The sequence below is a fragment of the Martelella sp. FOR1707 genome (assembly GCF_053484265.1).
Genome location: NZ_JBAKFP010000010.1, coordinates 53,981 through 111,651, shown reverse-complemented (window position 1 = coordinate 111,651; position 57,671 = coordinate 53,981). Strand labels below are relative to the sequence as shown.

The following is a 57,671-nucleotide window of genomic DNA, read 5'->3' as shown; positions in this document are numbered from 1 at the left end:
GTGGCGCGACAACAGCGTTGGCCTGTTCTTCAACCGCGAGATCGCCCGGCTTTCGCGCGCGGAAATCCCGGTCTATTTCCTGCGCGGCAATCATGATGCCGAAAGCATCGTCACCCGCACGATCGCGATGCCCGACGGTGTCCACGAATTCTCGACGCGCCATCCCGAGACCTTCACCATCGAACCGCTGAAAGTGGCGCTGCACGGCCAGGGGTTTGCCGATCGCGTTGCCGGCGACAATCTGGCGCTGGCCTATCCGCCGGCGGTGCCCGGTCATTTCAACATCGGCGTGTTGCACACCTCGCTTTCGGGGCGGCCGCCGCATGCGGTCTATGCGCCGTGCACGCCGGCGGACCTTGCCTCGCGCGGCTATGATTACTGGGCGCTCGGCCATGTCCACGCCTTCGAGGAGGTCTCCGCCGATCCGCTGACGCTCTATCCCGGCAATCTGCAGGGCCGTAATATCCGCGAGACCGGCGACAAGGGTGCGGTGCTGGTGACCGTCGAGGACGGCCGGCCGCGCTATGAACGCATCATTCTCGACCGCGCCCGCTTCGAGGCCGTCTCCATGGCGATCGCGCCGGATATGAAAGAAAGCGATGTCCTTCAGGCGGTGGAGGCAACACTGTCGGCGTTTTCGGAAGCTGCGAATGCCCGGCCCGTGGCGCTGCGCCTGATGCTGGAAGGCAGCCATGGCGATGCGCACAGGATGCGCGCGGCGCATGGCGAATGGCACGACGACCTCCAGGCCGCCTGCCAGCGGGTTCATGCCGATCTGTGGCTGGAGAAACTGGTGATCGCGGTTGACGCGCCGGCGTCCTCCCGCCGGCTTCCAGCGGATAGTGACCTCGATATCGAGGCGATGATCGATGCGCTGGCCGGTGACGAGGCGATTGACGCCGAAATCGAGGCGCTGATCAACGAGATCGCCGTGAAGCTGCCCGGCGGCGTCGGCGCCAGGGACGAAGCCTTTTCGGGGTCGCATGCCGACCTTCTGGCGGAAGCGCGCGCGATTCTCAGCGCCCGGCTGGAGGGGTGATTTATGCGTTTCCTTTCGCTCGATCTCATCCGCTACGGCCATTTCACCGACAGGACCGTCACGTTCCGGCCCGATGCCGCGCTTCATATCGTCTACGGTCCCAACGAAGCTGGGAAATCCTCAGCGCTCGCCGCATTCTCCGACCTTCTGTTCGGCTTTCCCGACCGCAATGTCGGCTATGATTTCCTCCATCCCGCACGCGACCTGCGCCTTGGCGCAAGGCTGCGCGCGCATGGCGGGGCCGAACTCGCCTTTCGCCGGCGCAAGGGCCGGGCCAATACGCTGCTTGATGCCGAAACCGAAGCCGCGCTGAACGATGACGCGCTCGCCGGTTTTGTCGGCAGTCTCGACCGCACGGTGTTCGAGCGGGCCTTCGGGCTCGATTCCGTCAGGCTCAGGGCAGGGGCGGACGAGATGCTGGCCGATGGCGGGGAGATCGGCCAGATGCTGTTTTCCGCGGCCTCCGGCCTCACCGGGTTGCGGGCGGCAAGCGAGGCGCTGGCGGCGGAAGCCGATGGCATCTACGCGCCCCGCAAATCGCAGACCCGCAGCTTTTATCAGGCGCTGGAGCGCTATGACGAAGCCCGCAGGGCCGAGCGTGACAGCCAGCTCAACGCCAGCGACTGGACCGCGCTCCTGAAGGAAGAGCGCGAGATCGGCCAGGAATTCGCCGTGGTCGAGGAGCGGCAGGCGCAGCGGGCACGGCGGATCGGCGAGCTTGAACGGCTGCAGCGGCTGCGCGGACTGTTGGGCGAGATCGATGGGCATAGCGCGGCGCTGGCGGCGTTTTCCGATATCGAGGCGGTTGATGACAGCGTCGGCGAGGAACTCGCCGCGCTCGAAGCCCGCCACATGCGACTTGCCGAGCAGATAGAGGAAAAGGAAGCCCGGCAGGCGGCCGGTCAGCGGGAGCTGGACGCGCTTGTCGTGGACGACGCGCTGCTGGAGCGCCGTGCCGAAATCGCCCGGCTGCAGCGCGAAAGCGGGCTTTACGAACAGGCGCTTGAGAGCCTGCCGCGCCGGCGGCACGAGCTGCGCGATGTAGAGGCGCGGTTACGGAGCGCTGCCGTTCAGCTTGGGTTCGATTCTTTAGAAGAACTCGAAACGAGTTTTCCAAACAGTCTCTTGCGATCCGAGTTTCAAGTGATTGTCGAGAAGTTGAAAGAGCAGGGTCGCGCCCGCCGCGCGGCCGAAAACGCCCTCTCTGAGAACCGCGAGACGCTGGCGCGGCTGGAACAGCAGCATGGCGAGGGCCACCTGCGCGATCCCGCGCCGCTGCGCAAGAGCTATGAGGCTTTGCGCGAGGACCTTGCCGGCATCAAGGAGGCGGAAACGCTTGAAACGGAGATCGCCGGCAAGGAGCGCGCGCTGTTCGAGCAGGCCGCCGGCCTGCGTCCTGCGGTGAGCGACATTCTCGCTCTGCATGCGGGCGATCTTCCTGCCGAGGCGGCGCTGAAGGCCGCTTGCGATGACATTACATCGGCCAAATCCGCGCTTGCCGAGTGCGACGGCGCGCTGGCGAAGATCGACGCGGAATGCGCGCGCCTGGAAGGATTGCTAGCCGAGGATCGCGAGGCCGGGCCGGTTCCGACCCGTGCGGCGATCGACGCGGCGCGGGCGGAGCGCGACCGGATGTTCGAGACGCTGGATGGGGAGGAGACCGCCTATCGCGATGCCGTGCGCGCTGCGGACCGTTTGGCCGATGACGCCCTTGATGATGCCGAGCGGGTGGCCCGGCACGCCGACAATCAGCGCCGACTGGAACGCGAGGCCGCTCAACGGGAGCAGGGCGCGGAAAAACGCGAGGCGGCGCTTCTGGGGCTGCAGAAAGCGCAGGCAGAGTTCGAGGCATTGTTCGCGCCACTCGACCTCGTGCTCGGCGCCCCCGAGGCGGTGATAGAATGGCGGCGTCGGGTGGAGGCCCTGCTTGAGGCGCGGGCCGCGCTCTATGCGCTGAAAGACAGGAAAGCGGTGCTCGACCGCAACAATGAGGCTTTGCGCGTGGCGCTGGAAAAGCTCGCGAAGGATCTCGGCACGGACGCGTCGCTGCCGCTCGGCGCGCTTGCGCGCGATGTCGGTTCCGCCCTCGACCGTCTCGGCGAACGCTGGACGGAGGCGCGGGAGCATGCGGGCGCGCTCAAGGCGGCGCGTCAGGCCGTTGAAAAGGGCGCAGAGCAGCTTGATCGGTTGCGGGCCGGGGAGAAAGCCCTGAACGAGCGTTTCGCCGCAAGCCTCGCCAGTGTCGGCCTGCCGGGCGAAACCGGCCTCGCCGGGGCCGAGGCGGCGCTTGCGCTGTGGGCCGATCTGCCTTCACTTTTCGCGGACCGGACGCGGTTGATGCAGGAAACGGAAACCGGCGGCAAGCGCGTTGCCGCGTTCGAAGACGAGGCCTCGAAACTGGCGGAAGCCGTGGCGGCGGATATCGCGGGCGAACCGGCCTCGCGGATCGTCCACGCACTTGCCGAACGCGCGGCCGATCACGCGACGCGCGCGGCGCAGCGGTCAACGCTCAGGGAAAGCGCCGAGCGGCTTCGCACCGAACTTGCGACCGACATAGGCGAGCGAGAAGATATCGACGGACGCATGGCATCCATCGCCGCTACCTTGCCGGAAGGGGTGGCAATCGGCGGCCTTTCGGCTCGATTGCGGCAGCGGGCGGCATCACGTCAGGCGCTGGATGAGGCGCGGCAGCGGTTTTCCGGCATCAGCGACGGGGCCTCGGTGGAGGAGGTCCGGGCGCTGGCCGAAACGCTGGACGAGGTCGATTGCCGTCAGGAACTCGCGCATCTCAAAGCCGATGCCGGAGAGGATGCGGCCGAGATCGAGGCGCTGCGCGAGCGCCGCATGGCGCTGCGTCACCGCAAGCAGGCGCTGGAGACCGGGCCGGGAGCCGAGGCCGCCGCCTTCGATCGCGCCGCCGCCGAGGCGGAGGCGCAGGCGCTTGCCCGTGAGTGGGTGGTGCTGAAGCTGGCCGGGCGGCTGCTGGATGGCGCGCTGGAGCGCTACCGGGAAAGCCGCTCCGATCCGATTCTGGCGGCCGCGGGGCGGCATTTCAGGACGCTCACCAGTGAAAGCTACGAAGGCCTTTCCCAGGCTTATGGCGAGCATGATGCGCTGGTGCTTTCAGCCCTGCGCAAGGATGGCAGTGAAATCCGGGTCGAGGGGTTGAGCGACGGCACCCGCGACCAGCTCTATCTCGCGCTCCGGCTCGCCTTCCTGGAGGATTATGCCAGCCGCAACGAGCCCGCGCCGCTGATCGTCGACGATATCTTCCAGACTTTCGACGACGCCCGCAGCGCGGCCGGCCTGAATGCGCTTGCCGGGCTGGAGGGTCTGCAGAGCATCCTCTTTACCCACGAAGCGAGCATGGTGGACATCGCCAGACGCGAGTTGGGCGATGCGGCGGACATCATAACGCTGGAACGGAGCTGATCCTATTCCTCAGATTCGTCGGCCAAGCCCTTGCGTTTGCTGAGATTTGTTTTGATTTCAAGGCGCCTCAACAGGAACAGAACCGCAAGTCCCAGCATTGAGGCGAATATGCCGAGGCTCCAGAGCCCGAGCCCGATGGTCAGCCCGATCGCGCCGGAAAACCAGAGGCCCGCCCCGGTCGTCAACCCCTTCACCGTGCCCTTCTGCATGAAGACGATGCCGGCGGCGAGGAAGGCCACGCCCTCGGTGATCGACTGCACCACGCGGGTGGGATCGACGCGCAGCACGTCGCGGTCGCTGCGCATGATCTCCGGCACTTCCACAGCAACAAGAACGAACAGGGCCGCCGCCATGCTGACCAGAATATGGGTTCTGAGCCCCGCTGGATGGCGATGGATCTCACGTTCGAAGCCGATCAGCCCGCCGAAGATCGCAGCCCCAATCAGCCGGACGAACATGATGATATGATCGGCGGAAAAGGCGTTTCGGAACTCTTCGGCCAGAAATTGCGTCATGGCGACGCCTTCAGCGCCGTCAGGATTTTTTCGGCGTTGGCCTTCAACACCTCCACGTCCTCCATGCCGTCGCTGTGGCGCTTCACCTCCACGCCTTCATGGCGCGGAACGACATGGAAATGCAGGTGATAGACGGTCTGGCCGGCGGCCGCCTCGTTGAACTGGCCGACGAAGACGCCATCGGCATCGAAGGCCGTCTTGACGGCGCGCGCGAGCTTCTGGACCACGGGGATGGTCTTTGCCAGCACGTCCGGGTCGGCGTCGAGCAGGTTGCGCGACGGCGCGCGCGGTATCACCAGAACATGGCCCGGCGCCTGCGGCATCACATCCATGATCGCAATGGCGTGTTCATCCTCGTAAAGCCGGATGGAGGGGATTTCGCCGCGCAGCAGCTTGGCGAAGATGTTGTCGTTGTCGTACTTGGCCATGGTTCAGTCCTCCTCGATGCGTTCGCCGCCGGCTTTCTTGTAGGGTCCGTGGTCGACGAGAATATCATTGAAACGGGCGACGTCCTCGCGCTCATGCTCGAGGAAATCGGCAACCGCGCGCCTCAGCCCCTCATGGGCGATATAGTGCGCGGAATGGGTCGTGACAGGGAGGTAGCCGCGCGCCAGCTTGTGCTCGCCCTGCGCGCCGGCCTCCACGCGCTTCAGGCCATGGGCAATCGCGTAGTCGATCGCCTGGTGGTAGCAGACCTCGAAATGCAGGAATCGATGATCCTCGATGCAGCCCCAGTGGCGGCCGTAGAGAGCGTCGGAGCCGATGAAGTTGATCGCGCCGGCGATGTAGCGCCCCTCGCGCTTCGCCATCACCAGCAGGATGTCCTTGGCCATGCGCTCGCCGATCAGCGAATAGAATTCGCGCGTCAGGTAGGGCCGGCCCCATTTGCGGCTGCCGGTATCCATGTAGAAGGTGTAGAACTGGTCCCAGATCTCCTCCGTCAGGTCCGAACCGGTCAGCCAGTCGATCTCGATGCCGGCTTCGAGCGCGGTCCGCCGCTCCTTCTTCAGCGCCTTGCGCTTGCGCGAGGCGAGCGTGTCGAGGAAGGCGTCGTAGCTGTCATAGCCCGGATTGAGGAAGTGGAACTGCTGGTCGGTGCGGTGCAGGTAGCCGGCCTGCTCGAATATGCCGATCTCGTCTTCGGGCACGAAGGTGACGTGGGTGGAGGAGACGCCCAACCGGTCGTTTACGGCCTGCAGCCCCTCGGCCAGCACCTTGGCGACGGTCGCATGATCATAGCCGTCATGCACCAGAAGATGCGGCGCCGTTGCCGGCGTGAAGGGAAGCGACGCCTGCAGCTTCGGATAATAGTGCCCGCCGGCGCGCTCGAAGGCATCGGCCCAGCCGTGATCGAAGACATATTCGCCCTGGCTGTGGTTCTTCAGGTAGCAGGGCACCGCGCCGATCAGGCGGCCATCCTCGGTTTCGAGCAGAAGGTGATGGCCGAGCCAGCCGGTTTCAGCGGTGGCAGAGCCCGATTGCTCCAGCGCGGAGAGGAAGGCGTGCGACAGGAACGGGCTGTAGAACCCGTCGCCGTCAAGCGAGGGCGTGGTCGCGGCAAGGCCGTCCCAGGCTGCGCGCTCGATATTCGCGAAGCTGTTTTCGATGCGGATCTGCAGGTTTTCGCTCAAGAAATCTCTCGGAATGCGGTCTTGAAACTGTCTGGCCTGCCCGGTTTAACGTCCCGTCTGTTTAGAGCGGTTCACTCTGGCGCGGGTCGAAACCTTCGAAGGTCATCTGGTCGGCGTTCAGAAACGTGCGTCTGCGGGCGTCCTCGTCGCGCACGGTCCAGGTAATCACCGGCACGCTCTTTGCCCGAAGCGCAGCAACAAATGCATTGGGCAGATGATCGTAATAATAGGAGACGAAATCAAGGCCGATTGCAAAGGCTTTCCGGTGATCCGCCAGCGCCTCCTCGCTCATTCCTTCCGCGGTCAGGCCGAGCGGCTGCGAGGCGCCGGCCTGCTTGAGAGCGGCGAGGAGGGCGGCATCGAAGCTCATCAGCGCGACCGGGCCGCTATAATCGGCCAGCACGGCAAGCGTCGCTGCGGCGAAGGCGGCGGGTTCGGCGCGGCTTGCCTTCAGTTCGATGACCAGCGGCACCTTGCCGCCGCAAATGGTGAGGAGGTCCGAAAGGGTCGGGATCACCGCGGTCGTACCGCCGACGGCAACGGTTCTCGCCTCGGCGGCCGTGAGGTCTTCGATCGCGCCGTCGCGGCCGCAAAGCCGTTGCAGGTCGTCGTCGTGAAATACCAGCGGCACGCCGTCGGCGGAAAGGTGGATATCGCATTCGATTGCGAAACCGGCGTCGATCGCGCGCTCGAAGGCGGGCAGGGTGTTTTCCCAGATCGCGCGATTCATGTCGTGATAGCCGCGATGGGCGATGGGTTTGGCAGTCAGCCAGGCGGGCATCACGCGATTTCCAGAATGGCGTCGATCTCGACCGCCGCGCCCATCGGCAGCGCAGCCATGCCGACGGCCGCGCGGCTATGTTTTCCGGCCGCGCCGAAGACCTCGGCCAGCAGACCGGACGCGCCGTTGATGACCAAGTGCTGGTCGGTGAAATCCGGCGTCGAGGCGACGAAGCCGTTGATGCGCAGGATGCGGGTGACCCGGCCGAGATCGCCGCCAAGCGCCGCTTTGGCCTGGGCAATGATGTTGATGGCGCAGGCGCGCGCCGCCTTCTGGCCGTCCTCCAAGGATACATTCGCGCCGAGATGGCCGGCGGCGATCATCTTCCCGCCCTCGGTCGGCAATTGTCCGGAGATGTAGAGCAGGTTTCCGGAAATGACGTAGGGCACGTAATTGGCGGCGGGGGCTGCAGCTTCGGGCAGGCTGATCGACAGCGCCTTGAGCCTGTCTTCGATGGCGTGGGACATTTTCTGCTCCATAGGGGGACGGATGATGATTGGCAGAGCGAGGACTTTTCTATACCATCAGTGTTCAAAGCCAAGGGGAATGTCGATGCGGACACTGGCCGTTACAGGAATTTTCTGCTCCACCTTCGCAATGACGGCTTCGGCCGGCATGCCGTCGCAACCCGGGGTAACGCTCGAACCCCACCGCGCGGTCTATGACCTGTCGCTTGCCTGGGCGTCCGGCCAATCCGGCATCGAGGGGCTGCATGGCCGTTTCGTCTATTCCTTCACCGGCGCGCCCTGCGAGGGTTATGTCACCGAAATGCGGATGGTGACCGATATCGCGCGCGAGCACGGCGCCATGGTCACCGACCAGACATCCTCATCCTTCGAGGATCTGGAAAAGGGCGCGTTCAGCTTTTCCAGCAAGATGTTTGCCGATTACAACCTGCAATCGGAGACTGCCGGCGAAGCCAACCGCGCCGATGATCACAAGATCGCGGTAAAGCTTGGCGACCAGAACCCCTTCGATATCGGCAAGGCCCAGTTTCCGACGGAATATCTCGCCCATGTTCTGGATGCCGCTGAGAGCGGGAAGCATGTCTACGAGGCGACGTCCTTTGACGGCTCGGGCGAGGACGTGATGCGCGCGGTCACGCTGATCGGCGATCGCGAAAAGGGCGTCGGCAGCGGGCCCGACCAGTGGCCGGTCACCACCGCCTATTTTCCGATCGCGACGCATGATGGCGACCAGACGCCGGATTATACCGTCTCCATGATGCTGGCGGAAAACGGCGTCAGCCGCGACCTGCTGATGGATTTCGGCAACTTCAAGATGGCCGGCCACCTCGACAGGCTCGAAATGCTTGACCCCGCCGATTGTGAGGGCCTGCCGACGACCGCGGCCTCGCAGCGCTGAGCGCCGCCCGGCAGGGGCTCCCAAGCGCGCTTGTCGTCAGGGCGTAAATCGTCGCGGCACTTGCATTCCATCTCAAAACAGGCTATCGCGCCCCCATTCCACACGCAGGCCATGGGGTGTTCCGGGAGAAATCCGGTGCGCTCCGCCGGTGCCGGACGGGGTTCCGTCCGTTCTCAGGTCTGCGGAGGTTCAACCGGAAAAGGAGACAAGGCAATGGCATTGCCCGACTTTACCATGCGCCAGCTGCTTGAGGCAGGCGTCCATTTTGGTCACCAGACTCACCGCTGGAACCCGAAGATGAAGCCCTACATCTTTGGCGACCGCAACAACATCCACATCATCGACCTTGCACAGACCGTGCCGATGCTGCAGCGCGCCCTTCAGGTCGTGTCCGACACCGTCGCCCGCAACGGCCGCGTTCTGATGGTTGGCACCAAGCGTCAGGCTTCGGAAATCGTTGCCGACAGCGCCCAGCGCTCCGCTCAGTACTATGTCAACTCGCGTTGGCTCGGCGGCATGCTCACCAACTGGCGCACGATTTCGAACTCGATCCAGCGCCTGCGCAAGCTCGACGAAATCCTCGCCAACGAAGCGCAGGGCTTCACCAAGAAAGAGCGCCTGAACCTCGACCGCGAGCGTGAAAAGCTCGACCGCGCCCTTGGCGGTATTCGCGACATGGGCGGCGTGCCGGACCTGATCGTGATCATCGACACCAACAAGGAAAAGATCGCGATCGAGGAAGCCAAGCGTCTCGGCATCCCGGTTGTCGCCATCGTCGATTCGAACTGCGATCCGGACGAAGTCGACTACCCGATCCCCGGCAATGACGATGCTTCGCGCGCCATCGCGCTTTACTGCGACCTGATTTCGCGCGCCGCCATCGACGGCATCGCCCGTCAGCAGGGCGCTTCGGGCGTTGATCTCGGCGCTGCCGCTGAAGCACCGGCCGAGCCGGCGCTTGAAGAGGCGCCCGCCGAGGAAGCCGCTGCCGAGGAAGCGACCGGCGAAAAGCCCGCCGAGTAAGGCGATCGGCATCAGGCAATGCGCCTGATACGCGACAGGACCTGAAGATGGCGGCGTTATCGGCGCCGCCATTGGGTTTCAGGAATGAGGGCGGCCTTCAAAACCGGCCGTCCGATACATACTTTCATCGCGCCAGCCGCGTATGCGGCATGGCCGCCAGGGATGATCTTCATCACCCTGTCACAGACACGGGTACACTCCCGACCGGCGCGCCCGACAGCGCCGCCCAGCGAATGGACGAGAGGCAAGTTATGAGCACGATTACGGCAGCAATGGTGAAGGAACTGCGCGAAAAGAGCGGCGCAGGCATGATGGATTGCAAGAAGGCGCTCGCCGAAACCGACGGCGACATGGAAGCCGCCATCGACTGGCTGCGCGCCAAGGGTATCTCCAAGGCTGACAAGAAGTCCGGCCGCACGGCCGCCGAAGGCCTGATCGGCATTGCCGCCGGCGATGCGGAAGCCGTCGTCGTGGAAGTCAATTCCGAGACCGACTTCGTTGCCCGCAACGAAGCCTTCCAGCAGCTCGTCTCCGGCATCGCCGACGTGGCGCTTGGCACCGACGGCTCCGTTGACGCCATTGCCGCCGCGACCTATCCGAAGTCCGGCAAGTCGGTTGCAGACACCATCAAGGACGCGATCGGCACGATCGGCGAGAACATGACGCTGCGTCGCGCGATCAAGCTTTCGGTCGGCAAGGGCGTTGTCGCGACCTATATGCACAATGCCGTCGGCGATGGCCTCGGCAAGCTGGGCGTTCTGGTCGCGCTCGAATCGGACGGCGACAAGGATGCGCTGAACGCGATCGGCCGTCAGGTCGCCATGCATGTCGCCGCGACCAACCCGCTCGCCGTACGCCCTGAAGAAGTCGACGCCGAGATCGCCGATCGCGAGCGTTCGGTATTCCTGGAGCAGGCCAAGGAATCCGGCAAGCCCGCCGCCATCGCCGAAAAGATGGTGGAAGGCCGCATGCGCAAGTTCTTCCAGGAAGTGGCGCTGCTTTCCCAGCAGTTCGTCATCAACCCCGACCTGACCGTCGAACAGGCCGTCAAGGAAGCGGAAAACGACGTCGGCGCGCCGATCAAGGTTGCCGCCATCGCCCGTCTGGCGCTTGGCGAAGGCGTCGAGAAGGAAGAATCCGACTTTGCGGCGGAAGTTGCCGCCACGGCCAAGGGCTAAGCCCTTCCGTCCGTCTGGTTCATTTCAGGATCAGCCGTTGAAATTCCGGGGCGCCGCGTGACAATGCGGCGCCCTTCGTGTATCGGGATGGCATTGCTTTGTAAGGGAGTTTGCGGCGTTGACGAAACCGATTTTCAACCGTGTTTTGCTGAAGGTTTCCGGTGAGGCGCTGATGGGCGACCAGGGCTTCGGCATCGATGTCAACGTCGCAGACCGCATCGCTTCGGATATTGCCCAGGTACGCTCCATGGGCGTTGAGATCGGCATCGTCGTCGGCGGCGGCAATATTTTTCGGGGCGTTGCCGTTGCTTCCAAGGGCGGCGAACGCGTTACCGGCGATCACATGGGCATGCTGGGCACGGTCATCAACGCGCTGGCGCTCGCCACCTCGCTGCGCAAGATGCAGGTCGATACCGTGGTTCTTTCGGCGATCGCGATGCCGGAAATCTGTCAGTCGTTTTCCCAGCGCGCCACCCGCAGCCATATGGAAGCGGGCAGGGTGGTGATCTTTGCCGGAGGCACCGGCAATCCGTTCTTCACCACTGATTCCGCTGCTGCGCTGCGCGCGGCGGAAATCGGCGCGGAGGCGATCTTCAAGGGCACGCAGGTCGACGGCATCTATTCCGCCGACCCGAAGAAGGATCCGAACGCCACCCGTTTCGACGCCCTGACCCATCAGCAGGTGCTTGAACGCGGGCTGCAGGTGATGGATGTTGCCGCGGTGGCGGTGGCCCGTGAAAACTACATACCGATTATCGTTTTTTCGATTCACGAGCGCGGCGGCTTCGGCCAGATCATGGCCGGCGGCGGCCGCAAGACAATCGTAACAGAAGAATGATCACGCCTTGCCCGCTTGGGGCACATGTGTGACGGGAGACAGATGATGAGCGATCCAACCGACCTGAACGACCTGAAGCGCCGCATGGAAGGCGCGATCAACGCCTATATCGGCGACATCACCTCGCTTCGCACCGGGCGGGCCTCGGCCAATATTCTCGATCCGGTGCAGGTTGAAGCCTATGGCTCGAAAGTGCCGCTCAACCAGGTTGCCAACATCACCGTGCCGGAGCCGCGCATGCTGTCGGTCAACGTCTGGGACAAGTCGATGGCAGCCGCTGTTGACCGCGCGATCCGTGAATCCCATCTTGGCCTGAACCCGATCATGGACGGCCAGACGCTCAGAATTCCGCTTCCGGAACTCAACGAGGAGCGTCGCCGTTCTCTGGTCAAGGTTGCACATGAATATGCCGAAAAGGCGCGGGTGGCGATCCGCCATGTGCGTCGGGACGGCATGGACGGATTGAAGAAGGCGGAAAAGGATGGGGACATCAGCCAGGATGACAGCCGTTCGCTTTCCGAAGACGTTCAAAAATTGACCGATGAGTCAATTTCCAGAATTGATGACTTGCTGGCAGACAAAGAAAAAGAAATCATGCAGGTTTAGTTACCACTTTATTCTTTTAAAGAAGACTCGGTCGCCCTTATGAACAAAATTATAGACCCAGCCATTCCGCGCCATGTCGCAATCATCATGGATGGCAATGGACGCTGGGCACTCGGGCGCGGGCTCGGGCGGTTGTTCGGCCATCGCAAGGGCGTCGAGGCCGTTCGCCGCACGGTGGATGCGGCGCGCGAAAGCGGGATCGGCTATCTGACGCTGTTCGCCTTCTCTTCCGAAAACTGGAAGCGGCCCTCCGATGAAGTCGATGGCATCATGGAGCTCATTTCGACCTTCATCCATCGCGAGCTCGACAATTACCATCGCCAGAACATGCGTTTCCAGATGATCGGCGAGCGCAGCGGCCTGTCGGTGAAGATATTGAAGGCCCTTGAGGTCGCCGAGGAGCGGACCCGCAACAATACCGGGCTGCATGTGGTTGTCGCCGTCAATTATGGGTCGCGCGCCGAGATTGCCGGCGCCGCCCGCGCGCTCGCCCGCCAGGTGGCGGAGGGCAAGATCGACCCGGATGATATCGATGAGGCCGCCATCGGCGAGCGCCTCGATACCGCCGGCCTGCCGGATCCCGACCTTGTTATCCGGACCAGCGGCGAGCAGCGGCTTTCCAACTTCCTGCTCTGGCAGACGGCCTATTCGGAACTGGTGTTCCTGCCATGCAACTGGCCGGATTTCAGCCGCGAGATGTTTTTTGAAGCGCTTTCGGAATATGCACGGCGGAACAGGCGATTCGGCGCGCTTTCCGCGCCGCAGGCGGCATTGACGGACACCTGATGACCCAGGAACTGAGGCTGCGCATCGTTTCGGGAGCCGTTCTGGCGGCGGTGGTTCTGCTGATCACCTGGGCGGGCGGCGCTCTTTTCAACCTGCTTGCGGTCGCGATCGGCTTTCTGGTTTTTTATGAATGGCTGGAGATGAGCCGGGCGCGCGACGGCCAGGTTGATCGTTCGATCGGCCGGTGGAGTACGCCGGTGCTTGGCGGCATCGCGGTGATGATCGCCGTTGCCATTCTGGTGTTTCTCGAACTTTTCGGACTGGCGCTGGCGCTTGCCTGTTTCGGCGCGGCGGCATTCTGGTTCCTCGGGCGCCGCGCGGCCATGCCGTTCTGGTTTGCGGGTTCGGTGATCTATGCCGCGGGCAGCATGATCGCGCTTGCGGCGCTCAGGAACGGCGGGGAGGCGGGGCTGTTTGCGATTCTGTTCCTGTTCGCCGTTGTCTGGAGCACCGATATCATGGCCTATTTTGTGGGCCGCGCCCTCGGCGGCCCCAAGCTTGCGCCGTCAATATCGCCGGGCAAGACGTGGTCGGGCGCTGTCGGCGGGGCGGTCTTCGCCGTCGCGGCGGTCTTTGCACTGTGCTGGAGCTATGGCGGTTCCCCCTCGATCGCGATCGGCCTTCTCGCGCTTTTCCTGTCTGTCTGCAGCCAGGTCGGCGACCTGTTCGAATCGGCCCTGAAGCGGCGCTGCGGGGCCAAGGATTCCAGCCATCTCATTCCCGGTCATGGCGGGGTGATGGATCGCGTGGACGGACTCGTCGCCGCGGCATTCGCGATGTATGTTGTCGTCGTTCTGGTGGCGCTTGCCGGCCATGAGGGTTTTGCGGGCGACATGCTGATGAACTGGAGCGGTCTTGCCGCTCCGACGAATGGAGCCTGACTGTGCAGTTCGCCTTTACCAATGCCCCGGGGATGATCGTCGCCTTTATCGTGGCGATCTCCTTTCTCGTGTTTTTCCACGAGCTCGGGCACTACCTGGTCGGGCGTTGGTGCGGTATCCGTATCCTCGCCTTCTCGCTCGGCTTCGGACCGGAGGTCGCAGGGCGCACCGACCGCCACGGCACGCGCTGGAAGCTGTGCGCGATCCCGCTTGGCGGCTATGTGCGGTTTTACGGCGATGAGGATGTCGCAAGCCGCCCGGACTTCAAGGGCCTGGTAACGCTGCCGGAAGAGGAGCGCGCCCGCACGCTGAATGGCGCGGCTCTGTGGAAGCGGGCCGCCACGGTGGCGGCCGGGCCGATCGCCAATTTCCTGCTGGCGATCGCAATCTTCGCCGTGATCTTCATGGTGTATGGCCGCGCGGTTTCCGATCCGGTGGTCGGCGAGGTCAACCCCGACAGTCCTGCCGCCGCGGCGGGCGTTCAGCCCGGCGATGTCATGGCGGCGCTCGATGGCCAGCCCATCGATACCTTTGATGCGGTGGTGCGCTATATCAGTGTGCGCCCGGGCGTCCCGGTCGTGCTGACCGTCGAGCGCAACGGCCAAGCGGTCGATCTGACGGTTGTGCCGGAGCGGGTGGAGACCGAGGACCGATTCGGCAATGAAATGGAACTCGGTCGTATCGGCGTTGTCGGTACACGTGATTCGGGTAATTTCCGCGTAGAGCGCTACGGCCCGGTTGCCGCGATCGGCCAGGGCGCGCTGCAGAGCTGGCACATCGTCGTCAGCACTTATGATTATATCGCCAATGTCTTTGCCGGCAGGATGAAGGCCGATCAGATCGGCGGCCCGGTGCGGGTGGCGACGATGGCGGGCCAGATGGCTTCGCTTGGTATTGTCGCATTTGCTAATTTTGCAGCAATTCTTTCGGTTTCGGTCGGTCTGTTTAATCTGCTGCCGGTTCCCATGCTCGATGGCGGGCACCTGATGTTCTACGCGATCGAGGCTGTGCGGGGGCGGCCGCTTTCGGCGCGCGTCCAGGAATTCGCCTTTCGGATCGGTCTTTTTTTGGTGCTGGCGCTGATGGTGTTCGCGACGTGGAACGATACGATCGGGCGGATGGGGTAGGGCGATTTTAACCCCTTGACACTATTTGGTTAACCGTGCGCGCGCTCTCATCTTGCCGCAAACGGTTTCTTGTGCAAATGTGGCCTTGCCTTTGGCGTCGGAGATGATAGGAAACCCCTGAGGGAGCATCTCCGTCGTGCTGTTGACGTATTCCGTAGCGTTCGGTTTACCATAAACACAAAAGAACGTGGCGATTTGGTCACGCTTGGGGCGGAAGTTGCATCTGAGGGGCGGCTTTCTATTGCGTGGGGATGCGAAGTCTTTAGAACTTAAATCCACATTGCCGAAAACCGCTTATACCGAGCGATTATAAAGGGTAGATAGTAGCATGGCCGGTTCAAGATTTTTGAACACAGTTTCAGGTGCGGCGCTTTCGTTTGCGGTCGCCGTTTCCGGGGGGGTCGTTGCCGCCGTTGCTGTGCCTGCAGACGCATATGCCGCCGTCGTCAGGAACGTCACCGTCAATGGGACCGGTCAGGCTGGCTCCGACGCGATCAAATCCAAACTGACGATCAAGCCCGGCCAGAGCTTCACCGACGCCGACATCAATCAGTCGATCCGCAATCTCTACAGCTCGGGTTATTTTTCCGACGTCAGGATTTCGGTTTCCGGTTCGACGCTGGTCGTGAACGTCACAGAAAACCAGCTCATCAACCAGGTCGTGTTCAACGGCAACCGCAAGGTTTCCGACAAGAAGCTCGAAGGCGTTGTGCAGCTTCATTCGCTCGGTCCGTATAACGAAGCCCAGGCGCAGCTCGATATCCAGCACATCAAGGACGCCTACGCCTCGATCGGCCGTTCCGATGTCGAGGTCACGATCCAGACGGCGACCGTTCAGGATAACCGCATCAACGTTGCCTTCGTCATCGATGAAGGCGGCCGCACCAAGACTCGGAAGATCAATTTCGAAGGCAACAACACCTTCGGCGACGCGCGCCTCGCCTCGGTCATCCTGACCAAGCGCTCGACGCCGCTGTCGTTCCTGACGCGCAAGGATATCTACAATCCCGACAAGCTGCGCCAGGACGAAAAGCTGCTGCGCGAATTCTACAACAATCACGGTTTCCCGGACTATCGTCTTCTGTCGACCGACGTCGACTATGATGAGACCGACAATTCCTATTCGATCACCTTCAATATCTCTGAGGGCGACCGCTACAAGTTCGGGGATATCGGCGTTGAGACCACGGTCGAGGGCGTCGACATCTCGAACCTGAAGGGCGACATCAAGACCCGGACCGGCAAGATTTACGACGCCGACGACATTCAGAAGACGTCGGAATCGATTGCCGCTTCGGTGTCCTCGCAGGGCTATCCCTTCGCGCAGGTCAATCCGCGCGGCGACCGCAGCTTCACCAATGATACCTATTCGGTGAACTACGAGATCGATCAGGGCATGAAGGCCTATATCGAGCGGATCGATATCGTCGGCAACACCCGCACCCGCGACTATGTCATCCGCCGCGAGTTCGATCTGGCCGAGGGCGATGCCTATAACCGCGAGATGATCGCGCGCACCAAGCGCCGGCTTGAGGCGCTGGGCTATTTCAGCTCGGTCGAGATCAAGACGCTGCCGGGCAGCGCGCCCGACCGTGTGGTTCTCGAAGTTGATGTCGTGGATGAGCCCACCGGCTCGTTCTCGATCGGCGCCGGCTACGACGCGGAAGGCGATTCGCTGGTTCTGGAGCTTTCGGTCGAGGAGCGCAACTTCCTTGGTCGCGGCCAGTATATCCGCGCCTCCGCCGGTCTCGGCGATGACGATTCGCAGATCTACAACTTCAGCTTTACCGAGCCCTTCTTCCTCGGCTATCGTCTGGCTGCCGGTTTCGATCTCTATCGCGCCTCGTCTTCGACCCAGGAATACTACAACTATGCCGAAACGGCGGGCGCTATCCGCCTGACCGCGCCGCTCACCGACAACCTCTATTCGACGGTGAAATATTCCTACCAGCAGTTCGAATATGATGGTCGCGGCGACTGGCAGAACCTGAACAATGTGTCGCAGGTTTATCAGGACCTGATCAACGGCAGCCCGTGGGTGGTGTCGTCGCTGCAGCAATCCTTCAACTTCTCGTCCGTCGATAACCGGCAGCTGCCGCGCGAGGGCGTTCTGGCGGCGCTGAACAACACCTTTGCCGGTCTTGGCGGCGACTCGCATTACTACAAGCTGGACGGCAAAGCGCGCTGGTATCAGATGATCTCCGATCAGGCCGATATCATCGGCTCGATCACGGCGCGCGGCGGTTTCGTCACGCCGTTCGATGATAATCTGAACGTCTTCGACCAGTTCACGATCGGCGGTCAGCAGATCCGCGGCTTCAAGCAGAACGGTATCGGCCCGCGCACCGTGGGTACCAACGACGCACTCGGTTCACAGTACTACGCCACGCTTTCGGCAGAGACCAACTTCCCGCTGCCGGGCATTCCGGAGGATATCAATCTTCGCGGTGCGGCCTATGTTGACGCCGGGTCGGCCTGGGGTAATGCTGTGGAAGTCACCGGGACTCAGATCGAGGGCACCGATTTCTCGATCCGCGCTTCGGCCGGCGTTGCTCTGATCTGGAACTCGCCCTTCGGCGATCTCCGGTTCGACTATGCCGTTCCGTTCGCCAAGGAAGATTTCGACGAAACCCAGCGTTTCCGTTTCGGTATCGCCAACACGTTCTGATATCTGTTTCCAGAACTCAAAGCTTAACTGTTCTGGAGAACGGACATGGATCAGAACCAGTTTTTCGGCGCACGGCAGGCGATCCCTCTGGGTGAACTTGCCGGCCGAATCGGCGCTTCTCTGTCAGAGGCCACGGCGAGCGATCGTCTCGTAGAGTCGGTCGCACCGATCTCCCGCGCCGGACCGAATGACATCTGCTATATACAATCGAGAAGTTCGGCGGATCATCTGAAAACCTGCCGGGCGGCCGCGATCATCTGCCCGCAAGCATTGACCGCGTTGCTGCCGGATGGGCTGACGGCGCTTGTATCCGACAATGCGCAGCTTGCCTTTGCCCGCGCTTCGGCGCTGCTGTATCCGGCGGCGATGCGGCCGCAGTCGCTTGTGGGTGAGGGTGAGATTTCTCCGCAGGCTGCGGTGGACGCCACGGCCGCGCTCGAAGCGGGCGTCGAGGTGTCGCCATTCGCCGTGATTGGCGCGCGCGCCCAGATCGGCGCAGGAAGCCGGATTCTGAGCAGCGCCGTTATCGGCGCGGACGTGAAGATCGGGCGCAACGTGACGATCGGCGCCCAAGTGAGCGTCACTAACGCCCTGATCGGCAACAATGTCATCATCCATACCGGCGCCCGGATCGGCCAGGATGGCTTTGGCTATGCCGGCAGCCCGACCGGCATGGTCAAGCTGCCGCAGGTCGGGCGGGTGATCATCCAGGACGACGTTGAGATCGGCGCCAATACCACGATCGACCGCGGCGCGATGGACGATACCGTGATCGGCGAGGGGACCAAGATCGATAATCTGGTTCAGATCGGCCATAATGTGCAGATCGGCCGTCATTGCGGTATTGTCAGCCAGGTGGGTATCGCCGGCAGCGTCAAGATCGGCGACGGAGTCATGATTGGCGGGCAAGCCGGCGTCAATGGCCATCTCGAGATTGGCAGCGGCGTACAGATTGCCGCCAGAAGCGGCGTTCTTTCGTCGATTGAGCCCGGATCGCGCGTCGGCGGCATTCCGGCGCGTCCTATGAAACTCTATCTGCGCGAACTTGCGGAACTGAGCAGACGGGCTCAGACAGGGGGAGATGAGCAAGGTGAATGAGGCTGTGACTGAGACTTTGGAACATATGGAACTTCTGGAGATCATGAAGTTTCTGCCGCATCGCTATCCGTTTCTGCTGGTTGACAGGATTGTCGAGATCGAGGGCGATGACAGCGCGGTCGGCGTCAAGAACGTGACGGCGAATGAGCCTCATTTCACGGGACATTTCCCGTCCATGCCGATCATGCCGGGCGTGCTTATTGTCGAGGGTATGGCCCAGACGGCGGGCGCGATCTGCGCGCGCAAGGCCGATGAGGTCGACAATCTGGTCTACTTCATGACCATTGACAATGCGCGCTTCCGCAAGCCGGTGGTGCCGGGCGATCAGGTGCGCTACAAGGTCGTCAAGCAGAAGCAACGCCGTCGGGTGTGGAAATTTCACTGCGAGGCGACGGTCGACGGACAACTCGTCGCGGAAGCTGACATCGGCGCCATGATGGTGCGCAAGGATGAAGAATGACCAGAATAGCCAGCTCCGCCCGGATCGACCCGAAAGCGGTCGTGGAGGACGGAGCCGTTATCGGTGAGAATGTCGTCATAGGACCGTTGTCCTATGTCGGCCCGGATGTTGTCCTTGGCGATGGCGTCGTGGTTATGCATCACGCCAGCGTCGAAGGCGCGACCCGGCTTGGCCCCGGCTGCCAGGTGTTTCCGATGGCCGTGATTGGCGGCGCGCCGCAGAGCGTGCGCCACGATGCCAGCCAGACTCGGCTTGAGATCGGTCGGAATTGCATCTTCCGCGAGGGCGTCACGATCAATACCGGTTCGTCGCATGGCGGCGGCATCACGACCATCGGCAACAACAACCTGTTCCTCGCCAATTCCCACATTGGCCATGATTGCCGGATCGGCAACGACGTCATTCTGTCGAACAATGTGATGGTCGGCGGCCACGTCGTGGTGCACGACAAGGTGATCCTCAGCGGCGGCGCCGCGATCCACCAGTTCGTCCAGATCGGGCGGCAGGCCTTCGTCGGCGGGCTCGCCGGCGTGGTCAATGATGTCATTCCCTATGCGATGATCGTTGACAACCCGGCAATGATGGGCGGCCTCAATGTCGTCGGCATGCAGCGCGCGGGCATCGAGCGCGATGAGATCCATCTGGTCCGCAAGGCCTACAAGGCGATCTTCTCGCCCGGCCTCATCCTGGAAAACGCTGAGGCGGCGCGCGCGGAACTGGGCGGCAGGAGCGACGCAGTCGACGAAATGCTGCGCTTCATCCTTGAACGCGATGCCGAGCGCTCGCTGACAACGCCGGGATCCAGGCGGCGCAAGGGCGCGGCGTGAATTCCGCGGCGGTCTCCGCAAAGGAGCCGATTGCGATCATCGCCGGCAACGGTCTGTTGCCCTTTTATGTGGCCGAGGCGGCGCGCGAAGCCGGCCATAGCCCGTTCGTCGTGCAGCTGCGCGGCGAGGGCGACCATGACTGGTCGGGCTTTGACCATATGGACGCCGATCTCGGCGGCTTCCGGCCGGTGGTGATGGCGCTGCGCAAACGCGGGATCGACAAGATCGTGCTGTCCGGCGGGGTCAACAGCCGGCCCGAGTTCCTGAGCCTGCGCCCCACGCTTTCCGTGCTCGCTTCCATTCCCGCGATCCTTGCCAAACTGCGCAGCGGCGGGGATGACAAGGTCCTGCGCATGGTTATCGCGCTGTTTGAAAAGCATGGTTTCGAGGTGGTGGCCGCGCAATCGATCGCCGGCGATCTGCTGGCCGAGGCCGGCGCGCTTGGCAGGCTTGCGCCGGATCGCGAGGCCGAGGGCGATATCGAGGCCGCCGCCCACGCCGCGCGCACGATCGGCATGATGGATATCGGGCAGGGCGCCGTCAGCGTCGGTGGCAGGGTGGTGGCGCTTGAGGGCGCGGAAGGCACGGACCAGATGCTGCAGCGGGTGGCGGCGCTGCGCCAGTCCGGCCGCATCAGCGCCCGGCGGCGGGGCGTGCTTGTCAAGCTGTGCAAGCCGCAACAGGATCTGCGCGCCGACCTGCCATCGATCGGCGCCAACACGGTGCGGCTGGCGGCGGCAGCGGGCTTGGCCGGCATTGCAGTTGAGGCCGGGCGGTCGCTGATACTCGAGCGCGAAGAGACGCTGCGGGCCGCCGATGCAGCCGGTCTGTTTGTCTATGGGCTGGAGCCTGACCTTCGATCATAAGGGAGCGGCATGTGGCTTTGAAAATCGGGATTGTAGCCGGCGAGGTTTCTGGCGACCTACTGGGCGCGAACCTGATCGCGGCGCTGAAGGCGCTTCATGGCGGTCCGGTGGAACTGGTCGGCGTCGGCGGCGACGGCCTTGCCGGGGAGGGGCTGGACTCGCTTTTCGACTACAGCGAGCTGTCGATCATGGGCTTCACCCAGGTGATCGCCCGCCTGCCGCAATTGCTGCGGCGCATCCGCCAGACCGCAGACGCGCTGATCGCGGCGAAACCGGATATCATCGTCATCATCGACAGCCCGGATTTTACCCATCGCGTGGCGAAGCGCGTGCGCGCCGCAGCACCCGATATCCCGATCGTCGACTATGTTTGCCCCAGCGTCTGGGCTTGGAAGGAATATCGCGCGCGGGACATGCTCTCCTATGTCGACCACGTGCTGGCGGTGCTGCCCTTCGAGCCGGCTGCGATGGAGCGTCTCGGCGGCCCGCCGACCACCTTTGTCGGCCATCGGCTTACCGGGGAGCCGGGCGTGCTCGAAGCGCGCCGCCAGAACCGTCTGGAGCGCGCGCGGTCGAAGCCGGCCATCATGCTGCTGCCGGGCTCACGTAAGTCCGAGATCAATGCGCTCGCTCCGGTGTTCCGCGATGTCGCGGCGACGTTCGCGGCGCGCAATGACGGGTGTCGCATTATCTTGCCGACCGTGACGCGCCGCGAGCAACAGGTGCGCGCTGCAATCGCCGACTGGCCTGTACAGCCGGAACTCTTCGTCGGCGAGGAGGCCAAGTGGGAGGCGTTCGCCATGGCCGACGCCGCGGTCGCTGCCTCGGGTACGGTGGTTCTGGAACTTGCGCTTTCCGGCATTCCGGCGGTCTCCGCCTACAAGGCGGATTTCATCGGCCGTTTCATGCTGAACAAGATCACCGTCTGGTCGGCATCGCTGCCGAACCTGATCGCAGATGCGCCGCTGGTGCCGGAATATTTCAACGACACGATCCGCGCCGGCGCGCTGGCGCGCTGGATGGAGCTGCTGACGAAGGACAGCTACCAGCGGCGCGGCATGATGGAAGGTTTCGAGCGGGTCATCGCGCTGATGCAGACCGAGGTCCCGCCCGGCGAGCGTGCGGCGGCTATCGTTCTGGATGTTCTGGCGGAGAAGGGCTCTGCGAAGTAGACCGTCCGGCAGCGCCTGCTTCCCACTGGATACAGAAAAGGCCGGTCGCTGGACCGGCCTTTTGTCTTTTCGCCAAGCCTTGATCAGCGCTTGGAGATGTCCACGAAATCGCGTTCCGGGGCGCCGGTGTAGAGCTGGCGCGGGCGGCCGATGCGCTGTTCCGGATCCTCGATCATTTCCGCCCACTGCGCGATCCAGCCGACGGTGCGCGCGAGCGCGAACAGCACGGTGAACATGGTGGTGGGAAAGCCCAGCGCCTTCAGGGTGATGCCGGAATAGAAGTCGATATTCGGATAGAGCTTCTTCTCGATGAAATACTCATCCGTCAGCGCGATCTTTTCCAGCTCCATGGCGACGTCCAGCAGCGGATCGTCCTTGATGCCGAGTTCCTTGAGAACCTCATGGCAGGTCTTCTGCATGATCTTGGCGCGCGGATCGTAGTTCTTGTAGACGCGGTGGCCGAAGCCCATCAGGCGGAAGGGATCATCGCGGTCCTTGGCGCGGTTGATATATTCCGGGATGCGATCGACCGAGCCGATTTCCTGCAGCATGTTGAGCGCCGCCTCGTTGGCGCCGCCATGGGCGGGGCCCCACAGGCAGGCGATGCCGGCCGCGATGCAGGCGAACGGATTGGCGCCAGACGAACCGGCCAGACGCACGGTCGAGGTCGAGGCGTTCTGCTCGTGATCGGCATGCAGGATGAAGATGCGGTCGAGCGCGCGCGAAAGGATCGGGTTGACCTTGTATTCCTCGCACGGCGTGGCGAAGCACATATGCAGGAAGTTGGCCGCATAGCCGAGGTCGTTGCGCGGATACACGAAGGGCTCACCGACATGGTACTTGTAGGCCATGGCCGCGATCGTCGGGATCTTGGCGATCATGCGGATGCTGGCGATCTCGCGCTTGTAGGGATCGGAGATGTCGATCGAGTCGTGGTAGAAGGCAGACATGGCTCCGACGGCGCCGCAGATGATGGCCATGGGATGGGCATCACGGCGGAAACCGCTAAAGAGCCTCGTGAGTTGATCGTGAATCATCGTGTGATGGGTCACGCGGAAGTCGAAATCCTTCTTCTGCGTGGCCGTCGGCAGTTCGCCGAACAGCAGCAGATAGCAGACTTCCAGGAAGTCGGCGTTTTCGGCCAGCTGATCGATCGGGTAGCCGCGGTGCAGCAGAATGCCGTTATCGCCATCGATATAGGTGATCTTGGATTTGCACGAGGCCGTCGAGGTGAAACCCGGATCGTAGGTGAACATGCCCGACTGCTTGTAGAGCGAAGCGATGTCGATGACTTTCGGGCCGAATGTGCCTTCTTCCACCGACAGCTCAAGTTCCTTGCCGTCGAGTTGCAGTTTTCCAGTTTCCGTCATCCTGTCCTCCAAATTTCCGGCGCGAATACGCTGTCGAAGCCAATCGGGATTTTCATTAGCTATAGGATTGGCAAGGTGTTGCCAAGCCGACGAAGCCGCGCGGCGGGTGATGAGTAATATCTGCGTTTAGCAAGTTTTACGGGGTTTAGAAAAGGAAAATTTTGCTTCTGCCGCCAGCGCTTGCATTGCAATCGATTAGCATTGGCCACAACATGTAAAAGTTGTGGGGCGGCGATTGTGGATGCGTGGGAGCGGGGCAGGCACGAGCGAGATAGACAAGGCGACGGGCTTGCGCGCCGGAGCCGACCGGCTTCGCGCGCGTTTCAGAAGGCGCCAACCGCAAGGCGAGCGCGAGGCTGGTTTTGACGGGCGAGACGCGGGCCGGGCAGGGCGGTTCGATATTGCCGCCTTGTGGCGCGAAGAGCAGGCTTTCGGCCGGCCGTTTCTCATGGTCCCGGTGGCGCTGGCAGCCGGAATAGGCTGGTGGTTTTCGCTCGACGAGAGCCCGTCTTCGCTGGGCCTTGGCATCTATTGCGGTCTGGCGGTGTTCGCGGCCGTCTTGCTGCGCAATGGCAGAGGCTTGCTGCCCGTCGTCAGCGCCTGCATTGCATTGTTTCTCTGCGGTGCGCTGCTTGCGGCGCTGGAGACGGCGCGGCGGGCCACGGTGATGCTCGATTCGCCGGTGACCACCCATATCACCGGCGTCGTCGAGAGCCGCGAGCCGACGGAAACCGGCTGGCGCTATGTTGTGCAGGTGACGGCGACGGACGACCCCGTGATCCACCGTCCGCCCGAGCGCGTCACGCTTGTCGCCCGCGGCAATTTGCCGCCTGTCGGCATCGGTCACGCCATTCAGGGGCTTGGCCGGTTGCTGCCGCCTTCCGCCCCGGTCATGCCCGGCCTGGTTGATTTCGGGTTTCTCTCCTATTTCGACGGCATCGGCGCGGTGGGCTTTTTCTATGGGCCGCCAAGCGATGCCGGTCTTGTGCCCGCGCCGGGGCTCAGTGCAAGGGCGGGTTTTGCGATCGAGCGGATACGCGATGGCATTGCGGGTCGCATTCGTGCGGTGCTTGCGGGTGACACCGGCGCTTTTGCCAATGCGATCATCACCGGCGAGCGCCGGGCGCTGAGCGACGACATGCTCGATGCGCTGCGCAATGCCGGCCTTGCCCATATCATTGCCATTTCCGGTCTGCACATGGCGCTGGCCGCCGGCATCTTCTTCTCCAGCCTCAGGCTGTTACTGGCGCTGTCGCCGCGCGCGGCCGAGGCGATTTCGACGAAGAAGATCGCGGCGGCCGCTGCGATTGCGGCGGCACTGTTCTATCTCTTGATCTCGGGCATGCAGGTGTCCGCCGAACGCGCCTTCATCATGCTGGCGGTGATGCTGGCGGCGGCGATTTTTGACCGTCCGGCGATCAGCCTGCGCAATGTGGCGCTCGCCGCGCTCGTGATCCTGATCGTGACCCCCGCCGAAGTGGTGGGGCCGGGCATGCAGATGTCCTTCGCCGCCACGCTGGCGCTGATCGCGGGCTATGGCGCATGGCAGCGCCGGCCCGCTGACGGGTTTCGCCAAAGTCGCGGGCCGCTCCGCTGGCTCTGGATCGCAGCCTCCGGTATCGTGCTCACCGCGCTGATTGGCGGGCTGTCGACGACGCCGTTCGCCATCCATCATTTTTCCCGTATCGCGGGCTACGGGCTGCTTGGCAATCTGCTCGCCATGCCGGTGGTCACCTTCGTGGTCATGCCGGCCGGGCTTTTATCGCTCATCGCCATGCCGCTCAATCTCCACGCGCCGTTTCTGATCGTCATGGGCTGGGGGCTTGATTGGGTCATGCAGGCCGCGACTTGGGTCGATAGCCTCGGCGGCGCGTTCACCACCGGCCGTGCCCCGAAGGGGTTTCTGCTGCTGTTTCTCGCCGGCTTCCTGCCGCTCGTGTTGTTGCGCACGCGTCTGCGTCTCTTCGGTGTGATTCCGATAGCGGTTTCCTTCGCGCTGATCTCTTGGCCGCCCGAGCCTCCGCCGCCGCAAATCCTGGTGGCTGGCGACGGCGATCTCGTGGCGATCGTCACCGGCGATGTCGCGGCGCTCACCACGAAGCGGCCGCCATCCTTCGTGTTCGAGCAGTGGGAAACGGCGCTCACGCTCGCGGAGACGCTGCCGCCTGTTGAGGAAAGCGTACTGGCGCTGAATGAGGAAGATCGTTTCGCGCGGCTCGAAGCAGCGGATATGGCGAGCGCCGCGCGGGCGCTCAGCGATACGATCACCGAAGCCGGCCGGACGCCCGGCATCTTCCGCTGCAAGAAAGATGCGTGGTGCTATGCGACCATGATGGGCCGCAGGATCATGACGGTCGACCGGCCGGCCTTTGCCGGCCTTGCCTGCGACAATGCCGATATCGTCGTCAGCCGTTACCGCCCCGGATTCCAGACCTGCCGTTCCGGCGCATACCTCGTCACGCCAGCAATGCGTCGCCAGCACGGCGCCTTTCAATTCACGCTGCCGCCGGCCGACCGTCGCGATATGGACGACGGCGACATACGGCGCTCGGTCGCGGAGCCGGGCAGGGTCGGCGAACCCGATCAGCAGGCAGGTAATGCCAATCCGTTGCCGGGAGGCATCGCGGATGCGAAGGCGCAACCGCCCCCGTCAGCCAAACCATCCTGCGGCCCGATGACGATCTCAGTCAGCACATCGGTCAGAGCATTGACCCGCCCGTGGAACAGGCACCGGCTTTATGACTGGCGCTCCGGCGAATATCTGCCGGTCATCTCGGTTCCTGAGACGCTCACCTTCAGTGGTAACGACGGATCAGGCCGACCAGCTTGCCCTGCACCTTGACCTGGTTTGCCGAAAAGATACGGGTCTCGTAGGCCGGATTGGCCGCTTCCAGCGCGATCGAGGCGCCCTTGCGGCGGAACCGCTTCAGCGTCGCCTCCTCGTCATTGACGAGCGCCACGACGATATCGCCGGGCGAGGCGGTGGAGATATTGCGGATGATCACGGTGTCGCCGTCGAAAATCCCGGCCTCGATCATCGAATCGCCCTGCACCTCCAGCGCGTAATGTTCGCCCGCGCCCAGCATTTCCGCCGGCACGGTGATCTGATGGGTATTTTCCTGGATCGCGGAGATCGGCACGCCGGCGGCGATCCGGCCCATGACCGGAATCCCCGCCGAGCCGCCGTCATTGGCGCTGGCCGGCGCCTTCGGCTCTTCCTGCTTCTTGCCGAGAGAGCCCTCGATCACGCTTGGCGAGAAGCCCCGGCGCGGCTGCTGGCCGATCGCGCTGTCCGGCATGCGCAGGATTTCGAGCGCGCGGGCGCGGTTGGGGAGCCGGCGGATGAAGCCGCGTTCCTCCAGCGCGGTGATCAGGCGGTGAATGCCGGATTTCGACGCGAGGTCGAGCGCCTCCTTCATTTCGTCGAAGGACGGCGGAATGCCGGTCTCTTTCATCCGTTCATGAATGAAATACAGCAATTCCTGTTGTTTGCGTGTCAGCATTTCCTGCCCCTGGCCCTTCGAAACAAATCCAGAACGAATATACATGTTCTCACTGTGTTCCGCAAGTGCGCGGAAGCGCTTGCGACGCAGGGGCTGTGCTGCGCGTTCGCGGCCACTGTCCCCGGTCGCGGCGAATCGGCAACCAAGGCCGGGGTTTGGGGCAGCGGTCACTTTTCCCAGGGCTTCCTCCGACGGGGCGCAAGCGGCTTCAGCGGGTGGCGCGCATAGGGCGTCGGCTTTCCGAGTGCTGCGGCGACGACGCGATAGGCGCGGCGATAGTTGAACAGGCCGCCGATGAAGAACAGGACGCTGCCGACCAGATATTGCCACGCCAGGAAACCATCGAGCAGGGTTTCGTCGCGCTCGCTGGCAAGCGTCCAGAGATAGGGGATCGAAGCGACGGCAAAGAGCGCCGAGCCGACCACGAAGGTCAGCGCGGTCAGGTTCATCATCTGCAGGGTGACGAGATCGTCGGCCTGGACGATCTGGATGACGTTGATCACCGCGCCGATCACGAACAAGACGCTGCCGATGATGAAGCACCAAGCGCCGGCCTTGGGAAGGTCGACGGAAGACAGGAAGAAAATACTGCCAACCACGAACAGCACGGTTCCGAAGACATAGGTCCACGCCGCCCAGGCCTCCAGCCTGTCCCACAGCGTTTCCGGGGCGTTGCGCTGCCTAGCGTAAACGAAGACCTCGATCAGGTCATGGCCGGTCACGAGCAGATAGATCAGCGATCCGAAGAAGAATATCCAGGCGCCAAGATCGGCATAGGCCGAGAGCGCCGGAAAGAAGCAGATGCTGCCGAAAATGAAGATCAGCCCACCGGCCTGGTAGGCCATCGCGTTGATCGTCTCCCAGCGGAAATTCTTTCGCTTAGCCGGCGTATCGGCAATCACGTCATGAAGACGCGGTCGATTGACGAACATATGCGGCATGCGGTCCCCCGAGATTGATACGCCTGGCGCTTGGCCGCGTTTTAACGAAGCGGGGAAGGAAAATCAAAACCGGCTGAAAAACAAATGGTGAGAGCGCAGGGGTTCGAACCCTGGACCTACTGATTAAAAGTCAGTTGCTCTACCGGCTGAGCTACGCTCTCCCGAGCCGGATGCCCGGCTGAAAGTGGGCGGAACATAGAAAGGGTCTTATCCAAGGTCAACCCGGAATCTCGCCGCCAAAGCGATAATACGGCGGTTTTCGGCGCGCGGAAAGGTGATTGGATTTGACCGGTCATCTGGTTTAAGACCCGCGGACGCATTCCGCGGCCATTTTCGTCGCCGCGGGAATGGGGCGCGGACATCGCCCGCGCCCGATTTCTTAGGTGTTGGAGCAGGTTTCTTGTCGATTGGCGATATTTCCCTTCTGAGCGCGCTTCTGGCCGGCGCGCTGTCCTTTCTTTCGCCCTGCGTGCTGCCGCTGGTGCCGCCCTATCTCTGCTACATGGCGGGGATCTCGGTCGACCAGTTGAAGGGCGGCGGCGAAGCCAAGCCGGCAAGCCAGTGGGCGGTGCTGCTGCCGGCCTTCTTCTTCACGCTCGGATTCGCGACGATCTTCGTGGCGCTCGGCGCGGGCGCGTCCACCATCGGACAGCTGCTGCGCCAGTATATGGATATTCTGAGCAAGGTCGGCGGCGTGATCATCATTTTGATGGGCCTGCATTTCCTGGGCGTGCTGCGGATTTCGATTCTTTCGCGCGAGGCGCGGTTTCACGGCGGCGGCAAGCCGGCAAGCGTGACAGGCGCCTATATTATGGGGCTCGCCTTCGCCTTCGGCTGGACGCCGTGCATCGGGCCGGTGCTGGGCGCGATTCTCGCCGTGGCCGCCACCAAGGCGACGGTTTCGAACGGAGCGGTTCTGCTGGCGGTCTATTCGCTCGGCCTTGCCGTGCCGTTCTGGATCGCGGCCTATTTCTCCGGCGCCTTCATGCGGTTTCTGACGCGGTTTCGCAAACATCTGGGCGCTGTCGAGAAAATCATGGGCGTGCTGCTGATTCTCACCGGCGTCGCCTTTCTTTTCGGCTTCATTGCCGATATGGCGATCTGGTTTCAGCAGACCTTTCCGGTGCTCTCGCGCATCGGCTAGCTGCCCGCCACCAAGCGACCGGAGCCATGGCCGATATTCTAGCACTGCTTTTCCCGTTCTTCGGGCTGATCGTCATCGGGTTCGGCGCGGCGAAGATCTTTCGCCATCCCGAAGAAGGAACCGCCTGGCTCAATATCTTCATCATCTATGCCGCCCTTCCGGCGCTGTTCTTCAAACTGGTCTCGCGCACGCCGTTCGAGCAACTGACGCGGCTCGATTTCGTGTCGATCGATCTTGCGGCGACCTATTCCGTTTTTCTGTTACTGTTTGCCATCGGCTATCTGTGGAAGAAGAACGGGGTGCGGGAAACGACCATCCAGGCCTTTGCCGGCAGCTATGGCAATATCGGCTATATGGGGCCGGGGCTTGCGCTGCTGGCGCTGGGGGAGGAGGCTGCCGTTCCGGTGGCGCTGATCATCTGCTTCGAAAACGCGGTGCATTTTATCGTCGCGCCGACGGTGATGGCGACGGCCGGCGGCGGGGGAGGGCGTTCGCTGGTGCGCCATATCGTGCTGCGGGCCCTGCTTCACCCGTTTCTGGTGGCAACGGCACTGGGCTTTGCTGTCTCTGCATCCGGGTTCGCCATGCCGCAGGCCTTCAGCCGGCTGGTAGATTATCTTGCCCAGGCGGCAGCGCCCTGCGCGCTGTTTGCCATGGGCGTCACGCTGGCGCTGAGGCCGGTCAGGCGGGTGCCGGCGGAAATCAACTATATCGTGCCGGCAAAACTGATCCTCCACCCGCTGGTGGTCTATCTGTTCATGATGGTCCATGGCGGGTTCGACCCGCTCTGGGTCAAGGCGGCGGTGCTGATGGCTGCGCTTCCGACGGCGACCAACGTCTTCGTCATCGCTCGCCAGTACGGCATCTGGTATGAGCGCGCCTCGGCGACAATCCTGATCTCGACAATCGCATCGGTGGCGACGCTCGGCGTGTTGCTGGCGTTGATCGGAGCCGATGCGATTCCGTTCTAGATTCGGCGTCTAAAGACATCTAAAACAATAACTTATGCCGGTTTTCTGACGTTATCCCGCAAACAGCGCCTTGATGCCGCGCATCGGCTGCACGCCCTCGCGCATGGCGAACTGGCGTAGCGGCGGCACAGCGGAGAGCACGTAGAGCCCGGCCGAGCGTGCGAGCTGCGCCGGCAGGAAATCGGCCAGCAGCGAACGGTTCAGAAGGTCGACGCTTGCCGTCCGGCTCCAGACATCGGACTTGCGCAGGAAATCATAGCGCTCGCCGGTGCGTGACGAGATGGTCGAGCCGTCAATGCCGTCCAGCATGCGCGAAAGCCGCATGATATCGCGCAGGCTGAGGTTCAGCCCCTGCGCGCCGATCGGCGGAAAGGCGTGCGCTGCCTCGCCGACAAGCGCCATCCGGCCCTTGCCGAAACGGTTTGCAACCAGCGAGGAGAGCGGCCATTTCTGCACCGGGCCATTGATTTTCACCGCGCCCAGCAGGAACTGCATGCGCTCCTCGATCGCCGCGGCGATTTCCTCCGGCGGGCGGTCAACCATGGCCTCCGCATCGGCCGTCGCCATGACCCAGACGAGACTGGAACGGTTGGCTTCCGGCAGCGGAACCTGGGTGAAGGGGCCGTTGCGGGTGTGGAACTCGGTCGAGATATCGCCGTGCGGCAGGCCGTGTTCGAAATTCAGAACGACGGCGGACTGTTTATAGCTCCATTGCCGGGTGCCGATATCGGCGCTTTCGCGCACCTTGGACCTGCGGCCATCGGCACCGACGACCAGCGCTGCATTGAGGCTGTCACCCGAGGCGAGCGTTATCGCGACTGCATCCTTGCCGATGTCGATATCGCTTGCGGCCTCGCGGAACTGGGTGATGTTGGCCTCGTTCTCGACGGCTTGCGAAAGCTTTTCGACCAGCACCGTGTTCGGAATATTGTAACCGAAGGCCTCGAGGTCGATCTCGGCGGAGCGGAAGCTGACGGTCGGCGCGCGCAGCAGGCGGCCGGTGCCATCGATAATTCGCATGGTCTTGAGCGGCGCGGCGCCGGGTTTGACGTCCTTCCACAGGCCCAGCCGGTTGATGAAGGCGATGGAGTGGTCCATAAGCGCGGTGGTGCGGTGGTCGCCGCTGCTTTGGGCGGGCGCCACCAGGGCGACATGGCGCCCCCCACGCGCCAGCGACAGCGCCGTAATCATACCGGCAGGTCCGCCGCCGATCACTGCAATTTCATGCTCCGCCATAATCGAGCCTCGTCATTTGTTGTGATACCGATATAATGCGGCAAGGCTGTTTCTGCTGCGAAAAATTCTGGAAAGCCAAGATTTTTTTCGCGCATCGCATCCATCTGGTGCATTCTTGACCGAAATTCGGTAGGCATGCCGGATCGTCCGGCGGAAAAGGCCGGCAACGCACGACGCAGCAAACGGATATCGAATGGGATTGTTCACTCAGCGAAAAGTGCCATATGCGGAAATCAGGGCTTTTTCCGTCCATATCCTGACGGCCTCGGGCTCGTTCCTGGCCTTTCTCGGGGTCGTGGCCGCCGCCGAGGGGCGATTCGTGTCGATGTTCTGGTGGCTCGGGCTGGCGCTGCTTGTCGACGGCATTGACGGGCCGATCGCCCGGCGGCTGAGGGTTTCCGAAGTGCTGCCGAGCTGGTCCGGCGTCATGCTCGACAACATCATCGATTACGTTACCTATGTGCTGCTACCCGCCTTCGCGCTCTATCAATCGCATATGATCGGCGAGCCGCTGTCCTTCGTCGCCGCCGCGCTGATCGTGGTTTCCAGCGCGATCTATTACGCCGACAGCGGGATGAAGACCGGCGAGAACTTCTTCTCGGGCTTTCCGGTGGTCTGGAACATGGTGGTGTTCTCGTTTTTCGTCATTCAGCCGTCCTCGCTGGTCGCGATGGCGATCGTGATCCTGTCGGTGGCGCTCACCTTCGCGCCCGTGCAGTTCCTGCATCCCGTTCGCGTCAAACGCTTGCGCCCCCTCAATCTGAGCGTCTTCGGCATCTGGTGCGCGACCGGGTTCTATGCGCTGATTGCCTCCTTTGACGCGCCGAAACTGATCGAGGCGCTGTTCGTCGCAAGCGGCATCTATCTCTACGTTATCGGCGCGGTGCTGCAGTTCCTGCCCAAGCTCGGCGCGCGGGCTGCGGAAACGCGCGCCGAATTTTGAGCGAAGAATCTGTTTGCGGAGCGGCCAAAACCGTTGCGCATCCACCGGGGTTTGTGCTTCATTTATACGCAGGGCAGGGGAAGTCCTAATTTTTAGTCAATCCATGGCGGGCAGGGCGCGCATGTAGCGCCCGGGTGCAGTGCCGGCGGCCGGAGGGCGGTTTGGACGAAGTAAAGAAACCGGCGGGTCAACCGCTGCTGGCGGTTTCCGGTCTCACGAAGTATTTCGGCACGTTCGCCGCGTGCGATGGAATCGATCTCGAAATCGCCAGGGGTGAAATCCACGCCCTGCTTGGGGAAAATGGCGCGGGCAAATCCACGCTGGTGAAAATGCTTTTCGGCGTGCTGGAACCTTCGGCGGGCCAGATCGTCTGGCAAGGAGAGCCGGTGCGCATCGAAGCGCCGGCCCATGCGCGCAAGCTCGGCATCGGCATGGTTTTCCAGCATTTCTCGCTGTTCGAGGCGCTGACGGTGGCGGAAAACATCGCGCTGTCGCTCGACCCCGGCATTTCGCTGGCCGAGATTTCCGACGAATCGCGTCGGCTTTCCGTGGAATACGGCCTGCCGCTCGACCCGCGCGCCCATGTGGCCGATCTGTCGGTCGGCGAGCGCCAGCGCATCGAGATCGTGCGGGCTCTCCTGCAGAACCCCAGCCTCATCATCCTGGATGAGCCGACCTCGGTGCTGACGCCGCAGGAGGCCGACCGGCTGTTCGAGACGCTCAACAAGCTGAGGGCCGAGGGCCGCTCCGTGCTCTACATCTCCCACCGGCTGGAGGAGGTGCAGCGAATCTGCGACAAGGCCACAGTGCTCCGCCACGGCAAGGTGACCGGCGCCTGCACGCCGCGCGAGGAAACGGCGGCATCGCTGGCGCGCATGATGGTGGGCGGCGAGGTCTCCGAGATCAAGCGGCCCGAGGCCATGACGACGGGGCGCGTGCTGCTTGAGGCCAAGGGGCTGAACGCGCCATCGCGCACGCCCTTTGCCACTGCGCTGAAGGATATCTATCTCGAGGTCAAGGCCGGCGAGGTGCTGGCGATCGCGGGCGTGGCCGGCAACGGCCAGTCGGAGCTTTTCGATGCGCTTTCGGGCGAATATCCGGTGACGGACGGGCAGAGCGTTCTGATCGACGGCAAGCCGGTCGGCGCGAAAGGCATCAATTTTCGCCGCGCGCTGGGGGCCGCCTTCGTCCCGGAGGAACGCCACGGCCACGCCGCCGTCACCAGCATGCCGCTTTCCGAGAATCTGGTGCTAGCCCGCAACGAGGCGGAGGCCGGCACGTTTCTGGCCGGCGGGCCGCTGAAGATGATCCGCCGTGCGGTGGCGCGGGCGCGCACCGGCGATATCTCCAAGGTCATGGATGTTCGCAAGAGTGGCGAGGACCCGGCCGCCGGCTCGCTCTCCGGCGGCAATCTGCAGAAATTCATCGTCGGACGCGAACTGGATCGCAAGCCCAAGGTCATCATCGTCAACCAGCCGACCTGGGGCGTGGATGCGGGCGCTGCCGCCCATATCCGCCAGTCGCTGGTTGATCTTGCCCGCGCGGGATCGGCCGTGCTGGTGATCTCGCAGGATCTCGACGAGATTTTCGAGATTGCGACCCGGATCGCCGTGATTTCCGAGGGCAGGCTGTCCGACAGCTATCCGTCGGAGACGATGACGCTGGAGAAGATCGGCCTGCTGATGGGCGGCGTTCATGGCGAGGAGGCGGCCGATGCGCATTGAACTCGAAAAACGCCCGGGCGCCTCGCGGCTGTTTTCGCTGCTCTCGCCGGTCATCGCCTTCGCGCTGACCGTCGTGTTCGGGGCGATCATGTTTCTGGCGCTCGGCAAGGATCCTCTTGAAGCGCTCTATCAGTTCTTCATCTGGCCCCTGTTCGATGTCTGGTCGCTGCATGAACTGATGATCAAGGCCGCGCCGCTGATCATGATCGCGGTCGGCCTGTCGGTCTGCTACCGCTCCAACATCTGGAATATCGGCGCCGAGGGTCAGTTCACGGTCGGCGCAATCGTCGGCTCGATCGTGCCGGTCTATTTCTATCAGTGGTCGTCGCCGCTGCTTTTGCCGATCATGCTCTTGATGGGCATTGCCGGCGGCGCGCTCTATGCCGGCATCCCCGCGCTTTTGAAGAACTATTTCAATACCAATGAAATCCTGACCTCGCTGATGCTGGTCTATGTCGCCCAGCTTTTCCTGGACTGGCTGGTGCGCGGCGCGTGGCGCAATCCCGAAGGCTTCAATTTCCCGCAGACCCGCGACTTCGTCGACGCGGCGATGCTCCCGGAAATGATGGCCTCCGGTCGCGCGCATTACGGCTTTGCCTTGGCCATCCTGGCAGCGCTTGCAGTGTGGTTCATGATGCGCTTCACGCTGAAGGGTTTCGAGGTGAATGTAATCGGCCAGTCGCAGCGCGCGGGGCGGTTCGCGGGCTTTTCGTCGCGGCGCATGGTGTGGTTCTGCTTCCTGCTGTCCGGGGGACTTGCGGGCCTTGCCGGCGTCAGCGAGATTTCCGGCGCGCTCGGCTATCTTCAGCCGCAGATTTCGCCAGGCTACGGCTTCACAGCGATCATCGTCGCCTTTCTCGGCCGCCTCAATCCGCTGGGCGCGATCGTTGCGGGTCTCGTTCTGGCGCTGACCTATATCGGCGGCGAAGGGGTGCAGTTCACCATGGGCGTCTCCGACAAGGTCACGCGCGTGTTCCAGGGCATGCTGCTGTTCTTCGTGCTCTCCTGCGACACGCTGATATTGTACAAGGTGCGGGTGATTTTCGCCGGCAGATCGTCCGAAGCGGCGCCCGGCCAGCCCGTTGAGGAGAAAGCGTCATGATTGTCGAAGCCATTCTGCTCACGATCATCACGGCCTCGACGCCGCTGGTTCTTGCGGCCATCGGCGAACTCGTGTGCGAGCGCGCCGGCGTGCTCAATCTCGGCGTCGAGGGCATGATGGTGATGGGCGCGGTCGGCGCGTTCACCGCGGCGCATGCCACCGGCTCGCCCTGGATCGGCATGCTGGCCGGACTGATCACGGGGGCGGTATTCTCGCTGCTGTTCGGATTCCTCACGCTGACGCTGGTCGCCAATCAGGTGGCCACAGGTCTCGCGCTGACGATTCTGGGGCAGGGGCTTTCGGCGATGATCGGCGAGGGCCTGGTCGGCAAACCGGGCGTCAAGATGCCCTCGCTCGATATACCGGTCCTGTCCGACATTCCCGTCATCGGTCCGCTTTTGTTCGACCAGGACATCTTCTTCTACCTTTCGATCGCGATCGTGGCCGGCGTCTCGTGGTTCCTGTTCAAGACAAGGCGCGGACTGGTGTTGCGCTCGGTCGGCGACAATCACGGCTCCGCCCATGCGCTCGGCATCAACGTCATCGGCATCCGCTATCTCGCGGTGATGTTCGGCGGGGCCTGCGCCGGGCTTGCGGGCGCGCAGCTTTCGCTGGTCTATACCCCGCAATGGTCGGAGAACATGGCGGCCGGGCGCGGCTGGATCGCGCTGGCGCTGGTCGTGTTCGCCTCCTGGCGGCCCTGGGGCGTGCTGGTCGGCGGCTATCTGTTCGGCGCGGTGACGATCGGCCAGCTTCATGCCCAGGCCTTCGGCATCGCCATCCCGTCGCAGTTCCTCTCGGCGCTGCCCTATGTGGTCACCGTCCTCGTGCTCGTTATCATCTCGCAGAACCGCAGGATGACGCTCATCAATACGCCCGCTTCGCTCGGGAAATCCTTTGTCCCGGATCGCTAGGCGAACTACACTCAACCTTTCAAACCAAATGAGGTGAACGATGAAAACGCTGAACTTCGCACTGGCCGCCTCGGCGGCGATCATCGCCGGGCTTTATGCAACCGGGGCCAGCGCCCAGGAAGACGTCAAGGCCTGCTTCGTCTATGTCGGCTCGGCAACCGATGGCGGCTGGACCCAGGCCCACGACATCGCGCGGCAGGAGCTCGAGGATACGCTCGACATCGAAACCGCCTATATCGAGAACGTCCCGGAAGGCCCGGATGCCGAGCGCGCGATCGAGCGCATGGCACGGTCCGGCTGCTCGATCGTCTTCACCACCTCCTTCGGCTTCATGGAGCCGACGCTGAAGGTTGCCGCGAAATATCCGGATGTGAAGTTCGAGCATGCCACCGGCTACAAGACCGCCGACAATGTCGCGACCTACAATTCGCGCTTCTATGAAGGCCGCTATATCTCGGGCGTAATCGCCGGCTCGATCTCCGAATCGGGCATTGGCGGCTATATCGGCTCGTTCCCGATCCCGGAAGTCGTCATGGGCATCGATGCCTTCCAGCTCGGCGCGCAGTCGGTCAATCCGGATTTCAAGACCAAGATCGTGTGGGCCAACACCTGGTTCGACCCGGGCCGTGAGGCTGACGCCGCCAAGGCGCTGATCGACCAGGGCGTCGACGTTCTGGCCCAGCACACCGACACGACCGCGCCGATGCAGATCGCCGCCGAGCGTGGCATCAAGGCCTTCGGTCAGGCCTCCGACATGATCGAGGCCGGCCCGGAAACCCAGCTCACCGCCATCATCGACACCTGGGCGCCGTACTACATCAAGCGCGTCGAGGCCGTGCAGAACGGCACCTGGGAATCGGTGCAGAGCTGGGATGGCCTGAAGGACGGCATCCTCACCATGGCGCCCTACACCAACATGCCGGACGACGTGAAGAAACTCGCCGAAGAGACTGAAGCAAAGATCATTTCCGGCGAACTCAAGCCCTTCACCGGCCCCGTCACCCTGCAGGATGGCACACCGTTCCTCGCCGAGGGCGAAGTCGCCGATGACGGCACGCTGCTCGGCCTCAATGTTCTGGTCGAAGGCGTGGAAGGCTCGCTGCCGAAGTCTGAATAAGGGCTCAGCCACTGAACTGGCTTAGCAAGGGCCCGGCGTTTTTCGACGCCGGGCCTTTTTTCCTCTGGAGCTTCATTTCCGGTCAGCCCATGTGCCGCGTCTGTGTCCCAAAATCGCCCGACACGCGCTTCCAAATCGAGCCGATGCGTCTTAGCCTGCCTGCGCTAATGAAACTGATTTGCGCGCCGCGTGCGTCAGCATACTGATCTGGAACCGAATGCAGACTTTCAACTCTCTGATCCCTGAAGACTGGCCAGCCGAGGGCCGCGCCTTTCCGGTGACAGCGGTCGATATCCAGGTGGAGGCGGGCGACCGGGCCGGCATTTCCCGTTTCGACAGGCAGGTGCAGGAAAACTGGGAACGCGAGGTCGCGGCCAATCCGCATCTGTTCAATGGCCGGCTGATCACGCTGAACGCGGTGCGCCTTGAAGACGGCGCTGTGACGGCCAGCGGCCAGATCGTTCCCTACGCCTATCATCTCTGGTGGCGGCGGCAGGAGCCGCGCCCGCCGACCTTCCATTCCTTCGCCATGCCGGTGATCGTTTCGGCCGATGGCGCGATCATCGCGATCCGCATGAGCCCCACCACCGCCAATGCCGGCAAGGTCTATTGCGCGTCCGGTTCGCTCGAACCCGCCGATATCGTTGACGGCCGCGTCGATATCGATGCCAATATGGCGCGCGAGGCCGCGGAGGAAACCGGGCTGCGGCTTGATGAGCTTGAAACCCGGCCGGGTTATTACTGCGCGCATTTCCGCCAGGCCGTCATGTTCTACCGGTTTTTCCACGCCGCGCTTGACGCCGATGATCTTATGGCCAATGTGCGAGAGCATATGCGCCACGACGACGAGCAGGAGATCGACGCGGTTCTGGCGATCACGCGGGAAAACCGCGACGCGTTCGACTACGCCTATTCGATGCTGCCCGTGCTCGAACTGTTTTTCGACGGCGGACTGAGGAGATGACGACACCATGCTGGATTATGTGATCTATGACGTGTTCACGGCGGAGCGCTACAAGGGCAATCCGCTTGCCGTGGTCTTCGGCGCCGACGCGCTGAGCGACGACGAGATGCAGACGATCGCCATCGAGTTCAACCTGTCGGAGACGATCTTCCTCAGCGCGCCGGAGCATGTTTCGCACTCGGCCGCGGCCCGCATTTTCACGCCCGGCGGGGAGCTGCCCTTTGCCGGCCACCCGACTGTGGGCGCGTCGATCGCGCTTGCCGAGCGTCAGCATGGCGAGGATGCGGACATCGATATGGTCACGGTGCTGGCGGAAAAGATCGGCCCCGTTCGCTGTGCCGTGAAGCTCAAGCCGGGGGCCGCCAGTTTCGCGGAGTTCGATCTGCCGAAACTCTCACGCCGCTCCGACGAAGTGATCGCGCGCGAAAAGCTTGCCGATGCGCTCGGCATTTCGCCGGCCGAAATCGGCTTCGAGAATCATCTACCGACGATCTGGTCGGCCGGCGTTCCCTTCGCCATGATCCCGCTGCGCAATCTTTCGGTGGTGGAGAAGGTCGAATTTGATCAGCGCCAGTGGCTGTCCTTCGCGCCGCTCGTCGATGGATTGCCGGTCTGGGCCTATCCCTACACAAGAGGCGGGGTGCGCCATGACGTGCATTTCCACGTCCGCATGTTCGCCGCCGAAACGATCGAGGAGGATCCGGCGACCGGCTCGGCCGCCGCGGCCTTTTCGGGCGCGATCCAGCATTTCGACGCGCCGGGCGAGGGGTCTCACACTTTCGTCATCGAGCAGGGCGTGGAAATGGGCCGTCCGTCCTATATCCGACTCAATCTGGAGACCGGCGCGACCGGTGAAATCACCGCCGCGCGTATCGGCGGGCAGGCGGTTCGCGTCGCCAACGGGACTTTGTTGTAGGGCGCTGGGATAGGGGCTAGCGCCAGTGTCTTGCCGATAAGTCCTTGGTCATTTACGAAAATCCGAAAATTTCACGTGCAGTGCTGGACAAGCCCCCGAATCCCCGTTATATGCGCCTCCAACGACGCAAACGCGCCGTTCTCGTGGGTGATTAGCTCAGTTGGTAGAGCAGCTGACTCTTAATCAGCGGGTCGTAGGTTCGAGACCTACATCACCCACCATTTTCTCATAGAAAACCAACGGTTTATCGGAATTTGTGATATTTCGTGTGACTGTTTTTGTGACCTTATTTCCGAAAAATGTCACACGAAGTCACACGTAGATCACAAGCAGCAGCGCGACGCAGACGAGGATCAGGAACACGGCCGGGCGCACCTCGCGCCATTGCTCCTGCCACGCCCGTTTCATGCAGTGCTTGTCAATCCTTGTCATGGTCGATCTCGCGCAGGCGAAAGTGCCATACCTTGATGATGAACTCGACGATCGTCACGCCGCCGACGCCCATGATGAAACCGCCGACGGAGGCGGAAGGTTCCAGCGGAATGTTTGCGAGCCCGCCCGCCCACTGAAACAGCGGCACCCCGACAGGGCCGAGAAAGTAGGCGGCCGTCGCGCCCACGGCCACGCGCCGTGCGGCCGGGAGAACGCCCTGCCATTCCATCACGGCCGCCACGGCGGAGCCGGCAAGCGCCGCCAGCGCCAGCCGTCCCTCCTCGGTTGTCAGTGCGTCCCGCCAGGCCATCTGCTACCAGCACCCCATGCGTTCGCCGGCCGCGTCATTGCCGGTCACGTTGTTAAGCGCGGTACGGTTCACCTGGGCAAGCGCCACAAAGCCAGCCGGGTTTAGCCCGCTATTCTTGAAGGGGCCGCAGCCGGAGAGTGTCGCACTCTGGCACCCGGCCGCGATGGCGGAAATAATCAACACACAGGTCGTAAGCGTCCATCTGCTCGCGTTTCGCATCGTCTTTCACCCTGTCCTTGACCGCGTTCAGCGTGGTCTCGTTGATTGCCGCCCTTTCGGCCTCACGGCCCTCCTGGCGCGCTGCGGGCAGCACGAAGGCCCACACCAGCAGAATGACCGCCGCCACGCCCACAAGCGCACCTGCGGCGGCGATGGCCCAGTTTTTCAACCCGGCGAACATCAGGTCTTCCACCCGAAGCGTTTGGCGAGCTTCCACCAGTAGCCGGTCGCCAGCGCCACGGCGGAGCCCAGCAGCGCCTGAACCCCGGTTGCGATCACCGGGTCGGTGGTGATAATCCGCTCGACTTCCTTGTTGATGAGCCCGGAGGAGAGCATCCACCCGGCCACGATGTAGAGCAGAATGCGCACATAAACCGTCATCTCAACTCTCCTTCACGGTGTTGCCGAAAGCGTCGATCACCGGCAGATCGGCAAAGCGCCCCGGCTTCGGCAGCGGATAATCCTTAGGCCAGAAGAAGCCGCAATCCTCCGCGCCGGAAAAGGCGGTGACCGGGTAGGGCGAGATCTGCACCTTGTCGCCCTGGTTCGCGCCAAGGCAGGCCAGTCGGCCGTCGATCGTGCGTCCGGCAACCATCGTCACATGCCCGAATGTCTTGCTGCCGCCGCGCCCCTTCACGGCGATCCCGCCGAGCACCGGGCCGGAAAGCTTCACGCCCCAGCCGCGTCCATAGGAACGCGCCAGCCCGGAGCGGGTAGAGGCAATGCCGGCCTCCTCCAGCCAGCAGCCGACGCCCGCCGCGCAATAAGGCGTCTCGTCGTCAAAGATCGGCTGGCCGATCGCCTTCCAGAATTCGAGGATGCGCGGATTGTGACGCGCCCCCTTGATCTCGGCTTCGCCAAGATCGAGATAGCCATTCTTCAGCCAGGGCGGCATGGTTTCGGCCTGGTCGCCACCGGCCAGCAGCCGGGCAATCAGGGCGATGATCTCGCCCCACACGCTCCGCTCCGCCTCGGGCGCGGGCGCAAACAGCGCGGAGCTGGTTTCCGGCCCGACGATCCCGTCCACCGTGAGCCCGTTCGCCGCCTGAAACGCGCGGATCGCCGCAATCGTCTTCGGCCCGCGAATACCGTCGATAGGGCCGGGATCGAAGCCGGCGGCGGCAAGCTGCCGCTGAACGTCAGACGTCGACAGCATCGGAAAACGCCTCCTGAGCCTTTAGCGCCGCATAGGCCTGTGGCCAGATCGGCTGGCTGACATCTGCCGAAAATTCCACGGTGGCCTCCCAGACGTAGTGCGCCCCGGACTGGAATGCCGCTTCAGTCAGAAAGCCACGGAACAGGGCAACCGCATTCACGCCGTGGTTGCTGGCCTCGACGTTGTTGAGCCGAATGTAACAGTTGCGATTTTCGCCATATTGGGTCGGCACTGTCGCTTGAATTGCCATGTGTTTGATCCCTTCTTAGGCGTCGATCTGCGAGTCGAATGGTTTGAAGACTGCATCAAGACCGCCTCGTCCGGAGGTCGTACAAATTAGCCCACACCTCCTGCCGTCGTCGGATTTGTAAATCTCGATATCGCCACGCTCGTAGAAGTCTTTGTCCAGAAAGGCTGTCGCATGGGACTGAGCGCTGCCCGCCGTGGGGGTTCTCACTTGAATTGCCATGTGTGTTTTGTCCTTTCTCAGGGGTCAATCGCGCCGAACTCTTTGAATACGGCGGTGGAACCGGCAGTGCCCCCGGTGGTGCAAATCCACCCGATCTTTCCGCCGGGGGTTGGGTACCGGCCAAAACCTATTTGCCGCCGTTCATAGGTGCCAGAACTCGGGAAGGAGCCAGAGCCTGCGCTCCACGTGTTCATAAGGACGCGCGTATCTACACTTGCGCCAAGGTAAAAGGCCGCCGGAACTCCAAAAGTGAATTCACGTCCATTGAAACCCGCTGCTGTTAAAAAGTGCGCGGTGCGAGAGTCTAGGTTCCTAGATTTGGTCCACCATAGCTTTTCTACCGGGTCGAACACTAAGCCCCAATAATCTCCTGGAGCGTCTTCAGTGCTCGAAAAGCTCAGGGCTCCGCTTACATTTAAGGATGCTGTATAATCGGCCCCTTCAGTTGACAGAGACGACAGTGTATACTGCCCATTGGAACTAGCTCGGAGAAAGTTGCCGACTAGTACGGGCTCAATCAGCCCGCCGATAGCTAGAGTTGGACCGCCAGCAAACGCCGCCCCAGCGGCCCCACCTTCAGAATAGCAACCAATGAAAACGTTGCGGGCGTTGTTATTGTCGGTTTGGTAGCTGAAGGCGCGGAAGTATGTCCCTTCGGGCTGACCAGACTGCCAAAGCGGGATGGTAGAATGTACACCGCCAGCGCCCTGCCTAACCCAAACGGTGTCATCCGTTCCTGGTGTAGTACTGACAAGTTCGGCTTCTGTAGCTTCCCAATGGGCAGCATAGCGGGAGCCGCCGTAACTCACGAAGCTGCTTTGGCTTGTGCTGTTATTGCCCATTCCGGCAAGACCGTTGGAGGCGACATGACACCCAATGTAGGTGTTACCCAAAAAGCTACTGTCATAGATGCCGCTACGGCCGTTATTGGCGCAATTAATCGCTGTTGCGATGCCAGCGTTAACGTCTGCGCCATCAACGTAAAATCCGTGGCCACCGCAATTCTGGATGCGGAGCGTCGAAGAATACCATACGTTAGCATTACCTTCGGCAAGCGGGTCACTGCTGCCGGAAGTCGCTCGGATATGCACCCCGTTTCCGCTAAAACTGCTGATAAGCATGTTCTTGACCACGGCACGTGCCCGCAGCCAAATACCATGTGCCGTCTTATCGCTGCCGCATGTGGATAGTATGTTGAACCCCTCAAGGGTTGATGAGTCCGCCGCAGTGGTGGCTGGCGACTGTAGGCCGGTGGATAAAGTGTTGGATCGATTGACAACTATGCCAATTGTATCTTCAGGAAAGACCATTTGTGCGGTGCTGCTATAGGGCATTCCGGAGGCGTTTCCGAAAATTCGCACCGACCGCTTCAGGTTGATTGTGTCCGACATGTAGTAAACATTATTCGGCAGGTAGATCGGCGCGGATGACTGGTAGGAGCCCGTGCCGCTGACACCTGCTTCGAGCAGCATCATGAACTTGTTGTAGGTGTCGGGGTCGGACGTATCGGCGGATGAGGGCATGACGCTCTCAAAGTTATAGACACCATCGTCACCCGGAAGCGTACGGAGCAGCCACCCGCCAGCCGTGGCGAAATGAAAACCGTCAGTCCCACCGGCAGTAGAGCCAGGCGGCACAACGCTGTAGCTGTACGGCCCTGCGCCAATTCTCGTGTAGTTCGGCCCGAGTGGCCCAGTGAAGTTCTTCAGCTCTTGAGGGGTGTTGAACTCAACCTTGCCGATCCAGTTCTTGAACACCCATGCGCCGCCAACCACCTCCCACCCCTGGGTGCCGGCCTCGGTGGAAAGGATCACGCGGGTACCATCAGCGGGCACCGGATCGGGCAGTTCGAACTTCAGGGGCGCGCCTTCAAACAGCACCGCCGCCTCGGCCTTCTGCGCTGCCGCCCGCGTGCTGGAAAGGCTCTCCGCCGCCGCCGTGGCTGAGGCCTGGGCGCTCTGCTTGTGCTGCTCCGCCAGATCTTCAGCTTGTTCCGCCAGCTTCGCAAAAGCCTTCGCCTCATCGCGCCACCCTTCCGTCGCGGCGGCAATGGCGGGGATGGAGGCGATCAGCTCGGCCGAAGGGCCGCCGATCAGGCGGTTGCCCTTCCGGATGATGGATTGTCCGTCCTCGATGTCGGGGTCGATGTCGAGCGCGTCGCGCCTGAGCTCCTCCAGCGTGGCGGCCTGTTTGGAAAGCTCCCTTTCCAGCGCGTCGGGGGAAAGCTTCGTCCCGGCGGTCACGCCGGCGGAACGCTCGTGAACGCGACGGCCGCGCACCTGGAATTTCGTGGTGGCGGGCAGGGCGGCGGGAAAGGTGATGGTGAAATGATCGAGCGCCGCGCCGGAGACCTTGGCGACGGTGACGGCGACGACCGAAAAGCCTTCGGCCCCGTCCGGCTTGGTGATCACCTCGACATCGGCCGTATCGAAAATCTTGAAGCCGAACGGCCCATAGCTGGCGCCGCCATTGCCGGAAAGAACGCCGGTCGACCGCGCCTCGCGCGGAATGGGATAAGGATTTGCCACAAGCCGGTCCTCTGCCTGATACCTTCAGACAGAGGATAGGCGCGGGGCAGGGGCGTTAAGTGCGGGTCGCTATTGACTCATGGATGAAGCGGAGTCGTAACTGTCGTCCGGGAAAGAAATACATGGGTGAGACGAAATGACTTCCGGGGCAACAGCTTCAACACCTCCATTCCAGAACCCTTTATCCGAAGAGGATACGCGGCTTATGGGAAATATTGCGGTTCTCTGGGGGCAGGTTGATGAAGCGTTGAACGCCGTCCTCGCTTGGACCCTGAACCTTCCCCCGGATGTATTCGACAGTCTTCTCGGCAACCAGATGATTGGTGCCAGGGTCTGCCACCTACCCAAAATAGCTGACACTGCCACGCTCGCGCCGGAGAAAGTTCTTCTGCGGGAAGTACACGATAAACTGAAAGATGTCCTTCCAAGACGAAATGCCGCGATGCATGGCTGTTGGGGACAATTCGTCGAGGACCCGTCGTTTCAGAAACTAAAGGCTGGGATATACAACCGTCAAAAGCCGAAGGCCCGTTTTTTCGCCGATGAGCTACCCAAGCTTCACGACGATATCTGCAATGTCTTGCGCCTGCTCAATGAGCTTTTGATGTACTCAGTTGAAGAAGACCCCGAGCCGACGGACTTCAACAACAACAAGATATATTTTGCCCCTCAACCACCAGATCAACGTTCTGCCCCATTAAGATTTGAACGAGGAGACAGAGTTGTTCCTGTTCCGTCCACATCTCCCGATTGGTGAGGTTAAGGATTTTTTCGGCCTCATACATCTGCGCCTTAGTCAGGTGAACTTCGCGTTTTGCTTTATCGTCGCTTCCATCCATCATCTCGACTCCAGACCAGTCCTCTGCCTGACACTTTCAGACGGAGGATAGGCGCAGCTGTGGAGCGTTTAGTGCGACTGCGCTGCCAAGGCTTTCCCTTTTTCGGGAAGCGTGGTTAGCTGATCCTCATGGGTTGCAGACCGATGGGGAGGTGGATGAGATGCTGGTGTTTGCAGCGATAAATCTAATACTCGGGGTCATTCCAAAGCCATGGTGGTGGGGCGCGATTGTGGCCTTTTCCGCTGCAGCGTACAGTGCTTATGGCGCGAGCAGGGTGAACGCGTGGCGAGCCGAGGTCGGCGTTGGAGCATTTCAGGCCAATGATATTGTCCTGAACATGTTGGTTTCAGCAGGGATCGCAATGGTCGCCTTTTTCGTTGGTTTCGGCATTCGGAAGATCATGGACCGAAAGCGGCGTTAACCTTAGGCCCGCGCTCTGGCCGCCGCTCGCCCGGCTTCCACCAGTACTCCTGCCCAAACTCGCGTTTGAAGAACTGCTGCTTGCGTTTGAACGCCTTGTTGGCCTCGGGGTCCATCAGATATTGCAGCTGATCGAACACGATCCGCTCCCAGGCGAGCCGGATATACCAGATCGAAGAACCCGGCGTGTTGGAGCGCATGAACTTGTTCAACTCGCGGCCGAATTTGGTGTCGTCGCCATTGGCGAGCTGGATCGCATTGCCGGCCGTCAGGTTCCAAAGGTTGTTGGCCCGTTCCACCACCGGCCCGGCAAGCGTGGTGGAAAATCCGCCGCCATAGCGGTTGATGTTGGAAAACAGGAAGTCGCCATAAATGCCGAGCCCGCCGCCCTGCAGCATCGCCGCGCCCCAGAATGACGGCTCCGACATGTCCTGCGGATCGCGCCCGGCCGCCATCTGTTTCAGCTGATAGGCCATCGCGCCGAAAAGCGTTGTCGAGATTAGCAGCGAGCCGGCATAGGCCGCGCCCTTTGCCGGGTTTTCCCCCGCCAGCATGCGGTGGATGCGCTGGCCGTGCAGCAGAATGAACACGGCGCCGAAACTCTTGAACTGGGCAAAGGAGCGCAGCACCTCGCCGATGAAGGTGCCCGGCCGGTTCTCGTCGACCAGCGCCACGCGCGAGCGGTGGGAGCTGGAGGGGATCGCAAATTCCGTTTCGGACTGGATCATCTCCAGATAGCGTTCCGAAATCAGATTGTCCCCCCGGTCGAAGATCTCCTTCGGTCGCAGGATCTTCGCTCCGCCCATATCATGTTGTTTGGTGGCGCGGATCACGTTCCAGTCGGTCTCGGTCAGCCCATAGCGCCGCATCGTGTCGCGAAGCGCGGAGGGCAGGGCGTCGTAAGTCTTGCCCGCATGTTCGGCCACCGTGCGCATGAAGGCGAGCCCGAACGCATGCCGCCCCGCCTGGCTCCAGGGCGTCAGGCCGGAAAGGGTCAGCACCCGATCGGCGATGAAGCTCGACCAGCCCGGCCCGTCCAGCGTGCCGACATAGCGCGCCTGGGCGTGAAACACATGCATGGCATCGTCCAGGATCAGCCCGGCCGCAACCGCCTCCTCGCGCGTGGTCTTGCCGAAGGCCTTGACGATATCGCTGAAAGCGCCCCGCGCGTTGATCCCGGCGAATTTGCGCGAAATCATGGTGGTGCCGATATCGGAGATAGCGGAGATCGTGGCGGAGCCGAGTACGCTGGCCGTGATCAGGCTGCGGGTCGCCGCCATGCCGGCCGCCCATTTGCCGTTCACGGGCGTCTGAAGCGTTCCACGGATCGAGCCCCACACCGCATCGATCTTCTTTTCGACGCCGGTGGCGCGGGAAAGCGCATTTTCCGGCTTGCCGGCGAACCGGCTTGCCTGCCCGGCCGCTGACAGCGCAGCCTGCTTGCGCACCGCCTGCTTGATCCATTCGATCGTGCCGTTCGGGTTCGGGCCGAGAATTTCCAGCGCGGCGATATCCTTCGCCATCATGTTGATATGGCCCATCATCGCGCCGAAGGCATCGCCGCCGCCGCCATAAAGGCGCTGATATTCAAGCCAGCTGTCGGCATCGCGGAACACCAGAAACCGGTGTTCGCCGCGCTGGTTGGCAAGCGCGCCGCGCCCGAAGGGCTGGCGCTTCGGCTCGACCTTGTTCCAGCCTTCCGTGGCGATATTCGTCCAGATATCGGTAAGCACGTCGTCGAGTTCTTCCAGATCGATCGCCTTGCCGGTCAGCGGGTTTTTCATCCGCGAAACGTCGAGCATCGGCGTGATGTCGGCCTTCCATTTTTCCGGCCCCATCTTCCGCAGAGCCCTGGCGTCGTGGTGCTGGGGCAGGCCCCAGTTCTCCAGCTTTCCGATCGCGCCGCCGCCGGCATTGAAGCGCTGGCGCAGCCAGTCGGCCGTGTCGTTCCAGACCTTGGCGAACTGTTTGGCGGCCGCGTCGCCGGTATCCTCGCCAAAGCTCTCGCGTACCACATTGTCGAGATCGGCCTTGTTGCGCCGCGCGGCATCGCCAAGCAGCGCGGAGCGCCTGAAATGCGAAAGCATATCGTCCATGCGCGCATGCGCCATGCCGATGATGGTGCGCTGGCGGCCGGCGACGGAGGCAAATTCCGACGTGCCGAAATGCTCCAGCAGATCGACCGCGGCTTCCCCGATATCAAACTCGCCTTTGGCGTTCTTGTGGTTCCCCAGCTGGGCCGCGATCCGGTTGATGGATTTGATTGAAAGCTTGGCCTTGCGCTTCTGGTGGGCGCTCTGGGCCCGCAGCAGCTCGGCAAGGGCCTTCTTCGCCTCGGCATCGGCCGTCACTTCGCTGGCGGCCGCGTAGCGCTTGCGCATGCGGCTGAATTCGCGGTCCAGCCGGTCGGCGTCGTCGCGGGAAAGCAGGTTTTCGTCAACGGCTCTGTTCAGGCAATCTTGCAGGCTCATAGCGGGCAATTCTCCACAATCCGCGCGGCGCGGTCGATGCGTTCAAGTTCGTCAGTGACGGCGGCGATCGACGCCGGCCCGTCATCGTCGAAGAAGGGGATTTCCATATCCTCCGGCAGGTCGCCAAGCTCGCTGGCCGTAACCTGGTCGGCCTTGTCCACCAGGCGCGGGTCATCCATGCCGCCGGCGAAATCTTCGTCGAAGAATGGAGGCTCCACGGATCGGCTATCGGAAAACTCGGCGGTTGGCGATCGGACAAGTATTTCGCCGCCGGACACGCCTGATCGCGGCGAATAGATTGGTGTTCCGGCAGGGATTAGGACGCTGTCAACGTTGACCGCATTGCCGGCATAGTGCTCGGCGATCGACCTGCTGAACGTGTGAGACAGCCATTCGCCGTCAGGATTTCCATCGATATTCACGCCTCTATAAACCAGCAGCGGTCGGGGAGAGGGAACCGCCCCCTTATCAAGAAGCTGCTTTATCTCGTCGGTCGGATCGCCGTTCACCTGGTAGGATTTGTCTACGATCTTTTGCTCGGTCTTGCTTAGGCTGGTGAGACTTCTGATCTCCTCCTCGATCAGGCTGTCGAGTGCGTCGTGAGCTTCGTCAGAAAGTCGTTTTCCTCCATCATCGACGCGTAATGTGCCATCAGGAATTTCATCCGGATTTACCGTGGCGATCTGACGGCGAGCGTCGTCAGCGATCAGCACCCGGTCCAGCGCCTCCAGCGCCGGCAGGTTTTCCGCGTTCGCCAGCTCGGCCGCGCGCACGATCAGGTCATCGTCGACGCTCGGGCCGGCATAGCCGACGATCTCATGCACAAGGCTTTCGACCGCGCGCCGCTCGGCCTCCTCGGCCGGCTGGGCGCTGGTCGCCCGGCTGGCATTGTCGAGGGCGTTCAACAGGTCGGAAATCGTGCTCTTTTCGGCCGCCTTGTCGGCCGTGCCGTAAAGATGATCGAAATAGCCGGCCTCGGCGGCGGCAAGCCGGGCATTGTCCAGCGTGTCGCCGCTTTCCTTCACAAGCTTCCCGACAAACGGCCGCGATGCCCTGTCTAGCCCCAGCGAGGCCAGCTCGCCCTTGTAATCCTTCACGCCGCCGCGCCGCATCAGGAATTCGTCGATCGGCATGTCGCGGTCGGCAGCGCGGGCAGGGGCGGCGGTCTCCGGCGCAAGCCGGTCGGCAATGCGCTGCACCTGGTCAGGGTCAGGCTCGAACATGAACGGGCTTTGCCGCTGCGCCGCCTCGATCGCCTTCGCGCTTACCGTGTCATGGTAATTTGCGCGCGCCGCCGGCGGCTTCTGCTCGGCGAACACCCGTTCGGTTTCGATCGCATCCAGCGCGCCGCGCGCCTCGGCCGGCAGGTTCTTGCGCATCGGCTCCAGCACGGCGGCCGCCGCTTCGTTCTCGCCGGAAAGGGCGCGGCGGGCGGGTTCCGGCGTGGCCGGGTCATCAAGCAGCGCCCGGCGGGCGGCCGCGCGGGCCTCGGAAGCGCGGCCGAGGGCGGAAAGCCCCTCCGCGCCGGCGCGGCCAGCGCCGCCAAGAACGCCGCCGAACAGCGCGGCGAAACCCACATTGCGCGCGGCCTCGCCCCAGCCGCTTTCAAGCCCGGCTTCCTTGCGCCAGCGCTGCACGAAAGGCTCGGTCGCGGCCTGCACCGCACCGTTCACCAGCGCCTCGGTCGCGGCCGTGGTCAGAATGCGCCCCATCACGGTTTTGGCAGCGCCAGCGCCGCCGCCGAAGACAAGCCCGCCGGTCTGGATCGGATCGTTGAACATGGCGCCGGCGCGGCCGCCGAACATCGCCGCCCATTTCATCGGCCCGCGCGCGGCCGCGAATGTCTTTGCGGCCTCCTCGTCCATGTTGCGCGCCAGCGCCTTCGCGTCGTTCTCGACAGGCTCGCCCGCGCGGATGATATCCTTGCTGTCCGGGTGACGTTTTTCGAGCGCCTTCAGCCAGTCGTTGAAGCCGGCGGCGGAACGGGCATATTCGGTGGCCTCGAATTCCGCACGGTCGCGCCCCGGCCGATAACGTCCCGGGCGCGTGGTGAACGGGTTCACATGGGTTTCGCCGGTCGCCTCTCGGATCCGCGCGATGCGTTCGTCATAGGCCCGCGCCAGCGCCGTGGAACGGGAATTGATATTGTCCGTCAGCTTGCCCGCTTCGAACTGCGACTGGAAGATTTCGCCAAGCGTGGACTGGCCCTGCGCCACCGTCTGCGGGCGAAACGGCGTCGGCTCGTAAAGCCACATGCTCATCGGGCATCCCTCCGCGCGCGCCGGGCGGCGGCGGGCGCAAGCGGCTGCGATGCCGGCGGCTGGTCAGCTTCCCCCGGCTCTGCCGGCAGGATCACGGTTTGCATAGAGCTGCGGTTGCGCGATGTCCGCTCGATCCTCGTCACCGTGCGCGCCTCGATGTCGGCCAGCTGGCGGATATCCAGCACCCAGGCATCGCCTTCGGGCGTGACCAGATATTGCGGATCGTCGGAAAGCGGGTCGCCAAGCGCCATGCGATAGAGACCGTCACCGACGCCGACGAGCTGGGCGTTGCGCAGCCGGCGGATCGGTATGTCGAAATCGCCGGTCTGGATCGGCGGCAGGGCTTCAAGCTGCAACGCGGTCAGATTGTCGAGCAGGTCCTGCGGCGCGGATTTCTCAAGATCGGGCGGAACGATGATCTTCTGGCCGTTGACCTCGGCAAAGCCGCCGAGATCGCGCCCGCCAATGCGGCGGCCGCCGGCGGCGCGGTCCAGCGCCTTCAGATAGGCCTCGTTTGCCGGCGTTCCCGGCTCGTCGACCTCGGCGGGATCGAAGCCCTGTTCGTTCGCCGCCTTCTCGAAAAGAATGTTTGCCGTCTGCAACACCGCCGTCTGAAGGCGCGGGGAGCCGAGAAAGGCCGGCCCCACCTCGGCAAGCGCAGCCTGCGTCTGCGTGGCCTGATCCGGCATCTTCACGGTATAGACCTTGTCGCGCCGGAATTGCAGCGCCTCGGCAACATCGGCGGCAACCGACATATCGCCGGTTGCCTGGGCCATGCCGGCGGTGTGCGCCACCACGGGCGCGGCTTCGCTCAGCTCGGAAAGCACGGGGATCGCCTGCGGCCCCAGCGTATTCACCAGCGTCTGCGAAAAACCGGCGATGGCGGCCGGGTTCTGCAACAGGGCGGAGGAAAGCCGCTCCTGCTCGCCCGGGCGGAAGAAGGGAACTGCCTGCCCATAGGCGCGCTCGACCTGCCGGCGCTGCGACTGGCGGCCGGAGATGGAGGATACAAGCGCGTCCGGCTCGGAAAGATCGATCGGCGCCAGTTCCACCATGCCGGCGCGTTCGGCCTGGCCGAGCGGGTCGACCGCGCGTTCTTCAAGCAGGGCCTTTGCGTGTTCGCGGGCGGCCTCATAGGTCTGTTGCTGGCGCACGAAGCCAGCCGCGCCCGGTTCCGGTCGAAGACTTTCCAGCCGCTCGGCGATATCCAGCGCGCTTTCGCTCGGCATGGCCGCCGTCACGTCATAGAAACGGCCGGCATCGGAACGGCTTTCCTGCCACTCGCGGGCAACTTCGGGCCCGAGATAGCGTTCCACATTTTCAGGCGTGAGCCCGCTTTCTTCCAGATCGACGCCCTGGCCGGTCGCGCCCATGCTGGCAACGTCGTCGGCGATCAGGTCTTCGAGTTCGGAGGCGCGCGCCTGATTTTCCTGCCTTTCGGCAATGCGCAGCTGCTCGACATCGCGTTGCAGGCCGGCGCTGACCTTCTCGATATCCTCGAAAGGCATGTTTCGGTAGATGCCGAGCTTTTCGTCATCGGCAAGCCAGGCCTTTTTCAGGTCCTCGGCAAAGGCGGCCTTGTCGTCGGCGGTCTCGGCGGCGTCGAACTTCGCCTGTATCGTGCCGCGCGCCACCGTCAGCGCCGCGCCTTCAGAGAGCTTTTCCGCCTGTTTCTGCGTAATTCGCCCGCTCGCGGCCGCCGCCTGCAGGTCGGTGCGGATCAGGTCGAGCTGATCGTTGACGGCGCTTTCGCCGTCCGGGTCCGCGCCCATGTTCATCGCCTGGCGCTGCAGGTCGATCAGGTTGTCCTGCTGGGCCTTGATATACTGCGCCCGCGAGGCCGCCGCCGCCCGCGCCGCTGCCGCCCTGGCGCGCGCGGCCGCCGCCTTCTGCGAGGCTTCATAAAGCTTGGTTGCCCGGCTTTCGAAGGCGAGCTTGTATTCCGGCGCTATCTCCTCGAACACGTACTTGCCCATATGGTCGGTGAGCAATGCCTTGAGCGCGCCCTTCAGCTTTTCCGGGCTCTGCCCGTATTTCTCATAGGCCGCCTTCTGCTCGTTGATCATCGTCTGGTCGAGCTGTTCAAGGTAGATCTGCGTCCCGGCCTTGTCATAGGCCCGGCCGCGAATGCTGTCGCGCCGCGTCGGGCGGAACTCCTGTTCAGCGCCCGGCGCGCCCTCGATCGCGTCGCGCTTGCCCTCCAGCTCGCCAAGCGTCTGCGCGGCCCGGTCTGCCCGCTCGCCGAACTGCATGCCCATGCGCTGGAAGCCGGCGGCAACGCGGTTCTCGAATTCGCCGCCGTCATTGCGCGGCACGGAAAGAAGGCTGTCTTCCAGGATCGGGTCGGTCTTGAACGGCCGGTAGCCGACTGGCGAGCGCTGCTGGTTTGCCATGTTACACCCTGTTCTTGATCGCCATGCCGGTGTCGAAAATCTGGCCGAACGCCTCGAAGCCGGCGGCGCGGCGCGCCTTTTTGGCCATTTTGCGATAATAAACCTGCCGCTCTGTCAGCCGGTTCTGGCGGCTCTGTTCGGTCGCGACTTCGGTGTTGATGGCCTTGTCGCCCTCGCGGAACGCCTGCCGGCGCGCCTCCACCGGAGAGCCGAAGGAAAGGTCGACGCCGCCGGCCGCGTTCGCCGTGTCCATCTCGCCGATCGCGTCGGCCATCTGCGCCTTGATGGAGGTGCGCGCGGCAATGCCCTGCAGCGTTTCCAGCGGCTGCTGGCGCGCGGCGTCCTCGGCGGCCAGGTCGTAGCTTTCGCCCTGAGCGTTGCCAGCGGCAAGCGTGTTGCCCACGGAAAACACCGTCGCCACCCCCTGCAGGATGGAATTGAGCGTCATGCCGGAGGTTGCGGCGGCCGTTGCCGCGCCGCCTGCGGCGGCTGCCGTTCCTGCCGTTCCCGCCGCCGCCGTGCCCGCCGCTGCCGCGCCGCTGCCAACGCCGAATGCGCCGAGAACTGCCGTTGCAAGCTGTGCCATCAGAGTTTCACCCCCGGTACGAAATCGCGCAGCCTCAGCCGGCCCGGCCGCGTCTGGGTTATGGTCAGCGTCGGGTCCATGGTGGCGCCCTTCAGCCCGGCAATGGTTATGTGGCCCGTGCGCCCCTGGCGCGGGCCGGAAAGATCGTCGGAAAACCGCTGCAACGGCACGTCCTTTGCCGGCTGACCGTTCGCGCCAATCGCGACGCTTGTGCTGTCGAGCAGGTAGAACCGGACCCATTTCACGCATCCCGGCCGACGCACGATGTCGTCATTGCGCAGCACGCGAACATAGGGCAGCGTTTCGAAGACCGGAGCCTGCCAAAGCCCTACGCGGCCGCTGGCATTTGCCGCGTCGGTGTCGATCTGCCCGCCGGAGACCGTGAAAGGCCCATGGATATCGCCGGCGAGATCGGCCCATACCGTCCGCCCCTCCAGCGCCGAAAGCCCGGTCGCAATGCCGTTACCGTCCGTCGTCACATTGATCGTGGCCTGAAACAGCGTTTCGGATGCCTCGCGCATCACCTCAAGAAAATACTGGCCGCCGCGTTGCACGATCAGCCAGACATTCTGCTGACCGTCGACGGTGAACGATTTAACGGTTCCCCCGCTGGCGGTTTGCCATTCGGCCGCGGACGTGACGATTTCCTGCGCCTTGTTGACGATCGCGCATATCATCCGTCCGTCCTGCCGAAGCACCCACAGCCGGTTCCATTTCATGCCGGCCGTCTTGCTCTGCACGGCCATGATGGCCGCGTTCTGCAAAAGGTCGCGGTTGAGGTCGTTGACCGCCTCGGGCGTGTAGGTTGTCGATACCGCGTCATAGACGGTGGAATAAAGGATCGAGCCGTCTGTGGAAAAGAAATAGACCCGACCGTCGATCGTCACTGGCGCGCAACTGAGGCTGGAGCCGATCTTTGACGCACGCACGAAATTCAGCGTCTCCGACTTGTCGAGCTTCCGGTTGCTCAGAAAATATTCGGCCTGGTCGGTGAAGATCACAAGATAGGTATCGTCCAGCAGATGCGTAACGCGCTCGGAAGTATCAGTGCGCAACGCCTCCAGGCGCGCGTCGTTGGGGCGCTCGGTTTCGATATTGAGCGTGAAGTATTCCCCCACCTGCGACATGTTCAAGGCAGCCTGTTTGGCCTTTGGCGCATAATAGACCGCACGGTCCTGGTAGATTTCCATGCCAGCAAAACCGCCGCGTGAGGCCGAAATAAGCGGCTCACCATCCGTCTTTCCGATCTGTACGTGACCGACCAGCGACGAGGCGCTTGATGTGTTTACCACCTGCGCGTTGAAACCGTATTCGCTGCCGGACAGAGCGCCCGAAAAGGTCATAACGACCTTGATGTAGCCTGTAGACGAAAGATAGCTGAGATCAGAAATCGCAGCCGACACAGTGTCTTCAAATCCCGATAGATCGGATATCGCATCCGCCAATGCATTCGCAAAATTGCCCCAGTCGGTTTCGCTGGCTGTGCCCGGAGAGATCGGGTCGCCGGACCCGTCAACGAGATCGACGGAGGCCGTATCGACGCCGTCAACGGTCATGGCAACGACAAGCCCGTTGACCTCGTTGTCCCAACGCAGGAAGATTTCCCATATATCATCGGTTTTTGTGTAGCTGCCGCCAAGGTCGAGTTCGGGCAGATATTCATAGGGCCAGTCTGTCACGGTCCAGTTGGTATCGTCGTTTTCGTCGCGAAACAGGCGAATGCCGCTCCAGATCGATTGCGCGAAGATGCCGAACGTGTTTGCCTCGCCGTAGAATTTCAGCGTGGGCAGAAGATCGGACGTGATCGCCGGCAGCGAGACCGTCGCCACCTTCACCATGTCGTTGCGCCAGATTTCCGCCTGGCCGGCGGTGAAGATCAGCGTATAGGAAAGGCTGCCATTCACCCGCAACACGCCCATGCGGCTCTCGCCGGAAGGGGCGGGGCCGGCATAAACGGTGCCCGGCATCAACTGAAAGCCGGATTGGGGCACGGGCTCAACGCCAAGCATGCGCTGTGCGCCGGAATAATACTGCTTCAGGTTCACCTTGCCGAAAAGGTCTTCGGAAAGCTGGCCGGCATTGGCGGAACTGTTGAACGGGCCGGAGATCGCCGAAACCATGTCAGAAATCCCCGTGCCAAGGCGTATGGATCGGGCCGGCTCCGGTAGTTCGCGCGGCCGTCAGCGGTTCGTCATCCGCCTGGGTCTGTCCCACGGGCGCGCCGGCTCGATCCTGCGCCATCAGCCGGCCAAGCTTGCCGCCGCCGCCCTGTTGCGACGGCGAGCCGAAGGCCTCCGCAAGCTTCGCGTCGCGGAGATCCTCGTCGAACCAGATCGGGATCGCCAGATAGCCGGCAAGGGCGATCACGAAGGCCGCACGAAACGGCGGCTCCCAGGCATCGGGCGCAACCGCCACCTTGCAGAGCGACCATGTTTCCGACTGGTTACAGAAAAGCATCCCCTCCTCGAGGGCATATTCGCGCAGAGGGCGGGGTGAGCTGCCGGCCTGATCCATGACCTTCAGCGGCGGGCCGATCCGGTTGCCCGGCAGGTCGAAACCGTAGTGCCAACCGTTTTCCGGGGTCTCGGCATGGCGGACATTGCGATATGTTTTCCGCGCGAACGACCAGTCATGCATGCCGAACACCTCGTCGACGCATCGCTGCCAGGAATTTTCGCACTGCTCGGAAAGATCGGACCCGTCATCGACGGAAAACACCGGCCCCGCGCCGATATCGACCAGCGCCCAGTTGATGATTGTTGCCTTGTCGATCGTCATGAGATTTCCCGCAAGAAAAAGCCACGGCCGAAAGTCTATCGGCCGTGGCTGGCGGTTAAGTGGGAAGCGCGTTACAGCCTTAGCTCGAAGCGGTCCAGTCGACGATCGCCGTCGTCACATTGCCGGTCGCCGGAACGGCCGTCACCCGCAGCATGGCGAGCGCCGGCGTGCCGTCCAGGTCGCAATCGGCAACGATCAGCGTATTGACGGACAGATCGGCGCGGCTGGGGTTGAAATAGCCGGCGGCCGTCACCTCGGCGACCGTGTCGTCGGTGGCATAATATTTCATGCCGACCATACGGGTGTTGGTGAGCGCGACCGTCTTTCCGGCCGTGGTCAGATTGTACTTGTTTGCGGGCATATCGAAGTCCTCGGATTTGAAAGAAATCAGGGAAGGGCGGCCCGAAGGCCGCGCCGGTTATGCGGCGGCCGGATCGGTGGCCTTGTTGATCGCCTTCATGCGGATGCGCTTCACCCCTTCGGGGAGAATACCCACGGCATTGCCGGAAAGCTGAACCTTGGCGAGCTGGCGCGTGCCCTTGATCTGGGGAATATCGTAGATGTTCATATTCTCCTGATCCCACTCGATCTCCGCGCCGACCGCATCCTTGGTCCAGGCGAAGGTGTCGATATAGTTGCTGGCGTTGAAGGGCAGCCCGTTGCTACCGGTCCCGTATGCGCCTGTGCCATAGGCGAACATTTCGTTCGGCAGCGCGATCATGTGCACGCCCTGGAAGGTTTTCTTCTTGACCTTCGAGGCCTGTGCGAAGGGCAGATTGACCGGCCCCTGATATTCGGAGCTGGAGAACTGCTTGTACATCATCAGCTGGCTGAACCAGGAATGCGGCATGATCCAGAAGATATCTTCTTCCGAGCCGGTCCCGGCAATGCTGTCGCCGACATAGACCGCGTCTTCAAGCGTGACGGTGGTGGTGCCGTCGCCGATCGTTTCAACCGTCTTGGGATTGTCGGTCAGCGTGGAAGTTGCGGCGGCGAACGCGTTCAGCGCATCGAGGCGCAGGAAGTCGCGCTTCATCCGCACGGCCTTGGTCATCAGCTTGGCGATCGCTTCCTTGGACTGCGGCCCCATCTTCCGCTGATCGGCCGGCAGGTCCAGCCAGGCGGACGCCTCGAAATCCTCGACCTGCAGGTCGATCGTGCCGAGATTGATGCGCGATGCGTCGATTTCCTGAATGGCGCCGGTCAGCTTGTACATCTGAATGGTGCCTTCGGCGACCGGATACTTGATAAGCCCGGCATGGCCGTCGCCCTGCATGAACATGCCGTCGAGATAGCCGCCCATCGCCTGATAGCGCAGGCGGACCATGTCGCGGATAACTTCTTTGAACCAGTTCTGAACAGTCATTGTAGCCCTCAATGTTTGATGATTGGACGAAATCACCGTGAGGGCCGATTAGCCGAAGCACTGGCGGGTCCTGTGAAGGATAGCCGCCGCGTCTTCGGGTCGCTCCCGTCCGGTAGCCTGCCAATCATGCAGGCCGCCGGGAGCGGTTAAGTGCGCTAACCGATTTCCTTTTCGTAGCGCGCCATCAGCGCGTCATATTCAGCCTTGTTGAATTTCGGATGATCGGGCCTGTTTTCGGGCTTGGCGAGCTCGGCCTGCAGCTGAGCGCGAACTGATTTCTGGCCATCGCCGCCAAGATCGTTCAA

General features: G+C 62.7%; 51 protein-coding genes, 2 tRNA genes and 1 pseudogene (2 of these 54 running past the window's edge). 29 read left to right on the top strand and 25 right to left on the bottom strand.

From position 1 onward, the window contains the following. Both V6765_RS22720 and V6765_RS22715 read left to right on the top strand, forming a co-directional pair. Positions 1 to 1,039: the 3' portion of a metallophosphoesterase family protein gene (locus V6765_RS22720; protein ID WP_448432886.1), read on the top strand. Its footprint begins 194 nt before the window's first position; 1,039 of the gene's 1,233 nt are visible here — the last part of the coding sequence; its start codon lies off the left edge, out of view; its stop codon occupies positions 1,037 to 1,039. A 3-nt stretch (positions 1,040 to 1,042) separates the two neighbouring features. Then, entirely contained in the window at positions 1,043 to 4,471 is a 3,429-nt protein-coding gene (locus V6765_RS22715; protein ID WP_448432885.1) for an AAA family ATPase, read from the top strand. 2 nt (positions 4,472 to 4,473) lie between these two features. Here the strand turns inward: V6765_RS22715 and V6765_RS22710 are convergent, their stop codons facing one another. The 5 genes from V6765_RS22710 to V6765_RS22690 all read right to left on the bottom strand — a co-directional run bounded on the left by V6765_RS22710 (position 4,474) and on the right by V6765_RS22690 (position 7,865). Continuing rightward, complete coding sequence (locus tag V6765_RS22710; RefSeq protein ID WP_448432884.1) at positions 4,474 to 4,986, bottom strand: MgtC/SapB family protein; 513 nt, start codon at positions 4,984 to 4,986, stop codon at positions 4,474 to 4,476. Then, entirely contained in the window at positions 4,983 to 5,414 is a 432-nt protein-coding gene (locus V6765_RS22705) for an HIT family protein (RefSeq protein ID WP_448432883.1), read from the bottom strand. The genes V6765_RS22710 and V6765_RS22705 overlap by 4 nt, the downstream gene beginning before the upstream one ends. 3 nt (positions 5,415 to 5,417) lie before the next feature. After that, a complete protein-coding gene (locus tag V6765_RS22700) occupies positions 5,418 to 6,617 on the bottom strand; it encodes a GNAT family N-acetyltransferase (RefSeq protein WP_448432882.1) in 1,200 nt (399 codons plus the stop codon). Between the two features lie 61 nt (positions 6,618 to 6,678). Then, complete coding sequence (locus V6765_RS22695) at positions 6,679 to 7,398, bottom strand: glycerophosphodiester phosphodiesterase family protein (RefSeq protein WP_448432881.1); 720 nt, start codon at positions 7,396 to 7,398, stop codon at positions 6,679 to 6,681. Continuing rightward, the gene (locus V6765_RS22690; protein ID WP_448432880.1) at positions 7,398 to 7,865 is read right to left on the bottom strand and encodes a RidA family protein; all 468 of its coding nucleotides are present in this window, start codon (positions 7,863 to 7,865) and stop codon (positions 7,398 to 7,400) included. The genes V6765_RS22695 and V6765_RS22690 overlap by 1 nt, the downstream gene beginning before the upstream one ends. Before the next feature lie 85 nt (positions 7,866 to 7,950). Here V6765_RS22690 and V6765_RS22685 point away from each other — a divergent pair, with 85 nt between their 5' ends. From V6765_RS22685 to lpxB, 14 genes and pseudogenes are all read left to right on the top strand, one after another. Next, positions 7,951 to 8,763 carry an EipB family protein gene (locus tag V6765_RS22685; RefSeq protein ID WP_448432879.1) on the top strand — a complete coding sequence of 271 codons (813 nt, stop codon included), beginning with the start codon at positions 7,951 to 7,953 and terminating at the stop codon, positions 8,761 to 8,763. Between the two features lie 213 nt (positions 8,764 to 8,976). Further along, positions 8,977 to 9,786: a 30S ribosomal protein S2 gene (gene rpsB / locus V6765_RS22680; protein ID WP_230718055.1), complete on the top strand. Its 810-nt coding sequence runs from the start codon at positions 8,977 to 8,979 to the stop codon at positions 9,784 to 9,786. Positions 9,787 to 10,037: 251 nt separating this feature from the next. Then, entirely contained in the window at positions 10,038 to 10,964 is a 927-nt protein-coding gene (gene tsf / locus V6765_RS22675; protein WP_448432878.1) for a translation elongation factor Ts, read from the top strand. A 118-nt stretch (positions 10,965 to 11,082) separates the two neighbouring features. Further along, complete coding sequence (gene pyrH, locus V6765_RS22670) at positions 11,083 to 11,802, top strand: UMP kinase (protein ID WP_448432877.1); 720 nt, start codon at positions 11,083 to 11,085, stop codon at positions 11,800 to 11,802. Between the two features lie 45 nt (positions 11,803 to 11,847). Further along, positions 11,848 to 12,408, top strand: coding sequence for a ribosome recycling factor (gene frr / locus V6765_RS22665; RefSeq protein ID WP_448432876.1), 561 nt, complete (start codon positions 11,848 to 11,850; stop codon positions 12,406 to 12,408). 36 nt (positions 12,409 to 12,444) lie between these two features. Further along, positions 12,445 to 13,194 (top strand): annotated as a pseudogene (locus V6765_RS22660) (isoprenyl transferase); the annotation flags it as partial. Then, positions 13,194 to 14,075, top strand: coding sequence for a phosphatidate cytidylyltransferase (locus V6765_RS22655; protein WP_448432875.1), 882 nt, complete (start codon positions 13,194 to 13,196; stop codon positions 14,073 to 14,075). The pseudogene V6765_RS22660 and the gene V6765_RS22655, both read left to right, overlap by 1 nt. A 32-nt stretch (positions 14,076 to 14,107) precedes the next feature. Then, the gene (gene rseP, locus V6765_RS22650) at positions 14,108 to 15,202 is read left to right on the top strand and encodes an RIP metalloprotease RseP (protein WP_448432966.1); all 1,095 of its coding nucleotides are present in this window, start codon (positions 14,108 to 14,110) and stop codon (positions 15,200 to 15,202) included. 328 nt (positions 15,203 to 15,530) lie between these two features. Further along, a complete protein-coding gene (gene bamA, locus V6765_RS22645) occupies positions 15,531 to 17,870 on the top strand; it encodes an outer membrane protein assembly factor BamA (protein ID WP_448432874.1) in 2,340 nt (779 codons plus the stop codon). A 45-nt stretch (positions 17,871 to 17,915) separates the two neighbouring features. Continuing rightward, positions 17,916 to 18,968, top strand: a complete 1,053-nt coding sequence (lpxD, locus tag V6765_RS22640) for a UDP-3-O-(3-hydroxymyristoyl)glucosamine N-acyltransferase (RefSeq protein ID WP_448432873.1) — start codon at positions 17,916 to 17,918, stop codon at positions 18,966 to 18,968. Positions 18,969 to 18,993: 25 nt separating this feature from the next. Next, the gene (gene fabZ, locus V6765_RS22635) at positions 18,994 to 19,428 is read left to right on the top strand and encodes a 3-hydroxyacyl-ACP dehydratase FabZ (RefSeq protein ID WP_448432965.1); all 435 of its coding nucleotides are present in this window, start codon (positions 18,994 to 18,996) and stop codon (positions 19,426 to 19,428) included. Beyond that, positions 19,425 to 20,255, top strand: coding sequence for an acyl-ACP--UDP-N-acetylglucosamine O-acyltransferase (gene lpxA / locus V6765_RS22630; RefSeq protein ID WP_448432872.1), 831 nt, complete (start codon positions 19,425 to 19,427; stop codon positions 20,253 to 20,255). The genes fabZ and lpxA overlap by 4 nt, the downstream gene beginning before the upstream one ends. Further along, the gene (locus tag V6765_RS22625) at positions 20,252 to 21,121 is read left to right on the top strand and encodes an LpxI family protein (protein WP_448432871.1); all 870 of its coding nucleotides are present in this window, start codon (positions 20,252 to 20,254) and stop codon (positions 21,119 to 21,121) included. Before lpxA ends, V6765_RS22625 begins: the two co-directional genes overlap by 4 nt. Positions 21,122 to 21,132: 11 nt before the next feature. Beyond that, a complete protein-coding gene (gene lpxB / locus V6765_RS22620; protein ID WP_448432870.1) occupies positions 21,133 to 22,293 on the top strand; it encodes a lipid-A-disaccharide synthase in 1,161 nt (386 codons plus the stop codon). Between the two features lie 83 nt (positions 22,294 to 22,376). Here the strand turns inward: lpxB and gltA are convergent, their stop codons facing one another. Then, complete coding sequence (gene gltA, locus V6765_RS22615; protein ID WP_448432869.1) at positions 22,377 to 23,663, bottom strand: citrate synthase; 1,287 nt, start codon at positions 23,661 to 23,663, stop codon at positions 22,377 to 22,379. Positions 23,664 to 23,952: 289 nt separating this feature from the next. Between gltA and V6765_RS22610 the strand changes: the two genes are divergently transcribed. Further along, the gene (locus tag V6765_RS22610; RefSeq protein ID WP_448432868.1) at positions 23,953 to 26,505 is read left to right on the top strand and encodes a ComEC/Rec2 family competence protein; all 2,553 of its coding nucleotides are present in this window, start codon (positions 23,953 to 23,955) and stop codon (positions 26,503 to 26,505) included. Here V6765_RS22610 and lexA read toward each other — a convergent pair. From lexA to V6765_RS22595, 3 genes are all read right to left on the bottom strand, one after another. Next, positions 26,459 to 27,166 carry a transcriptional repressor LexA gene (gene lexA, locus V6765_RS22605; protein WP_448432867.1) on the bottom strand — a complete coding sequence of 236 codons (708 nt, stop codon included), beginning with the start codon at positions 27,164 to 27,166 and terminating at the stop codon, positions 26,459 to 26,461. The two genes, V6765_RS22610 and lexA, sit on opposite strands and share 47 nt — an antisense overlap. 167 nt (positions 27,167 to 27,333) lie before the next feature. After that, positions 27,334 to 28,107, bottom strand: a complete 774-nt coding sequence (locus V6765_RS22600) for a YrhK family protein (RefSeq protein WP_448432866.1) — start codon at positions 28,105 to 28,107, stop codon at positions 27,334 to 27,336. A gap of 85 nt (positions 28,108 to 28,192) precedes the next feature. Beyond that, positions 28,193 to 28,268: transfer RNA gene (locus V6765_RS22595), tRNA-Lys, on the bottom strand. A gap of 239 nt (positions 28,269 to 28,507) precedes the next feature. On the opposite strand from V6765_RS22595, the gene V6765_RS22590 reads away from it, so the two are divergent. Beyond that, positions 28,508 to 29,251: a cytochrome c biogenesis CcdA family protein gene (locus tag V6765_RS22590; RefSeq protein WP_448432865.1), complete on the top strand. Its 744-nt coding sequence runs from the start codon at positions 28,508 to 28,510 to the stop codon at positions 29,249 to 29,251. 26 nt (positions 29,252 to 29,277) lie between these two features. After that, a complete protein-coding gene (locus V6765_RS22585; protein WP_448432864.1) occupies positions 29,278 to 30,222 on the top strand; it encodes an AEC family transporter in 945 nt (314 codons plus the stop codon). Between the two features lie 51 nt (positions 30,223 to 30,273). Here the strand turns inward: V6765_RS22585 and V6765_RS22580 are convergent, their stop codons facing one another. Further along, positions 30,274 to 31,458, bottom strand: coding sequence for a UbiH/UbiF family hydroxylase (locus V6765_RS22580; protein WP_448432863.1), 1,185 nt, complete (start codon positions 31,456 to 31,458; stop codon positions 30,274 to 30,276). 193 nt (positions 31,459 to 31,651) lie between these two features. On the opposite strand from V6765_RS22580, the gene pcsA reads away from it, so the two are divergent. The 8 genes from pcsA (at position 31,652) to V6765_RS22540 (ending at position 39,359) form a co-directional block, all read left to right on the top strand. Beyond that, positions 31,652 to 32,401, top strand: a complete 750-nt coding sequence (gene pcsA / locus V6765_RS22575; RefSeq protein ID WP_448432862.1) for a phosphatidylcholine synthase — start codon at positions 31,652 to 31,654, stop codon at positions 32,399 to 32,401. 161 nt (positions 32,402 to 32,562) lie between these two features. After that, a complete protein-coding gene (locus V6765_RS22570; protein WP_448432861.1) occupies positions 32,563 to 34,125 on the top strand; it encodes an ABC transporter ATP-binding protein in 1,563 nt (520 codons plus the stop codon). Continuing rightward, a complete protein-coding gene (locus tag V6765_RS22565) occupies positions 34,115 to 35,227 on the top strand; it encodes an ABC transporter permease (protein ID WP_448432860.1) in 1,113 nt (370 codons plus the stop codon). Before V6765_RS22570 ends, V6765_RS22565 begins: the two co-directional genes overlap by 11 nt. Further along, positions 35,224 to 36,141: an ABC transporter permease gene (locus V6765_RS22560; protein ID WP_448432859.1), complete on the top strand. Its 918-nt coding sequence runs from the start codon at positions 35,224 to 35,226 to the stop codon at positions 36,139 to 36,141. Before V6765_RS22565 ends, V6765_RS22560 begins: the two co-directional genes overlap by 4 nt. A gap of 40 nt (positions 36,142 to 36,181) precedes the next feature. After that, on the top strand, positions 36,182 to 37,258 hold the full coding sequence (locus tag V6765_RS22555) for a BMP family ABC transporter substrate-binding protein (protein WP_448432858.1): 1,077 nt from the start codon (positions 36,182 to 36,184) through the stop codon (positions 37,256 to 37,258). Positions 37,259 to 37,475: 217 nt separating this feature from the next. Continuing rightward, positions 37,476 to 38,222, top strand: coding sequence for an NUDIX hydrolase (locus V6765_RS22550; protein WP_448432857.1), 747 nt, complete (start codon positions 37,476 to 37,478; stop codon positions 38,220 to 38,222). 7 nt (positions 38,223 to 38,229) lie between these two features. Next, on the top strand, positions 38,230 to 39,138 hold the full coding sequence (locus V6765_RS22545; RefSeq protein ID WP_448432856.1) for a PhzF family phenazine biosynthesis protein: 909 nt from the start codon (positions 38,230 to 38,232) through the stop codon (positions 39,136 to 39,138). 145 nt (positions 39,139 to 39,283) lie between these two features. Continuing rightward, positions 39,284 to 39,359 (top strand) — tRNA-Lys (locus tag V6765_RS22540). Between the two features lie 197 nt (positions 39,360 to 39,556). On the opposite strand, the gene V6765_RS22535 is transcribed toward V6765_RS22540, so the two are convergent. From V6765_RS22535 to V6765_RS22510, 6 genes are all read right to left on the bottom strand, one after another. Further along, positions 39,557 to 39,880, bottom strand: coding sequence for a hypothetical protein (locus tag V6765_RS22535; protein WP_292055537.1), 324 nt, complete (start codon positions 39,878 to 39,880; stop codon positions 39,557 to 39,559). A 109-nt stretch (positions 39,881 to 39,989) separates the two neighbouring features. Continuing rightward, positions 39,990 to 40,280, bottom strand: a complete 291-nt coding sequence (locus tag V6765_RS22530; protein ID WP_448432855.1) for a hypothetical protein — start codon at positions 40,278 to 40,280, stop codon at positions 39,990 to 39,992. Further along, on the bottom strand, positions 40,280 to 40,480 hold the full coding sequence (locus tag V6765_RS22525; RefSeq protein ID WP_292055535.1) for a hypothetical protein: 201 nt from the start codon (positions 40,478 to 40,480) through the stop codon (positions 40,280 to 40,282). The genes V6765_RS22530 and V6765_RS22525 overlap by 1 nt, the downstream gene beginning before the upstream one ends. A gap of 1 nt (position 40,481) precedes the next feature. Further along, the gene (locus V6765_RS22520; protein WP_448432854.1) at positions 40,482 to 41,255 is read right to left on the bottom strand and encodes an NlpC/P60 family protein; all 774 of its coding nucleotides are present in this window, start codon (positions 41,253 to 41,255) and stop codon (positions 40,482 to 40,484) included. Further along, positions 41,239 to 41,505, bottom strand: a complete 267-nt coding sequence (locus tag V6765_RS22515) for a hypothetical protein (protein ID WP_448432853.1) — start codon at positions 41,503 to 41,505, stop codon at positions 41,239 to 41,241. The genes V6765_RS22520 and V6765_RS22515 overlap by 17 nt, the downstream gene beginning before the upstream one ends. A gap of 236 nt (positions 41,506 to 41,741) precedes the next feature. Next, positions 41,742 to 44,252 carry a right-handed parallel beta-helix repeat-containing protein gene (locus tag V6765_RS22510; protein WP_448432852.1) on the bottom strand — a complete coding sequence of 837 codons (2,511 nt, stop codon included), beginning with the start codon at positions 44,250 to 44,252 and terminating at the stop codon, positions 41,742 to 41,744. A gap of 205 nt (positions 44,253 to 44,457) precedes the next feature. On the opposite strand from V6765_RS22510, the gene V6765_RS22505 reads away from it, so the two are divergent. Both V6765_RS22505 and V6765_RS22500 read left to right on the top strand, forming a co-directional pair. Continuing rightward, a complete protein-coding gene (locus V6765_RS22505) occupies positions 44,458 to 45,009 on the top strand; it encodes a hypothetical protein (RefSeq protein WP_448432851.1) in 552 nt (183 codons plus the stop codon). 242 nt (positions 45,010 to 45,251) lie between these two features. Continuing rightward, complete coding sequence (locus V6765_RS22500) at positions 45,252 to 45,512, top strand: hypothetical protein (protein WP_448432850.1); 261 nt, start codon at positions 45,252 to 45,254, stop codon at positions 45,510 to 45,512. Here the strand turns inward: V6765_RS22500 and V6765_RS22495 are convergent. From V6765_RS22495 to V6765_RS22455, 9 genes are all read right to left on the bottom strand, one after another. Continuing rightward, positions 45,490 to 47,982, bottom strand: a complete 2,493-nt coding sequence (locus V6765_RS22495; protein WP_448432849.1) for a hypothetical protein — start codon at positions 47,980 to 47,982, stop codon at positions 45,490 to 45,492. The genes V6765_RS22500 and V6765_RS22495 overlap by 23 nt on opposite strands. Further along, a complete protein-coding gene (locus tag V6765_RS22490; protein WP_448432848.1) occupies positions 47,979 to 50,243 on the bottom strand; it encodes a hypothetical protein in 2,265 nt (754 codons plus the stop codon). Before V6765_RS22490 ends, V6765_RS22495 begins: the two co-directional genes overlap by 4 nt. Next, the gene (locus V6765_RS22485) at positions 50,240 to 52,636 is read right to left on the bottom strand and encodes a hypothetical protein (RefSeq protein ID WP_448432847.1); all 2,397 of its coding nucleotides are present in this window, start codon (positions 52,634 to 52,636) and stop codon (positions 50,240 to 50,242) included. The genes V6765_RS22490 and V6765_RS22485 overlap by 4 nt, the downstream gene beginning before the upstream one ends. 1 nt (position 52,637) lies before the next feature. After that, entirely contained in the window at positions 52,638 to 53,222 is a 585-nt protein-coding gene (locus V6765_RS22480; RefSeq protein WP_448432846.1) for a hypothetical protein, read from the bottom strand. Then, positions 53,222 to 55,342, bottom strand: coding sequence for a hypothetical protein (locus V6765_RS22475; protein ID WP_448432845.1), 2,121 nt, complete (start codon positions 55,340 to 55,342; stop codon positions 53,222 to 53,224). The genes V6765_RS22480 and V6765_RS22475 overlap by 1 nt, the downstream gene beginning before the upstream one ends. A 1-nt stretch (position 55,343) precedes the next feature. Further along, the gene (locus V6765_RS22470; RefSeq protein WP_448432844.1) at positions 55,344 to 56,000 is read right to left on the bottom strand and encodes a hypothetical protein; all 657 of its coding nucleotides are present in this window, start codon (positions 55,998 to 56,000) and stop codon (positions 55,344 to 55,346) included. Positions 56,001 to 56,079: 79 nt separating this feature from the next. Beyond that, on the bottom strand, positions 56,080 to 56,361 hold the full coding sequence (locus V6765_RS22465) for a hypothetical protein (RefSeq protein WP_448432843.1): 282 nt from the start codon (positions 56,359 to 56,361) through the stop codon (positions 56,080 to 56,082). Between the two features lie 57 nt (positions 56,362 to 56,418). Then, a complete protein-coding gene (locus V6765_RS22460; RefSeq protein ID WP_448432842.1) occupies positions 56,419 to 57,366 on the bottom strand; it encodes a phage capsid protein in 948 nt (315 codons plus the stop codon). Positions 57,367 to 57,521: 155 nt separating this feature from the next. Next, a protein-coding gene (locus V6765_RS22455; protein ID WP_448432841.1) for a hypothetical protein crosses the window boundary here: on the bottom strand, positions 57,522 to 57,671 show its final stretch. The gene runs 756 nt beyond the window's last position; 150 of the gene's 906 nt are visible here — the last part of the coding sequence; its start codon lies off the right edge, out of view; it ends in the stop codon at positions 57,522 to 57,524.

Coding starts and splice junctions, on each gene's coding strand:
- V6765_RS22470 (WP_448432844.1), bottom strand. CDS start 56,000: ATGACGATCGACAAGGCAACAATCATCAACTGGGCGCTGGTCGATATC.
- V6765_RS22505 (WP_448432851.1), top strand. CDS start 44,458: ATGGGAAATATTGCGGTTCTCTGGGGGCAGGTTGATGAAGCGTTGAAC.
- V6765_RS22600 (WP_448432866.1), bottom strand. CDS start 28,107: ATGCCGCATATGTTCGTCAATCGACCGCGTCTTCATGACGTGATTGCC.
- V6765_RS22715 (WP_448432885.1), top strand. CDS start 1,043: ATGCGTTTCCTTTCGCTCGATCTCATCCGCTACGGCCATTTCACCGAC.
- V6765_RS22685 (WP_448432879.1), top strand. CDS start 7,951: ATGCGGACACTGGCCGTTACAGGAATTTTCTGCTCCACCTTCGCAATG.
- V6765_RS22500 (WP_448432850.1), top strand. CDS start 45,252: ATGCTGGTGTTTGCAGCGATAAATCTAATACTCGGGGTCATTCCAAAG.
- V6765_RS22460 (WP_448432842.1), bottom strand. CDS start 57,366: ATGACTGTTCAGAACTGGTTCAAAGAAGTTATCCGCGACATGGTCCGC.
- pcsA (WP_448432862.1), top strand. CDS start 31,652: ATGGGATTGTTCACTCAGCGAAAAGTGCCATATGCGGAAATCAGGGCT.
- fabZ (WP_448432965.1), top strand. CDS start 18,994: ATGGAACTTCTGGAGATCATGAAGTTTCTGCCGCATCGCTATCCGTTT.
- frr (WP_448432876.1), top strand. CDS start 11,848: ATGAGCGATCCAACCGACCTGAACGACCTGAAGCGCCGCATGGAAGGC.
- tsf (WP_448432878.1), top strand. CDS start 10,038: ATGAGCACGATTACGGCAGCAATGGTGAAGGAACTGCGCGAAAAGAGC.
- V6765_RS22695 (WP_448432881.1), bottom strand. CDS start 7,398: ATGCCCGCCTGGCTGACTGCCAAACCCATCGCCCATCGCGGCTATCAC.
- V6765_RS22480 (WP_448432846.1), bottom strand. CDS start 53,222: ATGGCACAGCTTGCAACGGCAGTTCTCGGCGCATTCGGCGTTGGCAGC.
- V6765_RS22485 (WP_448432847.1), bottom strand. CDS start 52,636: ATGGCAAACCAGCAGCGCTCGCCAGTCGGCTACCGGCCGTTCAAGACC.
- V6765_RS22585 (WP_448432864.1), top strand. CDS start 29,278: ATGGCCGATATTCTAGCACTGCTTTTCCCGTTCTTCGGGCTGATCGTC.
- V6765_RS22580 (WP_448432863.1), bottom strand. CDS start 31,458: ATGGCGGAGCATGAAATTGCAGTGATCGGCGGCGGACCTGCCGGTATG.
- V6765_RS22535 (WP_292055537.1), bottom strand. CDS start 39,880: ATGGCCTGGCGGGACGCACTGACAACCGAGGAGGGACGGCTGGCGCTG.
- V6765_RS22520 (WP_448432854.1), bottom strand. CDS start 41,255: ATGCTGTCGACGTCTGACGTTCAGCGGCAGCTTGCCGCCGCCGGCTTC.
- V6765_RS22655 (WP_448432875.1), top strand. CDS start 13,194: ATGACCCAGGAACTGAGGCTGCGCATCGTTTCGGGAGCCGTTCTGGCG.
- V6765_RS22465 (WP_448432843.1), bottom strand. CDS start 56,361: ATGCCCGCAAACAAGTACAATCTGACCACGGCCGGAAAGACGGTCGCG.
- V6765_RS22705 (WP_448432883.1), bottom strand. CDS start 5,414: ATGGCCAAGTACGACAACGACAACATCTTCGCCAAGCTGCTGCGCGGC.
- rpsB (WP_230718055.1), top strand. CDS start 8,977: ATGGCATTGCCCGACTTTACCATGCGCCAGCTGCTTGAGGCAGGCGTC.
- V6765_RS22515 (WP_448432853.1), bottom strand. CDS start 41,505: ATGGCAATTCAAGCGACAGTGCCGACCCAATATGGCGAAAATCGCAAC.
- V6765_RS22560 (WP_448432859.1), top strand. CDS start 35,224: ATGATTGTCGAAGCCATTCTGCTCACGATCATCACGGCCTCGACGCCG.
- V6765_RS22565 (WP_448432860.1), top strand. CDS start 34,115: ATGCGCATTGAACTCGAAAAACGCCCGGGCGCCTCGCGGCTGTTTTCG.
- V6765_RS22495 (WP_448432849.1), bottom strand. CDS start 47,982: ATGAGCCTGCAAGATTGCCTGAACAGAGCCGTTGACGAAAACCTGCTT.
- V6765_RS22475 (WP_448432845.1), bottom strand. CDS start 55,342: ATGGTTTCGGCGATCTCCGGCCCGTTCAACAGTTCCGCCAATGCCGGC.
- rseP (WP_448432966.1), top strand. CDS start 14,108: ATGATCGTCGCCTTTATCGTGGCGATCTCCTTTCTCGTGTTTTTCCAC.
- V6765_RS22555 (WP_448432858.1), top strand. CDS start 36,182: ATGAAAACGCTGAACTTCGCACTGGCCGCCTCGGCGGCGATCATCGCC.
- bamA (WP_448432874.1), top strand. CDS start 15,531: ATGGCCGGTTCAAGATTTTTGAACACAGTTTCAGGTGCGGCGCTTTCG.
- V6765_RS22690 (WP_448432880.1), bottom strand. CDS start 7,865: ATGTCCCACGCCATCGAAGACAGGCTCAAGGCGCTGTCGATCAGCCTG.
- gltA (WP_448432869.1), bottom strand. CDS start 23,663: ATGACGGAAACTGGAAAACTGCAACTCGACGGCAAGGAACTTGAGCTG.
- lpxA (WP_448432872.1), top strand. CDS start 19,425: ATGACCAGAATAGCCAGCTCCGCCCGGATCGACCCGAAAGCGGTCGTG.
- lexA (WP_448432867.1), bottom strand. CDS start 27,166: ATGCTGACACGCAAACAACAGGAATTGCTGTATTTCATTCATGAACGG.
- V6765_RS22550 (WP_448432857.1), top strand. CDS start 37,476: ATGCAGACTTTCAACTCTCTGATCCCTGAAGACTGGCCAGCCGAGGGC.
- V6765_RS22525 (WP_292055535.1), bottom strand. CDS start 40,480: ATGACGGTTTATGTGCGCATTCTGCTCTACATCGTGGCCGGGTGGATG.
- lpxD (WP_448432873.1), top strand. CDS start 17,916: ATGGATCAGAACCAGTTTTTCGGCGCACGGCAGGCGATCCCTCTGGGT.
- V6765_RS22710 (WP_448432884.1), bottom strand. CDS start 4,986: ATGACGCAATTTCTGGCCGAAGAGTTCCGAAACGCCTTTTCCGCCGAT.
- V6765_RS22545 (WP_448432856.1), top strand. CDS start 38,230: ATGCTGGATTATGTGATCTATGACGTGTTCACGGCGGAGCGCTACAAG.
- V6765_RS22490 (WP_448432848.1), bottom strand. CDS start 50,243: ATGAGCATGTGGCTTTACGAGCCGACGCCGTTTCGCCCGCAGACGGTG.
- V6765_RS22530 (WP_448432855.1), bottom strand. CDS start 40,280: ATGTTCGCCGGGTTGAAAAACTGGGCCATCGCCGCCGCAGGTGCGCTT.